Source organism: Clostridium cuniculi (assembly GCF_004353185.1).
Taxonomy (GTDB): domain Bacteria; phylum Bacillota; class Clostridia; order Clostridiales; family Clostridiaceae; genus Clostridium; species Clostridium cuniculi.
The window spans coordinates 1-57,671 of the sequence record NZ_SMUS01000023.1 but is presented as its reverse complement, the minus strand read 5'-3'; the positions used below and the strand labels follow the sequence as shown (position 1 = coordinate 57,671).

Sequence of the window (57,671 nt, the reverse complement as noted above, 5' to 3'; positions counted from 1 at the left end):
AAAGTCTGTAGATAAGTTCATGTACATTTCGGCTTGTATAAACTCACCTTTTTTCTGATGTATCATCCCTTTAAAATAATAACCTTTTTCTATAAGCTTTATTTCATCAATGTTAATAGCTAAATCTAAAGCTTCATCTGTATATTTGAAAGCTTCTTCATATTGTCTATTATTATATAATGTTTTAATACATTCTATTAAAAATTCCCCACAACCTTTTTTATCTTCTCTTGGATAAATTTCAATTGCATCCTTTATTTCTTTCATAGCTTTATTAACTTCTTGAACTTGAAAATACATTTCTCCGTTCTTTCCTTTAAATTTAGCTAATTCCTTTAAATCATTTTTTTTATATTCAAAAGCTTTTTTTAAATATCTTTCCGCCTCTATCTTATGTAATAAAATATTTAAAATTGCGAATTCGTGATAAAAATCTCCTTTAGCCTTATCACTGAAGATATTTACAAACTCTAATACTTTCTTTAAACATTCGTATGCTTTTTCAATTATATTAATATTCTTATAGCAAATTCCTTCATAAAAACACGCATAAATATAACTTAACCTATCTTCTATATAGTTATTCTCATAAATTTCTCTTATTCTTGCAAAATAACTTATTGCTTCATGGTACTCTGCTGTTTTCATAAAGAATGTAGCCATATCATTATAATAAATAATAATATCCTCATTACGTTGTGTTGATTGATATAAATCATAATATTTTGAAATCAAAAGTTGAATATTTTCGACTTTATCATTATCCATATATAACTCAAACAAAATATGAGTTAGCTTTAGCGCTAAATCATTAAATCCATATTTGCATGCATACTCTAAATTATAATTTATTATATTTTCTAGTTTTTCAAATGAATAAGTACTCTCTTTTATCTCTTGAACATTATATTTTATTTGATCATAAACATCTCTTACTAAATAACTATAATCTACTTGTAATTTCTTTGCAATATATCTAAGCGATTCTTCATCTGCTTTAATTTTTCCATTCTCTATGCAACTCATTTTTGAAATAGAGATCTTATCTCCGCATAATTCTTTTAATGTTATTCCTTTATAAATTCTAGATCTTTTAATTTTTTCTCCTGTTGATAATATCTCCATGGCTACCCCCAGATAATTAATTATTCAATATACCTAAGCTTCTAAAAATACTTACACCTTCATCTAAGTATCTAGCTGCTTCAGCTTCTCTCTTAACTCCAATATAATATCTACCAATAAGTATTGCTATTTCTGCTGCTTTTTTGTTTAATCCATTTGTTTTTGCTATATTAAAAGTTTCTAATAATATACATTCTGCTTCATCAAACTTTTCCTTTATTGTATATAATCTATAGCATAAAATATTTTTTTCTATTATTTGTTCTAGATTACTTTCATCTATAAGAACATCAATTTCGGAAAGAACTTTTTCACACTTGCTTATTTCCTTTATTTTAATATATCCTTCGCATATATTAATTAAAGTTTCTATTACTTCGCTATCTTTATTTCTCATTCTAATTTCCTTAGCTATTTGATAGTGCTTAAAGGCCTCTTCAAGATTATCAAATTCAAAGAATAGCTTTCCTAAATTATTTTCAATACTAGATATATTTTTCTCTTCTTCTAATTCCTTATATACCTCTAAAGTTTTCTTAGAGTACTTTATGGCATTTACTATATCACCTTTTTTATTATACTCTTTTGATAATAACATCAATGCTTTACCATATTCTTCTCTATTTTGAACTTGTTCAAATTTTTGTTTAGCTAAAAAAGTATAATCTATAGCCTTTTTTATATTATCAATTTTAAAATAACTTTCAGCCATTTGATAATATATCTCTCCAAGAATAAAATCATTTCCAACATTATTATCTAAATATACTTTCTCAGCTTGTTTCAAATAACTTGTGGCAGAATGATATGCTTTTAGGCTTAATGTTATTTTTCCTAAATTCAAAAATGTACTAATAATTTGTTCATAATTATTTCTTTTTATAAAAATTACGTTTGCTGATAAATATAATTGTTGAGCTAAAACTAATTCTTTCTTTTCCTTACAAATATTAGCTCTCAAAAATAAATTTCTAGCTTTCCTATATTCTAAATTATATTTTTCGGCATAATATAGAGCATTTTCTATATATTTTTCTGCACTTATATAATCACTATTTAATATATATGCTTCTGCCATTTGTTCATAATACATACATATTTTTTCTGCCTGTGTTTCTTCTGATTCCATTAAATATTCTACAGAAGTTTGAAGGGAATTTGCTAAATACTCCAATAAATCCATAGATGGATTTGATCTACCAGACTCAACTAAACTTATTTGCCCTGGTGTAATTCTATCTCCTGCTAAATCCTTCAGTGTCATTTCTAATTCTTTTCTACGTCTTTTAATTTTTTCACCTAAAGTAAGTATCTCCATCGCATAATCTTCCTTTATTCACATTTATATAAATTCAAAAACTTTCTTATCATATTTTCCATTATATCATATAAAGTACCAAAAAAGTATATTTTTTTTGTATTAATTTCAATTATACTTAAAATAATACAAAAAACTGCTATAGAGTTCTATAGCAGTTTTTAATACTAATTTATATAATCCAATATATTATCATAGGCATCTCCAGCCGCACATCTAAGTTTCTTGCTAGTTCTCCTAATATTTCTTTGAGTCTTTCTATCTAACTCTGGCAAAACCATCATTCCAATTGCTACTCCCAAAACAGTACCTATTGCTAAACTCTTAATTACTTTTCCCAAAAATAACACCTCTTTATATTAATTTATAAAAATAGTATGTGTATTTTAAAAGAAAATACTCCTATATTATTTCAGCTACAACTTAATTTTTTTCAACTAATTACCTATGCCAAGAGCTTCCTTTGCTAGTTTATCAGCCAAATCATTATACTTATGCCCACTATGCCCTTTTATTTTTTTAAATCTTATCTTTACTTCCTTCATTTTACTTTGCATAAATTCATTATATTCAACAGTAATTCTATTATTTCTCTTCCATGTTCCAAGTGCCCATGATTCAACACCTTGATAATCATATGCTATAGTAATTTCTTTAAAGCCATTCTCAATAGCATATTCTACTGCCATCTTTGCTCCTAAAACTTCTCCTGAAACATTTCTTAATGAAACAGCTTCTTTATCAAATCCCTTACCTTTATCTTTATATATTATTTCACCATCCTTAACAGCTACTAATCCATAAGAATAGTTTCCCTTATCAACAGCAAAACTTCCATCAACGTATATAAATAACCCTTCTTCACTTTCTATTAATTCCTCAGACTTTTCTACTGTCTTCCCTTCTGAATTTAATGCAATAAAATTAATAGCATCCTTTTCTGTAGTAAAACTTTTATATATAGCTCCTTTAAATCCTATAACTTCTTTCTTACATTCATCCCAAGAAGTAAATATTTTTGGCGCTCCTGACTTCCCTTTATAAACAGCATAGTACTTCAAATTAATCATCCTTTCCTATATGCCTAATACTAATAAAACTTTCTTCATTTGTTTATTTTTTATTTTTAAACTGATAATATTTCTTCCATAACTCTATAAATACTATCTATATTTTTAGCTCCAGTAAAGTTAGTTGCATATTCTATTGCAGTCTTAACAACTATTAATATATCACTCTTCCCTTGCCAATTTTCCATTATTATATTTAATGGTACATCTGTCATTATAACATTTAATGCAAATATTCCAATTGCTATATCATCAATTTTCCCTACAAATGGTACTTTATCTGGTATTAAATCACTTGGAACTGTAATATATGCAACAGCTGCTGATATAACAAGTTTAGTTTTCATACTCACTCTCTTATCTTTAAGTAATCTATATATTAAAGCAGCTATATCCGGCAACAGGAATATATAATCCTTATACTTTTTAGCTTTTTCTGGTAACTTGTCACTAACTTTTTCTCTTCCTTTAGTATAACAATCTTCTGTTTTATTTATTTCTTCTTTATCAAAGTCAACCTTATTTTCCTTTTCAAAGTTTATAAGCTCTATTTCCTTCTTTAATTCTCCACCTAAAGACAACTGTATATTTCTTAATTCTACATTTAAAACTCCATAAGCACAGTATATACTATAAATATCAAAATCTACATATGGAACATCCTTTAATAAATATTTATATTGTATTATAACTTTACCATCCTTATAGCTTATTCCCATATCTCCTAAAGATTTTAATGCAAATTTTAATGCAATTTTTCTTAAGAATGATGCTATTCCTATATTAAGAACTTTAAATCCTGTAACTTCTCCTTTTATTAATCCCTCTTCCATAGATGTTAGCTTAAATCTACACTCAAATTTTATAACAATTCCTTTAGTAAATGAACCTATTATTCTTACATCTTCTTTTATTTCTATACTTTCTATATTAAGCTCTTTTATTGATACGAAGTCATTATATATACTTAATAAATTTTCTCCTGTTAATCCAATATTAATATTCGAAACATTCATAGCTTGTCCCTTTCCCCTCTTCACTATTTTTATATCTGTAATATTTTTCTATATCATTTATACATAATATACAGTATACTTCATATGCTAAAAATTTTAAAGGTAGTATTTCCCATTAATAGAATGTAAAAATTAAGGTCATTGCCTTATACATGCAATGACCTTAATTTACTATCTTCAATCTTTAAAAATATTTATACTAAAAAGCTGGAATTACGCTTCCATCATATTTTTCTTCAATAAACTTTCTAACCTCATCAGAAGTTAATGTTTCAGATAACGCTTTAATTTTATCACTATCTTTATTTTCTTTTTTAACAGCTACAATATTAGCGTATGGAGAATCACTTGATTCAATAGCTAAAGAATCTTTTACTGGATTTAAATCTGCTTGTAATGCCCAATTTGTATTAATTACAGCTGCTTCAACATCTTCTAGAACTCTTGGTAATTGTTCTGCTTGTAATTCTGTAATCTTTAAGTTTTTAGGATTTTCAGTTATATCCTTAACTGTAGGTAATTCAGCATCATTTAATTTTATTAATCCATTATCAGCTAATAATTGTAATGCTCTTGCTTCATTCGATGGATCATTTGGTACCGCAATTTCAACACCATCAGCTATCTCTGAAATATCTGAAACCTTTTTTGAGTATAATGCCATTGGTTCTATATGAACTTTAACTGTATAATCTAAATCATATCCTTTTGCTTCAATTGACTCTTCTAAATAAGGTATATGTTGAAAAAAGTTAGCATCTAAAGATCCCTCATCAACTGCAGGATTTAATAAAGAATAATCATCAAATGTTTTAACTTCTAGTTCATAGCCTTTCTCTTCTAATAATGGTTTGATATATTCTAAAATCTCTGCGTGTGGTACTGCTGTTGCCCCAACTACAATTTTCTTATCATTCTTTGAAGAAGTATCCCCTTTACTTCCACATCCAACTATTGATAATGCTAAAACTCCACTTAATACTGTTGCTAATATTTTTTTAAATTTCATATTTCTTTCCCCCTATTTACTTTGATACATAAAACTTCTGCTTTGTTTAACTTTTAAAATCTTTCTAACTCTCTGTATATTAATCCCCTTTAATTATTGCTTATTGCTTTTATTATTTTAATTTTCTATATGCTAAATTACCTGCCCCTTGTAGTAATTGAACAATTATTATAAGTGTTATTACTGTATATGCCATTACCGCATTATCAAATCTTTGATATCCATAAGTTAAAGCTACTGCTCCAACTCCCCCTGCTCCGACTGCCCCTGCCATTGCAGAATATCCAATTATTGATATTATTGATAATGTTATACCTGATATAATAGAAGGCATTGCTTCTTTAACCATAACTTTAAATATTATTTGAAAATTCGATGCCCCAAAAGATTTCGCAGCTTCAATTAACCCCTTATCTACTTCCTTTAATGCTCCTTCTATTACTCTTGCAATAAATGGAGCTGCCCCTATTGTTAAAGGAACTAATGCTGCTGTTTCTCCTATACTCTTTCCAACTATAGCTCTAGTTAAAGGAATAATAGCTACAACTAAAATTATAAAAGGAAAACTTCTTAAAGTATTAACTATAAATCCCAAAATTGAATTAATAATTTTATTAGGCTTTAATCCACCATCATCTGTTACAACTAATACAATTGCTAAAATAAACCCAATTAATGTAGCTAATATTGTTGATATACCAACCATGTATATGGTTTGTCCTAATGCCTCTATTAATATATCCGTAAAAAAGCTTAAAAACTTCTCCATTTTATATCACCTCCCATGGCATATTTTTAGATGCTAAGTATTTTATAACTTCATCTTTTTGATTTTCTTTTATATTAATAACTAATGAACCTAAAACATCATCCCTAAATTTCTCTAATTTGCCCCACACTATAGAAAAATCTATATTTAATTCTCTTGCCATTGCTGTAATTATGCTGTCATTTGAATTATCTTTCGGGAAGAACAATCTAATATTAATTCCTTCACTTGGTAATATTTCTTCTTCTCCAATTAGAGCTTTTAATGCCTTAGAATTCTTTAAAAATAAATCTTCTGTTTTTCCAACTGATATTACTTGTCCACCTTCCATGATAGCCACTCGTTGACAAATCTCTTTTACAACTTCCATTTGATGTGTAACAATAATTATTGTAATACCTAACTTTTCATTGATATCTCTTAATAAAGCTAAAATTGATTTTGTCGTATTTGGATCCAATGCCGATGTGGCTTCATCACATAAAAGAATATCAGGATTTAAAGCAAGTGCTCTTGCTATTGCAACTCTTTGTTTTTGCCCACCACTTAATTCTCTTGGCTTGCTTTTTTTCTTATCAGATAAACCAACTAATTCTAAAAGCTCTGAAACTCTTTTATCCATATCAGCTTTGGAATATCCCCAACACTCTAATGGTAAAGCAACATTATCATATACATTTCTTCTTTCAAGTAATGAAAAATGTTGAAATATCATTCCTAAGTTTTTTCTAAAACTTCTTACTGACTTATTCCCCAGCTCTTTTACTTCTTGATATTCATTTACTAATATACTTCCTTTGTCATATGTTTCTAAACCATTTATACATCTCAATAATGTAGATTTTCCAGCACCACTATGTCCAACTAATCCAAAGACCTCTCCTTTTTTTATTTCCAAGGTTATATCTTTTAAAACTTCTACCCCATTAAAGCTCTTATATACATTATTTATTTTAATCATGGCCTCTCCTCCTTATTTTAGTAATAAAAAAACGCACTAGAGAATAAACTCAAGTGCGTATAAAAATCACATATTAATTTACTCTCTCATCACTCAGTTAAAAACTGCAGGAATTAGCACCACGTCTACCATTTGCAAGTGACAAGTGACAAATGGCAAATTATTAATTTAAATTTGTCACTTGTCACTTATCACTTGTCACTATCGACAGGTTGCCGGGTTTCATAGGGCCAGTCCCTCCACCACTCTTGATAAGATATAATATTTATTTGTTTTGTTTTATTGATATAAATATATATCAATTCAACTTATTTGTCAATAATTTCTTTAGAAGTTTTTTCTTGTAAAGAAATTATCTTTTATTCTATAACTTACTTTTTTTAAAATTATAGAATAAAACTTATCTTTAGTAATCAATAATTTCTTCTTCTATTTTAACTAACTCTGCATCAGTATTATCTTCTACAAAATCTAATATTTTTTCCTTTAAGGAATATAATACTTCTTTTGTGGTAGCTACTGATGTAATACCTATTACAATTTGCTCATGAATATCTTGATGATCAACTTCTGAGACTGATACATTAAATTTATTTGAAAGACGTTTAGTTAAGCTTAATACTATCATTCTTTTTTCCTTTAATGACTTTACCCACTCTGCTCTAAATTCTAATGTCATTATTAATATTTTCATATTGCACACCTCAACTTTAGTTTTCCATGCTAATTTAATACTATACTAATATTCTATCCATCTTATTTTCAAATATTTCTACTATAATCACTTTAATTTTATCTATTTTTACTAAAAATCATTTCATATTCAAGTTCATTTGTATCTTCATTATTTTTTTCATTTACTATTTTAAAATTATTTTTAAGGTAAAATTTTATTGCATTTTTATTTTTACTATAAACATCTAATTTAAGTTGGTTATACTTAGGCTTTATATACTCTATTAATTTTTCCCCTATTCCTTCCCTTTGATATTCCTCTTTTACAAAAAGGCCTGCAATATATCCCTCTTCAATAACACCTATAAATCCTTTTATAATATTATCTTCCTGAAATATATAAACCTTAGCATCAGGCAATAATTTTTTAACTAAATCAAAATTATTAATCCAATAGTCTCTTTCTATAAAATCATGAGCATTTATATTAGTTTGAAGCCAGATTTCCATTACTTCCTCTAAATTCTCTATTTTAAATTCCTTTATCATATTCTTTTCTCCAATCTTTATTAAGATATTCCTATTTTACAATTAACTCTATAGGATTGACTAGAAAAATTTCCATGGAAATATTATTAAATAAAATTTCATTTTATTTCTCTATAATAAAATTGCCTTTGAAATAAATCTATTACATTGATTTATTTCAAAGGCAAAAACATTTTACAAGTTACTTATACCTTCAATTAAATATATAAATTCACCTTCATCTTTTTTATCAAGGAAGATATCAATTAGAGTTTTAGTAGGTATTTTATTATATCCCTTTTTCCCATTTATAAAAATATCTGATAACTTCTCTCTAAACCCCTCTTCATCATTTTTTAATTGTTTAATAAGCTCTTCTATTTCATACTGAACTAAAGCATATATTATATTATTTCTTAATGCTTCATTAAAGCTTTCTGCAAATATTCTTTCTTCTTCACTTAAGTTTTCCATATCATTATTTAATAATCTAAAAATATTCATAACGCTTTCACTCCACTGTTTTAAGTAATCCTATTTTAATAAATATAAAATCAGCTTAATATTTATCTTATAGTTGATTGAATTTTAATTTTTTTTATTATCCTCATTCATATACTTACCCCTCATACTTTTTCTTAAAATATATCTTCTACAATATAAATTTTATTTAGATTAATATCTAAAATCATATATATTTTAGAGTTATCTTCTTTCATATAATAATAGTATTTAAAATTACTATTATAATTAGGATAATACTCTTCAGGTACCTCTAATTTTCTTAATATACTTACCATATTAATTCTATACTATTATTTTTATCTTGCCAATCTATTAAATCATTAACTTCTTCTAAATCTTCATACTTAAATATAGAATATCTTTCACCATCACCATTGAAACTTGGACCACTATCTTTGTAATAAATTTCTTCATAATTTCTAGGTAAATTCAAGTTCCAATTCGTATTAATAGCATGATAATAAAGATTTTGTTCTTTCGTTATTATTACAGATGATATTAACATAATAACTGTAATTATTCCTATTATACCTATTACTCTCCAATAACAATTTTTCTTTTTTAATAGCATTCTTATAAAGGATATAATAATAAATACTATAAAAACAATTGTAATTAAAATTGTAAATAATATAGTACTAATCCACACTGAAAGTAGTTGTAAATCATCTTTTGATAATTTATAATCCACAAATAGATACACTGCAAATAAACTTAAAATGCCTATTATAAAAATATTTAAATATACTTTACTTTTAAAACTCATAATTATTACTCTTCATTTATTTTAGATAATATAACCCAAACTAAACTATCATCAAAAATCGAATATATAAACTCAGCTTTTATATTATTTCTATTATCAAAATAAACATGCTCCTTTAATTTTAGCTCCCTATCTTTCCACTTTTCTTTATAGTTCTCTCCAAGTATATCTGATACTTCATTTATATTTCTTAAATTTCTTCTACTATTTACAGAAATGACAGTTCTATTGTCATCAAATCTTCCAAACAAATAATTAATTTTATTATCTTTTGAATCAATTATAAGTTCTTCAAACTTACAGGTGTAATCACCTAAATAATTATTACTTTCCGTGTATTTATTTAAATTAATCTTTTTTATAGAACTTCCTATATTTAAATTATCAACATAAATATTATTTAATTCTGTGCTTTTAATATTACTCATATTGTTACATCCTACAAAAAATATCCCTGATACAATATAACTTAAAACAATAACGATGATAACTCTTACTCTATTTACTTTTAACTTTCTCATTATCTATCCCCATAACCATAAAATAATATTATTTGAAATTTATTTCTTCAGTTTTCCATACATCTCCTGAGGCAAAACTATAATTAATAATTACTGTGTCATCATTCTTCCATTGCAATGTATATGCTCCACTTGAAAATGGCCTAAATCCATCATCATTTGAAATTTCTCCCTCTATCTGCTTAATAAATATTCCATACTTCTTTTCATAAACATCACTCCAACCAGACAAAAGAAATGTCTTTTCTTCAACTACTAAAGTATTTGATTTATTAGGCGATTTAAAAGTAAAATACCTATATTCACTGTATAGCATTATGTAAGCAAAAATAATTATAGGAATTAATATAACAACAACTAAATTATATATAACTTTTATCAATGTTTTATTAACATAATCAAAAAACATCATAGGTAGTATTAAAATAAGCATTAATAATCCTAAAACAATAATACTAGGACCAATATTAAATAAACATATCTTTAATCTAAAGAAATGAAATATTAAGTATAGAATTACTTCTAAACTTAAAGCTATTATCCATATATACTTTAAATACTTTTTCCTCCCATTTCTCATTTTCCATTACTCCTCATCACTTCTATACTCTAAAATATCACCTGGCTGACAATCTAAAGCCTTACAAATAGCATCTAGAGTTGAAAATCTAATTGCCTTTGCCTTATTATTCTTGAGTATTGATAGATTTGCCATAGTTATTCCAACCTTCTCTGAAAGTTCTGTTGCACTCATCTTCCTTTTTGCCATCATAACATCTAAATTTACAATAATCATTTAGTTTGCTCTCCTTAAATAGTTAAGTCAATTTCTTCTTTTAGCTCTATTCCTTTTGATATAAGTTCTCTAATTACCGATGTAATCATAAATACCATTAAAGTTGCAATAGTAACTACAATAAATACCAAATCATGATACATAAATATAATTGCTATTAAATAAATAAATAAAAAACTCCATTAATGAATAATATATTATTTTTCAAATTTAATCACCCCAATAACATTTTATATTACAACTTTATATTAAGTCAATAAAAATTTATTGATAATCGATAAATAATTACATAAAAAAGATATAGGATTTATTAGTTCTTACACTAACTATCCTATATCTATCTTCCTCTATTTGCTTTTAGTAATCCCGTTATTAAACATTCATTTTACTTTTTATTATTTTTTCTTCAATTTCATCCTTAGGGCTTTTACACTGTCTTGATATATTTAACAGAACTCCCATAGCAGCCAAGTTAAACACCAATGAAGTTCCTCCATAACTTATAAATGGTAAAGGAACACCTGTAACTGGCATACTTCCAGTAACAACGGCAATATTAATTATAGCTTGTACTGCAATAACAGAAATAATTCCTGTCGCTAAAAGCTTACCATACCTATCCTTTGCCCTAGATGCTACTTTTATTCCTGCAACTATTAATACTACAAATATAGCAATAACTGCAATACACCCAATAAGTCCTAACTCTTCACCTATTATAGCAAATATAAAGTCATTATGTGGCTCTGGCATATATAGAGCTTTTTGCTTTGAATTTCCTAAGCCTACACCAAATAATCCTCCTGAACCTAAAGCATAAAGAGAATGTATTAATTGGTAACCTTCATCGTTGGCATATTTCCAAGGATTTAAAAAACTTACAAACCTCTCCGTTCTATAATCCGAACTAAAAATACCTATAGTTCCTGCAACTCCACCAATACCTATTAAAGCAAATGTTTGCCTAAAACTCATCCCTGATACAAAAACCATTATAAATGCAACAAACATTATAATAGCTGCAATACTTAAATTATTTTCTAGAAATACTAAACCAGCAAATAAAGCTGCTGAAAATAGATATATCAATGGAATTTTCCAATTCTTACTTACTCCTCCATACTTATCTATCATCATTGCCAAGAAAAAAACTATAACATATTTGGCAAGTTCCGATGGTTGAAAGGAAACTCCAGCGATATTCAACCAACGTGTAGCTCCATTGATATTACTTCCAACAAATAAAACTGCTACTAAGGCTACTACTGTAACTAAGTATGCAGCCCCAGTAAATCTCTTCCACGAATGGTAATCTATTAACATCATAACTACTAGTGCCACTAATCCCACAGGAGCCCATGTAAGCTCTTTTTTCAAGAAATAAAATACATCTTTATGTTTATAAAGTGCATCATAATAACTTGCTGAAAATACCATAATTATTCCTATTGCAACAAGTGCTAATACTGAATAGAGTATATATAGATTAACAGAACCTATATTAGACTTTCTTTTTACTTTCTTCTTGCTCTTTCCTTTTTTTAATCTTTTAGCATTACTATTCATATTATTTTCTCCAGTATACAATATTTAATATTCATATTCCTTTTTTAATGTTATTGTAACTTTTGTTCCTTTTACGACCTTATTTCCATTAGCTATACTTTGAGAATCAACAGTTCCTTCTCCTTGAAATTCATATACCAATCCAAGATTATCTAAAACAGAAGTTGCAAATTCTTCAGTACTACCTTTTAGATCTGGCATTATAATTTCTTTTTCTACTTGTCCATTGTCTTTCGCTGTAATAGAAATAGTAGTTCCCTCTTTTACTGTTGAACCTGGATAAGTCTCCATTGAAACAACAGTTTTTCCATTTCCTTTAACTTCAGCTTCTAAACCATTTTCTTTTAATATTTGTTTTGCTTCTTCAATGGATTTTCCTCTTACATCTGGAATTATTACATTTTTATAAATAGAAAATCTTTCTTTAGCAAGTGGTGAATCCATATACTTAAATACTTCTTCAAATAATTCCTTCATTAATGGAGCTGCAACTTCTCCACCATAATACGCTCCATTACTTGGCTCATCTACAGCTATAAATACTGTTATTTGTGGATTTTCTACTGGAGCTAAAGCAATCATTGAAGATATATATTTATCTGTTGAATATGTGCCTGTTGTAGGATCAACCTTTTGAGCTGTTCCTGTCTTCCCTCCTACATTATAACCTTGTACAAAGGATCCATCTGGTCCATCTTTAGTAACTGTTCTCTCTAAATAACTTCTAAGTAAAGCTGTGCTCTCATCAGATAATACATCTTTTTTTACTGTTGGCTTTATAGTTTCATCAATAACTCTATTTCCACTTTCATCTTCATGAGAAATTTCTTTCACTATATGTGGCTGAATAAGATCTCCACCATTTGCAATCGCATTAAATGCTGTCATAAGTTGCATTGCTGTAACTGTATTAGTTTGTCCAAATGATATAGTAGCTAAATCAATTGCAGATACTGTATCACTTGATTTAACTATTCCTGATGCTTCTCCTGGCAAATCAATACCTGTTGTTTTTCCAAACCCTAATTTATATATATATTCATTTAAATTTTCAATTCCAAGCCTTTCACCAATTTCCATCATCCCAACATTACAGGAATTCTTTAAAACTTCTGCTAAAGTTTGCGTCCCATGTCCTTCATGCTTCCAACAATGAACAGTAGTGTTTCCAAATTTAACTGATCCATTACAAACAAATGTATCACTATCACTAACCAATCCTTTTTCTAATGCTGCAATCATTGTTACAGTTTTAAATGTTGAACCTGGCTCAAAAGTATCACTTACCAACCAATTTCTCCACATATTTTGTATTTTATCATTATCAGTTTCACCATCAAAACTTTCATATCCTGAAAATGGATTATTTGGATCATAATCTGGCTTATTTACCATTGCTAATACTTCTCCATTATTAGGATCCATAATAAGAACATGAACACCTTTGGCGTTATTTTCCTCTAATCCTTTTTGTGCAATTTTTTCAGCTATATACTGTAAATTTTCATCTACTGTTGTTATAATATCGCTACCATCTATAGCTGGCGTAAACTTATATGTATCAAATGGTAATCTATTCCCCCAACTATCATAAGATCCTATTTTCATACCTGCAATACCAGCTAAATAATCATCATATTGTAACTCTATACCTGTTAATCCTGTTCCTTCTGAGTTAATTCCACCTAATGCACTTGCTAGAAAGTTTCCATTAGGGTAATATCTTTTTACATCTCTAGAAACAATAAGTCCATATATCCCCAAATCATCAGCGCTATCAGCAACAGCCTTAGTTACTCCCCTAACTAATGGTGCATAACTCGCATCACTTCCATCTGAATTTTTTTTATTTAATGCTTTAAGAACTTCATCAACTTCTACACCTGTTACATCTGCAATTTCAACTGCAATATCATCCATAGTTAAATCATTCTCTTTTATATGATTTCTAACCGAGTCTAAGTCAAAATCTATTCTATATACATTAGCCGAAGATACTAATACCGATCCATTTCTATCTAAAATATCTCCTCTTTTAGCTGTTACACTAATCTCTTTTTGCCATTCCGAATTTGCCTTTGCCTCTAATGCTCGTCCACTTACTAATGTTAACCATGCTAATCTTAATACAAGAAATCCTAATAGACAGAATACAATAATTGAAACAATATACAATCTACTTTTATAGCCAATTATTTTTTTATTCTTTTTATATTTCTTCTTTTTATATGCCATCTTTTTATCTCCTATCATAATATTTAATTTAAATATCTCTTAAAAAATAGAGTTATAATTTTAATCGAATAGTTTAACTTTAAAAGAGTAAATTTTAATTGGATAGATGAACTTATACCTTGTATTTAAATAAAAAGTTTTTTATAAAAATATACTAAGTTATTATATAAGTTATATTTTACTATATTTTTGTTTATATCAAAAGACACTAATACTAAATATTATATAATTTATGATAAATTTTTATATAAATTTCACATATAAGAATGTATTTCCTACTATTTATATGTAATGACTTTATTATCTTCTTACTTAAATAAAATGAAAAAGTAGCTAATTATACTAAATTAATTTATTTAGCATTAGATTAACTACTTTTATTTCATATACTAATTTTTATTTAACTTTTCTTTATCTATTTTGTTAAAACTTTTTCCTACAGCTACTGCTGTAACCATTGTCCCATTTACATTTAACATTGTACGTCCCATATCTAGTATAGGGTCAATTGCTATTATTCCTCCTGCTAATGGGAAGTATGCTCCCATTCCCATTCCTGATATAGCTACAGAAACTGCCATCGTTGCACTACCTGGTAAACCTGCAATTCCTAATGAACCAATAACTATTATTACTATAAGCATTCCATAGAAGCTTATATCCATTGTTGTTCCTGTCATATTTGCTAATGTTACAGCCATTAATGCTGGATAAATAGCTGCACATCCATTCATACCTATATTAGATCCTAAACTTCCTACAAATGATGCTATTCCATTGTCCACTCCAACATCGTCAGTTAATGTTTCTATTGTAACTGGTAATGTTCCTAAACTTGAACGAGATGTAAAAGCTAAAATTAATGGTTCCATAACTTTTTTCAAGTATTTAAATGGATTAATACCTAAAAATGCAATAATTATTAAATGTATAATGAATACAATAACTATACTTACATATAAAGCTATTATAAATTCAACAACTTCTTTTATTGCTGATACACCTCTTCCAGCTATTGTATTAGCAAGTAATGCTACTACTGCATAAGGCATAAGCTTTATAACTGTCATAGCTATACTAGTAATTATTTTATAAGACCCATTAACTAAATCAGTTACAGGCTTAATAACATCACTGTATTTTTTATTTAATATCTTCATAGAGTTACCAATAAATGCTGCAAATATTACTACTGCAACTACATTCCCCTCTGCCATTGCAGATACTGGATTTGATGGAAGTAATCCTCTTAATGTATCAACTACTGGTGTTATTTCCCTTATTTCATTTGTACTTTCAACTACATTAGCCGAAACTCCTAATTTAAATAAATTACCTACTACAATACCAACAACAGCTGCGATAGTCGTTGTTCCTAATAATATAAGTAATGATCTTACTGTTAACTTTCCAAGGTTCTCCCCTGCTTGCATATTAATAATAACTCTAATTATTGATACAAATATTAAAGGTACTACAAGCATTTTTAGTAGGTCCATAAAACCATACCCAATAAGTCCATACCACTTATTTACTTCATTAATCCATTGAACATCACCTGGATTATCTGGGAATCCTGCTACTAATTGAATTATTAGCCCTAAAATTAAACCTGCAATAGTCGAAACTATCATTCTTGTAGAAAACTTTACTTTCTTTTTAGACATAATATTTACTCCAAATAATACGGCTATAAGAAGAATAATAAAGGCTATTGTTTTAAAATTTGTTATCATTATAAAATCTGATAAAAAAGTGTTATTCATTTTTTCCTCCTATATATTTATATATATCAATATATATATATTTATAAATATCAATATATATATTACATTAAATTTATAACTTATACTAGCTTAAATTATATATAATATATAATTTCTTCTTTTTCCTTTCTATATTCTTCAACAATATATTCTAATGTTATGGATTCAAAATAATCATTTATTTTTTTATTAATTTCACTCCAAATAACCTTGTTTACAAATCTCTCCATATCATTGGAATTATCATCATTTATATCTATAAGAAGGGACTCACCTTCTAAGGCTCTTAAAATCTCACCTATTGTAATTTCGTTAGGGTTTTTTGACAAAGTATACCCACCTTGTGCTCCCTTTCTTCCTATTATTAATCCTGCCTTTCTAAGCAATGAAAATATTTGCTCTAGATATCTTTCTGATATTTCTTGACGTTCTGATATAGCCTTTAAAGTTACACTTCCACATTCAGAATTAATTACTAAATCAATTAAAGCTCTAATCCCATACCTTCCTTTAGTAGAAATTTTCATAAACCCACCTACTTTCAACACTATACATATCCCTACTTTTCCTATCGGTATTATGCTAATAATATATCTTTTTTTATATTTTGTCAATATTTTTCTATCATTTACATTAAAATCAAAATAGATATATAAGCTAATCTCATATATCTATTTTGTAAAAAGCTTATTTACTTTTATACTGTCAATAATTCTATTAATTCAATTGGATTTCTAATTATATAATCTGCACCTGCTTCTCTTAACTCTTCTTCACCTCTAAATCCCCATGAAACTCCAACTGACTTAACCCCTGCATTTTTTGCAGTATTTACATCAACATCAGAATCACCAACATATATACATTCATTTTTTTCAACATTCAATAATTCTATTACTTCATAAACAGTTTTAGGGTCTGGCTTAGTTGGATGATTTGGCCTTTGTCCATATGTTATTTCAAAAGCATCTCCAAAATATCTTTTAACTACCTCTCCAGCAAATTCATGTGGCTTATTTGACACTACTGCAATTTTTATATTTTTCTCTTTTAACTCTTCTATCATTTTCATAATACCATCATAAGGTTTTGTCATATCAACCATATGCTCTTCATAATACTCATCAAATAATCCTAAAACTTTATCTATTACTTCTTTATCCTCTTTATACTTATCTGGTACTATTCGTTCAATTAATTTATATCGTCCATTTCCTACAAATCTAGTATAATCTTTTACATCATGAACATTAAATCCACAGCTTTTCAATGCATAATTACATGCATTTGCTAAATCTTCTAACGTATCTAATAATGTTCCATCTAAATCAAAAATCACTGCTTTAACCATTCTAAATTCTCCTATACTATTTTTCTTATTAAAGTAACTTTCTTATAAATCAAAGTACAAATTTATTTTATGTAACAAACTTATTATAACATAAGCCAATGATAATTTAATACCATTGGCTTATATAATAAATGTAGAAATGTATTTATATTTTATAACTATATCTGTTCTATTTCTTTTCTCTCACCCTTAAAGTTATTGATTTTGTTTCTTCTATTAATTAATTCATTTTTAACTTCTTCAATATTAACATCTTGATCTGCCATTAATACTAATATATGATAGGCTAAATCACAAATTTCATTAACTAGTTCTTGTTTCTCATTCCCTTTTGCTGCAATAATTACCTCAGTGCACTCTTCTCCAACCTTTTTTAATATTTTATCTGTACCTTTATCAAATAAATATTTAGTATAAGAACCTTCTTCACCTGATTTTTTTCTATCTTGTATTATTTTATATAAATCATCTACTACCACTTAAATAATCCTCCTAAAAAAACAACTTACTTTCCCTGTATGACAAGCCACACCATTTTGCTTTACTCTTATTAGTAAAGTATCATTATCACAATCACTCAAAATTTCTTTTACTTCTTGAAAGTTTCCCGAAGTTGCTCCTTTATTCCATAGCTCATTTCTACTTCTACTGTAAAACCAAGTTTGTTTTGTTTTTTTTGTTAATTCAAAACTTTCTTTACTCATATATGCAAGCATTAAAACTTCATTACTATAGTAATCTTGAATTATAGTAGGTATAAGCCCATCTCCTTTGTCAAAATCCAATAGAATTTTGCTACTATCAAATTCGCTATTCATAAATCCTCCAAATACCTATATTGTTCTTACTGCTATTTTATTTTCTTTTAAATATTCCTTTACCTCATTTATTGTAAGTTCACCATAATGGAATAATGAAGCTGCTAATGCTGCATCTGCTTTTCCATCCTTAAAAATATCCTCAAAATCCTTTAAGCTACCGCATCCCCCTGATGCTATTATAGGTACACTAGTGATTTCATTTACCATCTTAGTTAGCTCTATATCAAATCCTTTTTTTGTCCCATCTGCATCCATAGAAGTAAGTAATATTTCTCCTGCACCAAGTTCAACAGCCTCTTTAATCCAACTTAAAGCATCTATTCCAGTATCTACCCTTCCACCATTTACAAATACATTCCATCCAGAATTATCATCTCTTCTTTTAGCATCAACTGCTAATACTATACACTGGCTTCCAAAGTATGTAGCACCTTCACTTATAAGATTTTTATTTTTTACTGCCGCAGAATTCAAACTAACCTTATCTGCACCTGCCCTAAGAATTCTTCTTATATCTTCAATGCTTTTTATTCCACCACCTACTGTAAATGGTATAAATATTTTTTCTGCTACTCTCTCTACTACCTTTTCCATTATCCCCCTATCTTCATAAGTTGCTGTTATATCTAAAAAAACAAGTTCATCTGCCCCCTGCTTATAATAATATTCTCCTAATTGCACTGGATCTCCTATTTCCTTAATCCCTACGAAATTTACTCCTTTAACAACATTTCCATCCCTAACATCTAAACAAGGTATAATTCTTTTCGTATGCATTTGACACCCCCTTATTCATAACAATTTAAAAATTACTATCTACATAAATTAATAGCTTCCTTTAAATCAATATTTCCTGAATATAATGCCTTTCCTATAATTACTCCATATATATCTAAATCATTAAGTTTTTTAATATCATAATAATCTTTAACACCACCAGAAGCTATAATATTAACAGATACATACTCTTTAAGTTGCTTTACCATAGATATATTAGTACCTTCTAATGTTCCATCTTTACTTATATCAGTTAAAATTATATTTTTAGCTCCAATGTTCTCCATTCTTTTGCAAAATTCTATATAATGTACATTGCTCTCTTCAAGCCATCCTCTTGTACATATATACCCCTTCTTACAATCAACTCCAACTGCAATTTTATCTCCAAAATCTCTTACTACGCTAGAAACAAATTCTTCATCCTCTAAAGCTGCTGTACCTAAAATAACTCTACTAACTCCATGATTAATTAATTCTTCCACTTCTTTATAATTTCTAATTCCTCCACCTACTTCTATTGGAATAGTAAGTTCCTTAGCTAGATTAAGTATTATTTTTTTATTTACTAATTTTCCTTTTTTGGCTCCATCTAAATCTACTAAGTGTATATATTTTGCTCCGCTCTTTTCAAAACCTTTTGCTATATCAAATATGTCATTTCCCACAACTTCTTTTTTTCTATAATCACCTTGATATAATCTAACTGCTTTTCCTCCAATTATATCTATAGCTGGAATTATAATCATTTTATTACCTCCCTAAAATTCTGAAGTATTCTAAGCCCTACTTCTCCACTTTTTTCCGGATGAAATTGAGTTCCGTAAACATTATTATTGCAAACAATTGAAGGAACTTTAATACCACCATAATTTGAAAATCCTACTAAATTTTCATTCTTTACATTTGTCGCAGCATAGCTATGTACATAATATACAAAACTATTCTCATCTAACCCTTTAATTAAATCATTTGAGCTATTATACTCTAATTTATTCCAACCTATATGTGGTATTTTCACCTTTTCTTTAGGTTCTAAAATCTTAACCTCTCCATCTATAAAGGCTAAACCTTCACATTCCCCATTCTCATATCCTTTTTGAAATATCATTTGCATTCCTAAACATATCCCCAATAAAGGTGTTCCATTATTGACTTTCTCTTTTATAATCTCAGTTAATCCCATATTATTAAGGTTATACATAGCTTTATTAAATGCTCCAACCCCAGGTAAAATTAATTTATCTGCACATTTTATTTCTGCTATTTCATTAGATACCTTTGAAGCTATATTTAAGTGTTTTAGTGCATTATAAACATTCTTTAAATTTCCCATACCATAATCAATAATAACAATCATCCTACTTTTCAACTCCTAACAGGCTTATTCTAAATACCTATATACATCCTTTTGATGATGGTATTACATTGCTTTCTATTTTTATAGCTTCTTTTAATGCCCTACCAAAAGCTTTAAAAATCCCTTCAATTTTGTGATGATCATTCTCTCCATATAATACTTTTATATGAAGAGTTATTTCTGCATTAAATGCAAGAGCTCTAAAAAATTCCTTAACCATTTCTACAGAAAAATTTCCTATACTTTCCCTTTTAAAATCTCCTTCAAAATACAAAAATGATCTTCCACTAATATCTAAAGATACCATAACTAAAGATTCATCCATAGGAATACAAACTGTACTATATCTCTTTATTCCTTTTTTATCTCCTAATGCTTCTTTTATACACTTACCTAGACAAATCCCAATATCCTCAATTAAATGATGATCACATACCTCTAAATCACCATCAGCTTCTAAATTAATATCAATATCACTATGGAATGCCATTAATGTCAACATATGATTAAAAAAACCTATTTCTGTTTTTATATTATTAACTCCATCTCCATCTAAGTTAATACTTAAGTTTATATTAGTTTCTTTTGTATCTCTTTTAATTTTTGATGTTCTTATCATTATCTTCCCCCACATCTAATACAACCTTTTCTATTATATTAACTACTAAATCATTTTCTAAGGCTGATCCAACAGTTATTCTAAAACTATCATCATTAAAATATCTAATTAATACCCCTTTATTATCTAGCATTTTTCTTATATCTTCTTTAATAATAGATCTTCCAAATATAAAATTAGCTTTAGATTTATAGAATATTATTTTATTATCACTTAACTCTTCTATATGCTTTAAATTTTTATATAACCTTTCTCTTTCATAAACTACTTCCTCTACACTCTTAAGTATCTTTTCCGGGTGTTTTAAAACATTACATGCCACCATTTGGGAAAATGTATTTAAATTATAAGGTACCTTACTTTTATTCAACTCTTCTATTAACTCTTTATTTGCAATTAAAAATCCTACTCTTAAAGCTGCTAATCCCCATGCTTTAGATAATGTTCTAGTTACTACTAAATTTTTATATTTTTCTATATATTGAATCATACTTTGTCCATAAAACTCATAGTATGCTTCATCAACAATAACTAAAGTATCCTTAAAAGATTCTAATATATAACATATATCCTCATTACTAATTACGTTTCCTGTTGGATTATTAGGATTAGAAAATATTATTAGCTTTGGAGATAACTTTTTACCAAAATTAATAAATTTATTAACAGAAAAAGAACCATCATCTTCAGTTTTATATTTTTTTATTACTCCATCACTGAGAGATGTATAAAAGTCATACATTGAAAAATCTGGATCTATAGTTAATACAACTTTTCTTCTAGTAATCTGTGAGCTTATAATTAAAGAAATCATTTCATCTGAGCCATTTCCGGCTATTAAATTTTCCTTATTTACTCCAATTACTTTTCCATATAATTCTCTCAACTCATTACATTCGCTATCTGGATATCTATTAAATTTTAACTTTACAACATCTTCTATTATATCTTTTAACTCATCATCACTTATATTTTTATAGCTCTCATTTGCATTTACTCTTATTCCTATATCCATATTTGCTACATTATTATAACTATTTATCTTCTTCATTATCTAACCTTACCTTTACTGAATTTGCATGAGCAGTTAAACCCTCTTCATTTGCAAATCTAATTATCTTTTCGCCATCTCTTACTACCGCTTTTTGTGAATAATATAGGAATGATGATTTCTTAACAAATGTATCTACTGATAGTGGTGATGAAAACCTTGCAGTACCACCTGTTGGTAATACATGGTTAGTTCCTCCAAAATAATCACCTATAGGTTCTGGTGTATACTCCCCTAAAAATACTGAACCTGCATTTTTAACTTGTTCTAAGTACTCTATAGGACTATCTATTAAAAGTTCTAAATGCTCTGGTGCTATTAAATTAGCTAACTCAATGCACTCTTCTATGGATTTGCAAATTACTATTTTCCCAAAATTGATAAGTGAACTTTCAATTATATTTCTTCTACTTAAATTTTTAACTTGTACTTCTATCTCTTTGTTTACCTTATCTGCTAACTTTTTAGAGGTTGTAACTAATATTGAAGAGGCTAATTCATCATGCTCTGCTTGAGACATTAAATCTGCTGCAATATATTTAGGATTTGCTTTTTCATCTGCAACAATTAAAATTTCACTAGGGCCAGCCACCATATCAATTCCCACATCTCCATATACTTGTCTCTTAGCTTCCGCTACAAAAGCATTACCTGGTCCAACTATCATAGAAACATTTTCTATACTTTCAGTTCCATAAGCTAGTGCAGCGATTGCCTGCGCTCCTCCTAACTTATAAACTTTATTTATTCCACATAACTTTGCTGCAACTAATATTTGTTTGTTAACTTCACCATTTTTATCTGGTGGTGTAACTAATACTATTTCATTTACTCCTGCAACTTTTGCTGGAATTGCATTCATTAAAACAGATGACGGATACGCAGCTTTACCTCCTGGAACATATATAGCTACACTATCCATAGGAATTAATCTTTGCCCCATAAAAACACCTAATTCCTTTTGATATATATAGCTTGTCTTTTTTTGATTTTGATGATATTTTTCTATATTTTTAATACTTTCCTTTAATATTTCTATAAATTCTAAATCACCTTCATTATATGCCTTTTCAATCTCTTCCTTTTCTATCTTAAAACTTTCCAGATATACTTTATCAAAATCTAAAGTATACCCCCTTAAAGCCTTATCCCCAGATGACTTTACATTTTCAATTATTTCTTCTACAGATTTTCTTACATTTAAAGTATTGCTTCTCTTTTTTATTATTGATACAACATCACTTATACCTTTACTGCTTAATTCTATTATGTCCATCATATTAACTCGCCCCCTTTAGTTTTATATAATAAACACTAATTATTACATGCCATTCTTATTCTATCTATAACTTCATTTATCTCATTTCTCTTTAGCTTAAAACTAGACTTATTGACAATAATTCTTGAACTTATATCACAAATTTCATCAACAACAATTAATCCATTTTCCTTTAATGTTGTTCCAGTTTCCATTATATCTACTATACCTTCGCTAATTCCTAATATAGGTGCAAGCTCTACTGAACCTTCAATTTTTATTACTTCAACATCCATTCCCTTTCCTTCAAAATACCTTTTAGAAACATTAGGATATTTACTGCCTATTTTTATATGCCCTATTCGATTAAAAATATTTACATTTGGTAAGGTTGCTACAATAAACTTACACTTTCCTATACCTAAATCTAAAACTTCATAATAGTTTTCACCCTTTTCTAATAGTGTATCCTTACCCACTATAGCCATATCAGCAACTCCATGTTCCACATATGTTACTGCATCATTAGCTTTTACTAAAAAATATTTTATTTCTTCCTTACTATCATTAAAGACTAATTTTCTTCCTTTAGACTTTAATTCATCAATTCCGAAACCTGCCTTTTCGAATATTTTCACGGCATCTTTTTCTATCCTACCTTTGGTAAGTGCTATACTAATCAAATTAAATCACCTACTTTTATTCTCTATATACAATCTCTAAATATTCATCATCTCTTGTTTTTTTTATTATCTCTTTTAATTTTATTAAATAATTATCTTTTTCTACCAAAATAGGCTTTCTATCAATTTTTTCATCATAGTTACAAGAATTAATTAGTAAATTTACATCTACTGAAAAACCTATTGCCGAACTTTTTCTCCCAAAATTCTCTAATAAATCATTGTATCTTCCCCCTTTTAATACAGTTGATCCTATTCCTGTAACATATCCCTTAAAAATAATTCCTGAGTAATAATTAACTCGTGGAACCATACTCATATCTACAGATATATATTTTTCATAACCTAATTCTCTTAAATTTAAAAATATCTTTTCTAAATATAAAATATTTTCCTTAACTCTATTATTAAAAGCCAACCCCTTAGCTTTTTCTATCATATCGTATCCCCCAAAAAGCCAAGGTAAAGTATTTAAAAATTCCTTATATTCACCTTTGATTTTTAAATTTTCTAGATAATCTTTCAAATTTATAAGACTTTTTTTATTAATAAGGTCAATTATATTTTCTTTATCTTCTTCTCTTAAGTTCATTTCATTAATTGCAGATCTTAAAATATTTACATCCCCAATCTCTAACTTAAAATCTTCTCTTGTATTCAATGATTTTAATACTTCTAATGCTGTCACCAAAATTTCTAGATCTATTATTTCTCCATCTCCACCAATTAGTTCAATTCCACAATCCAAATATTCATTTCTTTTTCCCTCTAGACTTTCATGAACTCTAAACACATTTGCAGTATAAAAAAGCTTTAATGGTAAATCCATATCTTTTAATTTAGTATTTATCATTCTTGCCACAGGCACTGTCATATCTGGTCTTAAAACTAATATTCTTCCGTTGCTATCAAAAAATTTATACATTTCTTCTTCCTTTAAACTTTGAGTTTTATGATTAAAGGTTTCATAATACTCAACTGTAGGCGTCGATATCTCTTCATATCCCCATTTTTTAAATACCTCAGTTGTAGTTTTAATAATTTCATTTCTTCTTTTACATTCATCAATAGTAAAATCTCTAGTTCCTTCTGGTAGTATATTTTTAATTTAAATCTCCCCCTTTAGCACATTAAAGTATTAAAGTTAATAATAATATACTATTTTTGGTTTTATTTGTCAATTATTATTTTATCATATTTCACTTTATTCTTTTACTAAAATTTAATTTTAATTCTTATTTTATTACATATTTTGTTTTTTATTTTTATATTAATTGATACTTTACTATAATTTCACATAATAAAATAAGCTAGTTACAAATTAGTATCTAGCTTATTTTTATTCATTAAATTTATTTTATTGCATTGTCTATTTCTTCAACCATCATCATTGTTGATGTAAATCCACCTGTTGCAGTATACCAAATACTTGGATTTAGATACACTATATTACCATTTTTATACGCGTCTGTTTTTGCCATTAATTCATTTTCAAATAATTCCTTAGCTGAAGTTGTTCCCCCTGCAATAGCAGCTCTATCAATTACAAATAAGTACTGTGGATTTTTCTCTACTATATATTCAAATGAAGCTTTTTGTCCATGAGTTGAAGCTTCAATAGTTTCATCAACTGGGATTACTCCAAAACTATTATGAATTATTCCAAATCTTGATTCTGCACCATATACACTAAATGACCCATCATTAGCTAAAGCTATAAGTCCATTAACACCTTTTTCTGTAACTTTTGCATTTAGTTTCTCAACTGCTTCATTTATAGTTGTAAGCTCTTTCTCAACAGCTTTTTCTTTTCCAAATATTTCACCTAATATATTCATATTTTCTGTAAATGACTCTAAATAATTTTCATTTTTTACACCTAAATGTATTGTTGGTGCAATTTTACTTAATTCTTCGTAGTAATCAGCTTGTCTTCCTGAAATTATTATTAAATCTGGTGTTAATTCAAATATCTTTTCCATATCCGGCTCTTTTAAAGATCCAATATTTGAATAATCTTCACTTGCAAACTTACTTAAATGTTCTGGAAGTCCACTTTGAACTACACCTACTATTCCTTCAACCCCTAATTTATCTAATGAATCTAGAATTCCATAATCAAATACCACTATTCTTTTAGGATTTTTATTAACTGTTGTTTCTCCAAGCTCATGAGTAACAACAATAGTTTCTCCTTCATTATTTCCCTCAGCTCCTGCAAACTTAGTAATACCAAATATACCTAACACTACTACTAATAAAACTACTATTGATATAATTGTTTTTTTCTTCATTATTATCCACCTCTTTATATTATTTTTAATATTGATATTCATTATCAATAAACTTTTTATATAATAGGCAAATTTTAAAATTTGCCTTTATTAACTGTTTTGCTTATTAGAAATATACACATATATTTCTATTGTTAATATTTTCAATATGGAAATCTATCTCATAAATATTCTCTAATTCTTCTTTTTGTATGGTCTCCTCAGTTGGTCCATTCTTTATAAGCTTTCCATCCTTTAAAGCCACTATATAATCTGAATAACAAGATGCAAAGTTAATATCATGTATTACTATTACAACTGTTTTATTCAATTCATCGCAAAGTTTTCTTAATGTCTTCATAATTTCAACTGAATGCTTCATATCTAGATTATTTAAAGGTTCATCTAAGAATATATAATCACTATTTTGAGCTATTACCATAGCAATATAGGCTCTTTGTCTTTGTCCTCCACTTAGCTCATCCAGATATCTATCCTCAAATTCTTTAAGTTGCATATAATTAATTGCTTCATCTATATATCTATAATCTTCTTCTTTTAAATTTCCTTGAGAATGAGGAAATCTACCAAAGCTAACCAATTCTTTAATAGTTAATCTAATATTAATATTATTTGACTGTCTTAAAATAGCTATTTTTTTAGCTAACTCTTTATTATCCCATTTCAATATATCTTTACCATCTACTAAAACTTCTCCAGAATCTCTCTTTAAAAGTCTACTCATTATTGAAAGAAGAGTACTTTTACCTGCTCCATTAGGACCTATGAAAGAAGTTATTTTTCCTTCTTGAATATTTAAAGATACATTATCTACTACTTTTTTATTTCCATATGTTTTAGTTATATTTTTTACTTCTATCATCTATTTCTCTCCTTCATTACTAAGTAAATGAAATAAATTCCTCCAATAAAATTAATTATTACACTTACTGAAACTCCAAAATCCATTAACTGTTCAACTAGTAATTGTCCACCTATTAATGCAATTACACTAATTAATATAGTTGAAATTCCTAAAACACTATGTTTATAAGTTACTATAAGTTGTCTTGCAATATTTACTACAAGCAATCCTAGAAATGTTATTGGTCCAACTAAGGCTGTAGCTACCGATGTTAATAAAACTACAACTATTAATATCTTCTTCACCATTTTGTCATAATCTACACCTAAGTTTATAGCTTCATCTCTTCCTAATGCCATAACATCTAATATTTTTAAATAGTCATAAACATATCCTATACAAATAATTATTACTATACTGGATATGAATAATAAATCTGTATTTATATTATTAAAACTTGCTTGCATTTTATCTTGTACCACTTGAAATTCTACTGGATCAATTAAAACCTGCATAAATGTAGTTAAACTTTCAAATAAAGTTCCACACACTACTCCAACTAATAATAATGTAAATATATTTTTACTACCTTTTTTAAATATAAATTTATACATTAAACTTGAAAATAAAAGCATTGATGCTATTGTAATTATAAAATTTATATTTCCATTACTCATTATTACCGAAGATGATCCTAACAAAAATACTACAGTTGTTTGTAGTAAGACATATAATGAATCTATTCCTAAAATACTAGGCGTTAATATTCTATTATTTGTTACCGTTTGGAATATTAATGATGAGAATCCTATTGCTCCACCTGTTAATATCATTGCATATATTTTAGGAATTCTTCTATATAAAGCATATTTAAAGTTAATGCTATTTACTCCAATAAATAAAAATGAAATTACTAATACTAAAACCAATACTGATAAAATAATTATGCTTCTTTTATCTTTAGTCTTCATTTTTTGTCCCCCTTATTATCATATAAAGGAAAATTATACTTCCAATTACCCCTACAGTTAAACTTATTGACATTTCAAATGGGAATATTATAATTCTTCCTAGAATATCACAAGCAAGTAAGAATATAGGGCCTAATAATGCTGTATGGTATAATGTTTTCTTTAAATTATCTCCACTATATAAGCTAACTATATTAGGAATAATAAGTCCCAAGAAAGGTATATTACCCACAGTTATAATTGTTACTGCACATATTAATGAGACAATTGCTAGTCCCACATTTACTACAAAATTATAGTTAAGACCTAAATTAACTGCAAAATCTTCTCCCATTCCTACTATAGTAAATTTATTAGCATATAAAAATGCTATTATTACCATTGGAACACTTAAATAAAGTAATTCATAACTTCCCTTCATTATTAATGACATATCCCCTTCCATCCAAGAGGAAATATTTTGGACTAAATCATATTTATAAGCAAAGAAAGTAGTAATTGACCCAACTATCTTACCTAACATCATACCTATTAAAGGTACAAAAACTATATTTTTTATTTTTATGGCTTTTATCATTTTCATAAATAAAACTGTTCCTAATCCAGCAAACACAAATGATACAATCATTTTTTCCATAGTGGTAGCATTAGGAATTATCATTATACAAAATAATATTCCTAGTTTTGCAAAGTCTGCTGTGGCTGCTGTAGTTGGTGAAACAAATTTATTTTTACTAATTTGTTGCATTATAAGACCACTTATACTCAAACCAATTCCTGCAACTAATATTGCTATTAACCTTGGAACTCTACTTATAAGTAATACATGTATCTTATCTATATTAAAGCTTAATATATCATTTATACTAATACTGGATACACCAATAAATATTGATGTAATTGATAATAGTATTAATATAATAAATAAATATCTCTTTTTCATTGGTTATCCCCCATAACTCACTATTATCTTTAAAAGAAAATCAAATTCATTTGAAAACTTTTAGTAATTGATATTGGTTATCAATTTTACCCTCATATTATCACTAATATATTTACTTGTCTACATTTTCTATATTTTTTTCTAATTTAATATTTTTATGGAAAAATTTATATTATATATCCATATTGAAAAGATTTACTGTTAACATTTTATTAATATTTCATTAATTATATAATAATAAATTCATTATTTCCATTTTATATCTAATTTGTTATCTAGTAATAATAAAGGAATTTATTTTATATAAATATCTTTTTTGGCTTGTTTCCCTACTTTTTTATAGGTTATTAAAGACTTTTTTGCACAATATAATAGTGTAAAGTAAATAACTACTTTACAAAATAATTTTTCAAAATTTAGGAGGGACTTTAAATGGCACAAAAATTAGTACCTGAAGCAAAAAATGGTTTATCAAAATTTAAAACTGAAGTAGCAAATGAAATGGGAGTTCCTTTTACAGATTACAATGGAAATCTTACTTCTAAACAATGCGGTAGCGTTGGTGGCGAAATGGTTAAGAGAATGGTAGAACAATACGAACAAGGTATTAAATAAAATTGAATAACAAATAAAAAGAAACTTTTTGTAAAGTTTCTTTTTATTTGTTATTTTTTATAAAATTTATAAATTTATTTTATATAATTGTTAACTTTTTAACTATATAAATACATTTTTATTACTTTTTCATATTTTTTAATAATATTACCCTTTTTTCTACAATATCATCCCTTATTTTCTATCCAATCCCTTTGATTATAAACTAATACTATGTTATTATATTTAAGAAATTAAATCATTATAAATTTAAATCAAAAATTTTTTTGACTTCTAGCTTTATTTTTTTTTATTTAAAGCTTGAAAATTTAAGATTTTAATGATATAGTTTTAATATGCCATTATTAAATGATAATAATTATTATTTAAATATTGTTATCATTTACATTAAATGACATTACTTATGTAATAATTTTAAGAAAAGAGGCGCTATAAATGAGAGAAGAATGGAATGATTTCAAAACAGGTTCATGGACAAAAAACGTTGACGTAAGAAACTTTATCCAAACTAACTACACTCCATATGAAGGTGATGATAGTTTCTTAGCTGGAGCTACTGAAGCTACAACTAAACTTTGGGCAGAAGTTAGTGAATTATTCAAGAAAGAAAGAGAAAATGGTGGAGTTTTAGATGTAGATACAGAAACTATATCTGGAATTAACGAATATAACCCAGGTTATATTGACCAAGCTTTTGAAAAAATCGTTGGTGTACAAACTGATGCTCCATTAAAAAGAGCTGTAATGCCATACGGTGGTATCAGAATGGCTGAAAGTGCTGCTAAAGCTTATGGATATGAAGTAAGCCCAAAAATTTCAGAAATATTCAGCAAATATAGAAAAACTCACAACCAAGGTGTTTTCGACGCTTATACTACTGAAATGAGATTAGCTAGAAAATCTGGTGTTATCACTGGTCTTCCAGATGCTTATGGTAGAGGAAGAATCATAGGTGACTACAGAAGAGTTGCTCTATACGGTGTTGATAGATTAATTCAAGATAAAGAACAACAAAAGTTAAGCTTAGAAGTTAAAACTATAGATGAAGATGTAATCAGATTAAGAGAAGAAATCTCTGATCAAATCCTTGCATTAAAAGAATTAAAAGGATTAGCTGCTAGCTATGGATTTGATATATCTCAACCAGCTACTAATGCTAGAGAAGCTATTCAATGGTTATACTTTGGATTCTTAGGAGCTATCAAAGACCAAAATGGTGCTGCGATGTCTTTAGGAAGAACTTCTACTTTCTTAGATATATATATTGAAAGAGATTTAAGAAACGGTGTTATTACTGAAGCTGAAGCTCAAGAATTAATGGATCACTTCGTAATGAAGTTAAGATTAGTTAAATTCTTAAGAACTCCAGAATACAACGATTTATTCTCAGGAGATCCAACTTGGGTTACTGAATCAATCGGTGGTATGGGATTAGATGGTAGAACTTTAGTTACTAAGAACTCTTTCAGAGTACTTAATACATTATATACTTTAGGACCATCACCAGAACCAAACCTAACTGTTTTATGGTCAACTAGATTACCTCAAGGATTTAAAGATTTCTGTTCTAAGGTTTCTATTGATACATCATCAGTTCAATACGAAAATGATGATTTAATGGCTCCATACTGGGGAGATGACTATGCTATCGCTTGTTGTGTATCTGCAATGAGAGTTGGTAAGCAAATGCAATTCTTCGGTGCTAGAGTTAACTTAGCTAAAACTTTACTTTACGCTATAAACGGTGGTAAAGATGAAAAATCTGGTGTTCAAGTTGGACCTAAGACTGCTCCATTAACTGGTGAATACTTAGATTACAATGAAGTAATGGAAAGATTTGATGTTATGACAGACTGGTTAGCTAACCTTTATGTTAATACTTTAAATGTTATCCACTACATGCATGATAAATATTCTTATGAAAAATTACAAATGGCTTTACATGACAGAGATGTATTCAGAACTATGGCTTGTGGTATAGCTGGTTTATCAGTTTGTGCTGACTCTATTTCTGCAATCAAATTTGCTAAGGTTAAGCCAATAAGAAATGAAGAAGGTATTGCTATCGACTTCGAAGTTGAAGGTGACTTCCCTAAATACGGAAACGACGATGACAGAGTTGACGAAATTGCTGCTTGGTTAGTTGAAAACATGATGAATAAGATCAGACAAAACAAGACTTACAGAAATGCTTATCATACTCAATCAGTATTAACAATCACTTCAAACGTTGTTTACGGTAAGAAAACTGGTACAACTCCATGCGGAAGAAAAGCTGGAGAACCATTTGCACCAGGAGCTAACCCAATGCACGGAAGAGACTGTAGTGGATCATTAGCATCATTAAACTCAGTTGCTAAGATTCCTTACGAACATTCACAAGATGGTGTTTCTAATACATTCTCAATTGTTCCAGATGCATTAGGAAAAACACCTGAAAACAGAATCCACAACTTAGGTACTATGATGGATGGATACTTCTCTCAAGGAGCTCAACACTTAAACGTAAATGTATTTAATAGAGAAACTTTATTAGATGCTATGGAACACCCAGAAGAATATCCACAATTAACTATCAGAGTTTCTGGATATGCTGTTAACTTCATTAAATTAACAAGAGAACAACAATTAGACGTTATAAACAGAACATTCCACAAATCAATGTAATTAGTTTATAATAATAAATAGAGCTTATTGCTACTGCAATAAGCTCTTATTTATTTTAAAAATATTTTACTTTACTCTCTTATTACTTGTAATATCTAAAACAACTACATCTGGTCTATTAAATAATCTTAAAGGAAACCCACTATTCCCTAATCCTCTACTTACAACTAATTTGCTTTTCTCGCCATATATACCTTTATAATACTTTGGAAATAATCCTTGTCCCGGTGCAAATATTCCCCCTATACCTGGCAATATGAATTGTCCTCCATGGGCATGACCTGAAAACATTATGTCAAAATTATATTTGCTATAAGAATACTGGCCTACATATTCATAATTCTCTGGATAATGAGATAAAACAATTTTAATGCCTATTGCCTTTTCTAACTTTCTAAATAAACTATCTACATTATCAACTTCATATCTACTATTTATCTTACTATAAAACATTTCTCCTTTATCTACTCTCTTTTCTGCCAATCCTAAAATATTAATTATATTATCTTTAATTTTTATTGTTTCTATTTCATTTTCTAAAACATTAATATTTTTTTCTTTTAGCTTTTCTATTATTTCATTTAATCTAGAACATCGTATTTCATTATTTCCTAATATATAATACACAGGAGCTTTCTTATTTAACCTATTACAAAATTCAATTATCTCATCAATTCTTTTCATATTTGAATCTATTAAATCTCCTGTTGCTACAATAATATCTGGCTTCTGTTTTATAATAATTTTATATAAAGTACTATTATTTTTTCCAAACTCTTTACTATGTAAATCTGATATTTGTACTATTCGTATTCTATTATTAACTTCACCCTTTACTTTTAGATTAGTTATACTAATTTTATTATTTTGATAATAACAAAAAGCTCCAGTAATTATAGCTATAGCAAATATTATTTCCATTATTATATCTCCTAATTATTATAATATAGTTACCTATACACTGATTTAAATTTTTATTTAAATTTTTATTTATATTATTATATCACTTTCTAAATTAATTTAAAGCTTATATTTATATATATAAAAAAACACCTTAGAATTTTCTTCTAAGGTGTTTAAAAATATCTTATTCTTGTTCTGCTAATTTCTTTAATTCAGCATATTTTTGTCTAGCGTGTTCCTCTGTCATTTGGAATAATTCTTCCGCTTGTTCTGGGAATTGCTTAGCAATTGCTGAATATCTTACTTGATCCATTATGAAGTCTCTGAAGCTTCCTTGTGGTTCTTTAGAATCTAAGCTAAATGGATTCTTTCCTTGTTCTTTTAATTCTGGATTATATCTATAAAGATGCCAGTATCCAGCCTTAACTGCTTCTTCCATGTTTCTTATAGAGAATCCCATTCCCTTCTTTAATCCATGGCTGATACAAGTTGAGTAAGCAATAATGATTGATGGTCCGTTATGTGCTTCTGCTTCAAGCATTGCTTTAACTACTTGGTTCTTATCAGCACCAATAGCTACTTGTGCAACATAAACATTTCCGTAAGACATCATCATTCTTCCTAAATCCTTCTTCTTAGTCTTCTTACCTGATGCTGCTAATTTAGCCATAGCTGCTGCAGGAGTTGATTTAGAAGATTGTCCACCTGTATTAGAGTAAATTTCTGTATCAAATACTAATACATTTACGTCTTGTCCAGATGCTAATACGTGGTCTAATCCACCATATCCGATGTCATAAGCCCAACCGTCTCCTCCAAGGATCCATTGAGATCTCTTAATTAAGTAATCAGCTCTTTCTTTAATTTCTTCTATTAAAGTTTTTGCTTCTTCATTTTCAATGTTGTTTTCTGCAAGTATTGCTTCAACTTCTCTTGAGTAAACTTTTGAAAGCTCTCCGTTATCTTTATTTTCTAACCAATTTTTGAATACTTCTTTATATTCTTCAGCTATATCCATAGAAATTAAGCTTTCCATATTTGAAGCTATTTTCTTTCTCATTTGATCTGCTGCTAAGAACATACCATATCCAAATTCAGCATTATCTTCAAATAACGAATTAGCCCAAGCTGGTCCTTTACCTTCATGGTTCTTAGTATATGGTGTTGAAGGTGCTGAACCTCCCCATATTGATGAACATCCAGTTGCATTAGCAATCATCATTCTATCACCGAATAATTGAGTAACTAACTTAATATATGGAGTTTCTCCACAACCAGCACATGCTCCTGAGAACTCGATAAGTGGTTGCTTGAATTGGCTATCCTTAACTGTTTTACCTGTAGTTAAGTGTTCTTTGTTTGATACTTCTTTTGATACTGAGAATTCCCAGTTTGCTACTTCTGTTTCTACTTGAGTTCCAAGTGGTTTCATTTCTAAAGCCTTACCTGGTGCTGGACATATATCAACACAGTTATTACATCCAGTACAGTCTAATGTACTAACTTGAATTCTGTAGTTTAATCCAGCTAATGTTTTACCTGTAGCTTTCTTAGTTTCAAATCCAGCTGGTGCTTTTGCTAATTCTTCATCAGTTACTAGAACTGGTCTAATACATGCATGTGGACAAACGAAAGCACATTGGTTACATTGAATACATTTTGACATATTCCACTCTGGAACTTCTGTTGCAACTCCTCTTTTTTCATATGCTGCTGTTCCTGCTGGGAATGTACCATCTTCTATTCCATTGAATGCACTTACTGGTAACTTATCTCCTTCTAAAGCATTCATTGGATTCATTATATTCTTAACGAAATCTGTTACTTCCTTAGTTTCAACTTTAGCCTCGTCAGTAGCAGTCTTCCAGCTTTCTGGAACATTGATTTTAACTAATGAATTCATACCAGCTTCAACAGCTTCATAGTTCATGTTAACAACTTTGTCACCCTTCTTACCGTAAGCTTTCTTAATTGAAGCTTTTAAGTATTCAGTTGCTTCCTCTTGTGGTATAATTTCAGCTAATTTAAAGAAGGCAGATTGCATTATCATGTTAATTCTTCTACCTAATCCTATTTCAGATGCTATCTTAGTTGCATTAACTGTATAGAAATTTATTTCATTTTCAGCTATATATCTCTTCATCTTAGCTGGTAATTTTCTTTCTATTTCTTCTTCGTTCCAAATTGTATTTAATACGAAGTTTCCACCTTTTTTAAGCCCTTTTAATAAATCATATTGATTTACATATGCTTGTACGTGACATGCTATGTAATCAGCTTCATCAATAAGGTAAGTTGATCTTATTGGTGTATCTCCAAATCTTAAGTGAGACATAGTAACCCCACCAGATTTCTTTGAATCGTATGCAAAGTAAGCTTGTACATACTTATCTGTATTTTCACCGATAATCTTAATAGCTTGCTTATTAGCTCCAACTGTACCATCTGATCCTAATCCCCAGAACTTACATCTAACTGTTCCTGGTGTAGCTATTCTTAACTCTTCTTCTACTGGAATTGAAGTGAAAGTAACATCATCTTCTATACCAACTGTAAAGAAATTCTTAGAATCTTCTTTCTTTAAGTTATCAAATATAGCTTTAATATCTGAAGGAGTAACATCTTTAGAAGCTAATCCGTAACGTCCACCAACTATCTTAGGTGCATTTTCTTTGCCATAGAATGCAGAACATACATCTAAGTATAATGGTTCACCATTTGATCCTGGTTCTTTAGTTCTATCAATTACACAAATCTTTTCTACTGATTGTGGTATAACTTTTAATAAATGCTCAACTGAGAATGGTCTGAATAAGTGAACTTTAACTAATCCGTATTTTTCTCCTCTAGCATTTAATTCATCTATAGTTTCTTCTATAGCTTCAGTAACTGAACCCATAGCAACAATTATTTCTTTAGCATCTTCTGCTCCATAGTAGTTAAATAATCCATAGCTTCTTCCTGTCTTTTCTTCCATTTTAGCCATGTATTCTTCAACTATTGGAATTATATTATTATAGAATTTATTTGAAGCTTCTCTAGTTTGGAAATAAATATCTGAGTTTTGAGCTGTTCCTCTTGTAACTGGATTGTTTGGAGTTAATGCTCTACTTCTAAACTCTTTTAAAGCTTCTTTATCAAGCATTTCTGCATAGTCTTCATAATCTAAAACTTCAACTTTTTGTATTTCATGTGATGTTCTAAATCCATCGAAGAAGTTTACAAAAGGTAATCTTCCTTTTATAGCTGCAAGGTGAGATACTGGAGCTAAGTCAGCTACTTCTTGTACTGAACCTGCAGCAAGCATTACACAACCTGTCATTCTTGCGGCCATAACGTCTTGATGATCTCCAAATATTGATAATGCTTGTGAAGCTATTGCTCTAGCACTTACATGGAATACACCTGGTAATAATTCCCCTGCTACCTTATACATGTTTGGTAACATAAGTAATAAACCTTGTGATGCAGTAAAAGTAGTTGTTAATGCTCCTGCTTGAAGTGATCCATGGAATGTACCAGCAGCTCCAGCTTCTGATTGCATTTCTACAACACTAACTGTTTGTCCAAAAATATTTTTCTTCCCTTGTGCAGACCATTCATCAACAACTTCTGCCATTGTAGTAGATGGTGTTATAGGGAATATTGCAGCTACATCTGTAAACGCATATGCTACGTGTGCAGCAGCCGTATTACCATCAATAGTCATCATTTTCTTTGCCATGATAATATACCTTCTTTCATCGTCCTAAGTGTTTTAAATAATAATTATTCTTTAATAATAATTATACTTATTTTAAAAATTTTTTCTAGTACTTTTCTTAGAAATATTTTTTAGTATAATTTTGTAACCTTTTGTCACTTTTTAGTATAATCACAGATTTAAATTTCTTCAATAGAAAAATACCATGTTTATACATTTATTTTTTTTATGATTATTAAAAATTTTTTAAATGATTATATTTATTTTTGTTATTTAAATATATTTTTTACTCTAACTTTCTAAATAAATTTTTAATCATATTTGACTTTCATAATAATACTATTCATATGCTTTTTATACAATAAGGCACTTTTTTTATATATAGTATCAAAAAAGATACTAAGTATATAGTTTTAAATCATTAAATATGTTATTATTTATAAATGTACCTAAAAGGAGGTTCCATAATGAGTAAAACACTTTCTTTTCATAATGATTGTCATATTAAAAATCGTTGTGCTAAATATGATACATGCCCTATGATTCTTGTACATAGAATATTATCAGGTAAATGGAAAATTTTAATATTATGGTATTTAAGTAATGGGACATTAAGATTTAGTGAACTTAAAAGAAAATTACCTAATACTACCCAAAAAATGCTAACTAATCAATTAAGAAGTCTTGAAGAAGACAACCTCATTTTTAGAAAAGTATATCCTGTAATTCCTCCTAAAGTAGAATATGGGCTTACTGACATAGGGAAAAAAATAGTTCCTCTTCTTGAATCTATGTATACATATGGAATTGAATATTCAAAAACTAAATAACCTATTTAAATAGCTAAGTTATTTTTCTTAGCTATTTTCTATAAATAGTTTTAAATAAATATTCTACTTATTAGAATATTTATTTACTATTTTACAAACATTAAGTTTAAGTTTATTAAAGTTTATAATTATCTCTTTGTTTATTTATTGACAATAATTATTGTTGGACTATAATTATTATTATAGAAGTTAGAATTAGAACTTATAGATTTAATATTAAATTGTAAAAGGAGATTATTCACATGGCTAACACATTCAAAATAACTGAAGACTTATTTTGGGTAGGTGCTCTTGACCCAAATTTAAGAATTTTTGACATAATAATGGAAACTAAATTCGGTACATCTTATAACTCTTATATTTTAAAAGGTTCTGAAGGTATTGCTTTATTTGAAACTGTAAAAGAAAAATTCTTCGATGAACATTTAGAAAAAGTTCGCTCAATAGTAAATTTAGAAGATATAAATTATGTTGTTGTAAATCATACAGAACCAGACCATGCTGGTTCAGTAGAAAAAATATTAGAATATGCACCAAATGCAACTGTTGTTGGATCTTCCCTAGCTATTAAATACTTAAGTGAAATTATTAATAAACCATTTAAAAGTAAAATTGTAAAAGATGGTGATACTTTATCACTAGGAAATAAAACACTTAAATTTTATAGTGTTCCTCAGTTACACTGGCCTGATACAATGTATACTTACGTTATTGAAAATGAAACATTAATTACTTGTGACTCTTTTGGAGCTCATTACTGTGATGAGCGTATATTAAAAAGCTCTATAGAAGAAGATAAAGAAGATGATTATGTTGAAGCTTATAATTATTACTTTAGAATGATTATGGGTCCATTTAAGCCATTTATGCTAAAAGCTATGGATAAAATTAAAGATTTAAAATTAAGCTATATTTGTCCTGGTCACGGTTTAGTTCTAGATAGTTCAAATATTGAAAAATTTATGGACTTATATAGAGAATGGTGTCAACCTGTAAAAAGAGAAAAACAAAGCATAGTTATTCCTTATGTAACTGCTTATGGATACACTGAAACTATTGCTGAAGCAATAAAAAAAGGAATTGAAGATGCTAACTTTGATGCAGATATATTAATGTATAATTTAGTAACTGCTGATATGAATGAAGTGCTAAAAGAAATTAATGAATGTAGTGGATTATTACTTGGTTCATCTACTTTACTAGCTGACACTTTACCTCAAATATGGACTATTTTATCTTCATTAAATCCTGTAATTCATAGAGGATTACCTGTAAGTTGTTTCGGTTCTTATGGTTGGAGTGGAGAAGCCCTTAAAAATATAAATGAAAGATATAAACAATTAAAATTAAATATTGTTTCTGAACCACTTGGAATATTATTTAAGCCTAGTGAAGAAAACTTAGAAGCTGCTTATAATTTTGGTTTAGATTTTGCAAAAAAAGTTTTAAAATAAATAAAAATAAGGAAGATGTTTAATAATTCATCTTCCTTATTTTTATTTAAATTTAAAATTATTATTTTATCTTATTTAGCAATTTGGATAAATCCATTATTAATGCTGCTATTATAGAAAATCCTAAACATATTCCAAATTGTAACCATCCAAAAGTTTCTGGAATATTAAATATTCCCCTCACTCCTGGTATCAATACAATAGAATATAAACATAAACATACTACTATTGCTCCAATTGCATACTTATTTTTAAATAATCCTAACTTTAATACTGGTATATAATTAGATCTAGCTGGTAATGTTTGAAATATTCTTGCTAAAGTTACTGTAGAGAATGCCATTGCAGCTCCAAGCTCTGGTGAAGATAAATCTCCTATATATTGGGCCACTATTACTACAATACCAATAATACAACCTCTTATAATGACATCTTTTAATGTTCCTCCTGCAAGTATTCCTTCGTTTATATCTCTTGGTTTTTCTTTCATTATATTTGGCTCTGATGCCTCTAATCCTAAAGCTATTGCTGGTAATGAATCATTTATTAAGTTTATAAATAATAATTGCAATGCAGTAAATGGATTTGGCCAATTTACAAATACAGCAAATAATATTGCAATTATAGCTCCTAAGTTTCCTGCAAACAGATATGTAATTGCCTTTTTAATATTACTATAAACTGTTCTTCCTACCTCTATAGCAGATACTATTGTTGAAAAATTATCATCAGTCAAAATCATTGCTGATGCATCCTTTGCAACATCAGTACCACTTCCCATACCAATCCCTATATCAGCTTGCTTTAATGCAGGTGCATCATTAACACCATCACCAGTCATTGCTGTAATATAACCTTTTTCCTGCCAAGCCTTAACTATACGTATTTTATTTTCTGGTGAAACTCTTGCATATACAGTAATATGCTCTAACTTATTTTTAAGCTCTGTTTCTGATAATGCATCTAACTCTTGACCTGTTAAAGATATATCATCTTCTGCCATTATTCCAATTTCCCTTGCAATTGCTGAAGCTGTTGTTTTATGGTCTCCTGTTATCATTACTGTTTTTATACCTGCACCAATAGCTTCTTTTACAGCATCATAAACTTGTTCTCTTGGTGGATCTATCATAGCCATTAATCCAACTAAAGTCATTTCTACTTCATCTTCCAAACAAGGAACAAAGTTATCATCTGGAACGTCTTTTATAGCAAAAGCCAATACTCTTAATGCTCTATTAGAAAATTCTTCATTAACTTTTTTATACTGCTCTATAATCTTATCATCTATTTCTACTACTTCACCATCATTTAATGCATATTTTGACCTTGAAAAAACAACATCTGGAGCTCCCTTAGTAAACATAATTGCATCTCCATTAATAGAGTTTACCGTAGACATCAACTTTCTATCTGAATCAAAAGGTATTTCACTTAATCTATCGTATTTCTCCCTTAATTCTTTATAGTCTATCCCTCTTTTAGTTGCAAAGTGAAGAAGTGCAATTTCTGTTGGATCTCCAATTTCCTTTCCTGCTTCTGTTATTTCTGAATCATTACACAATGTAGATGATAAATTTATTGCTTCAACTTGATCAGAATCATTTCCCTTTTCATTAACTGCATCTTTACTAACTCCATACATAAAGAAATCAACAACTGTCATTTTATTCTGAGTTAGTGTCCCTGTCTTATCTGTACAAATAACGCTAGTAGAGCCTAAAGTTTCTACTGCAGGTAATTTTCTTATTATAGCCTGTTTCTTTGCCATATCTTTTGTTCCTACTGCAAGTACAATAGTCACTATTGAAGATAAAGCTTCTGGTATAGCCGCAACAGCAACTGCTATAGCAAACATAAATGAATCAAATATTAGAATACTCATACTTTGGCCTGAAATATATCCTCTAATTACTTGAATTATAAAAATTAAAGCTGCTAAAATCATTATTATTATTCCTAGCTTCTTACCAAATTCATCAAGCTTAGCTTGTAGAGGTGTTTGCTTATTTCCTGCAGTTTCTAATAATGTGGCTACTTTTCCTACTTCTGTATTCATACCAGTTGCTGTAACTACTAAAGTTCCTCTTCCATAAACAACTGTAGCACCACTGAAAACCATATTTCTTTGGTCTCCAATTCCAACCTCTTCTCCTATCTTTTCACTATGCTTTAGAACAGCTTCTGCTTCACCAGTAAGCATCCCTTCAACTACTTTAAGAGTTTGTGCCTCTATTATTCTTCCATCTGCTGGTATATAATCTCCAGCTTCTAAAAACACTATGTCTCCTACTACTATATCTCTAACTGGAATAGTTTTTTTATTTCCATCTCTAAGTACTTTTGCATTAGGCGATGATAATTTTTTTAAACTATCTAAGGAGCTTTCTGCCTTTCTTGTTTGTGTTACACCTAGTACAGAATTTAAAATTACTACAACAAATATAATAATAGATTCAACAAATTCTCCTAAAAATATTTGTACAATTGCTGCAATAAGTAGTATTATTACTAAAGGATCTTTAAAGCTCTCTAAGAACATTTTCCAAATAGGAACTTTATCAGACTCCTTTAATTCATTAGGCCCATTTTTTGCTAATCTATTCTGAGCTTCCTCTTCTGATATACCATTTATTGTGCTTTCTACTTCTTTTAATACATCTGAATACTCTTTTTTATAATGCATCTTAACTCCCCTTTCTTATATCACTTCTAAATATAGTATTTACTCTAATTAGAAATTATATTAGTAATATTAAGATCACTATTTGTACATAATATTTATTTTAAACTTCCAGATCTAATTATTGATATCAACAACCATAACCCTAAAATTGCAGAAACAAAATATCCCCCCATTCCAATAATTGATATTCCATATACTTTAGGTTCTGGATTTTTGTTAATTATTAAAGATGAAGCAACTACCATTCCTGCTATAACTAAAGAAAAGGCTAATCTATTAACCATTTTATTTAATACCTCTATATATTTATCCTTATCCTCTAGTACAATATTTACCTTACCTCTTCCTTTAATCAGTGTATCTGATAAAGCTACAATCTTTGATGGTATATTTAAAGTATCTCTTGTTAATTTATAACCCTTTAATAAATAATCATTAGCATCAAATTGCGATAAAAAATATTCCTTATAATAATCTTTAACATATGGAATAACTAAACTTATAATATTAAGATCTGGAGAAAGTTCAGTTACTAATCCTTCAACAATTACCATGGTTCTTATAAGCATAGTAAAGTCGCTTGCTAACCTTAAGTTATTCCTTTTTGCAATAGATGATATTTCTTGAAATAAAACTGATATTTTTATATTCTTTAAAGATGTAGTATAATAATTTCTAAAAATATACTCTATATCTTTATATAATAGTTCTCTATCAACTTTTCCACTCTTTATTCCTATACTCATGACAAAGTCAGTTAATTTATCTATATCTTCGTTTGCAATAGCTGCAATAGCACTATTTAATTCACGTTGTTTTTCATTAGATAGATTCCCAACAATTCCAAAATCAATAAAACATATTTGTCCATCTCTTATTAATATATTTCCCGGATGAGGATCTCCATGAAAAAAGCCATCTCTTAATACTTGTTTAAAATATGAAATCACTAACTTTTTTGCTATATCCTCTTTATCATAACCTAGTATTTCAATAGATTCTCTATCATTAATTTTAAATCCTTGTATACTCTCTAATGTTAAAACTTTACTTCCTGTATACTCATTTATCACATAAGGTGCATATATACATGGTATATCTTTATTTAAATCTTTAAACTTCTCTATATTTTCAGCTTCAAATTTAAAATTTAACTCCTTTTCAGTAGATGATTTAATTTCTAATAAAACCTCTTTAGGGTTGACTACAAAATCTTTAAATATTTTACTTATTTTTTCGCTTAAAGTTAATAAAATTTCAAAATCCATATTCATTTTTTCTTTAATATTAGGTCTTTGAATTTTTATTACTACCTCATTTCCGCTCTTTAATATTCCTCTATATACTTGTGCTACAGACGCTGAAGCTATGGGATTTTTATCTATAAATAAAAACTCATCTTCTATTTTTTTAGAAAATTCATTATAGAATACTTTAGCCATTTCTTCAAAATCCTCTGCTGGGACATTATCTTGTAACTTTGATAGTTCTACTATATACTCTTCATTAACTAACTCTGGTCTTGTACTTAATATTTGACCAATTTTAATAAATGTTGGTCCTAGTTCTTCAAATGCTTTTCTAAGATTTGAAGGGGAATTTTTTATTTTATCCTCTTTTTTTCCAAAAAGATATCCTAATCCATAATTAGTAAATACTTTTAATATTTCTTTAAATCTATTAACAGAATTCCCCTCCATTACTTACCTCCGATATAAGTTTCTATTTTTCCTCTTCTTTATTCACTAACTTTTCTAACTTATATACTCTAGCTTTCAACATTTCATACTCATCTCTTAAAACATAATTACTAGCCTCTATATTACCTATATTATCGTTAGCTGTATTTAAAATCTCTTCCTTTTCCTTTGTCTTTTCTTTAAATGTTCTTTTTAATTCTTCTCCTAATTCCTTTCCTTCATCTATTGTTATCTTTCCTTTTTTTACAAGATCATCTACTACTTCCGTTGCCTTTTCATATGTGCTGGCTACAGCCCCTACACCAAATAGTAAAACTTTTTTTATTTCATCCATCATTTTTAACCTCCATATTAAAAATAATTTTGCTAATTTAAATTATTTACAATAATCTATTTTTTATATCTAATATATACTTATGTAATTAAACTTAAAATATATTCTTATATATAATAAAAGTTAACTATTACTAACTTTCATAATAATTTATTCAATTTCTATATTTCCTGATACACTAGCTGTATTTTCTAATTTAAAAGAATCTTTATTCTTTTTATCTTTAAAATAAATATTTCCTTCAACCTTCGTATCATCTAATATTAATCCATTACTCTCAACATATATATCTCCCTTTATCTTACCTCCTCTTATGGTTGTATCATTACTTTTTATAACTAACTTAGGAACGCTTAAAGTATAGCTATTAATAAAATTATTACTAGTATCTATATAAAATAAATTTAACTCTCTACCTATATGACTAACTTTATTTTCTTCGGTCGTATCTGTTTTTGAAAAATCTCCTTCCATTATAAGTTCATTATTAGCCTCAATATCATTTTTTATAGTTATACTATAATCCTCTTTTAGTGCTATTGCTAATTCTTCTTCATTTAAAACCATTAATGTACCCTGAAAATTATCCTTTTCTTCACTTCTTTCAATTTCGTTAGAGTTTTCACTTATTTTATTATTAACCTCATTACATCCTATAAAAAGACTTATCACTAATAAATATACTACTATGCCAAACTTAACTTTCATCAAATTTATCCTCCTAAATTATACTTGAGATAAAATTATGCTTTTTAGTCATTATTTTTATTTTCCCTATATAATTATCATTTATTCTAGTTATATAATTGATATTTTATTTTACAAAAAAAAACAGTAATTACAAAGCTGAACTGCCACCTGTCAAGTAGATAGGTGGCAGTTCATCAATTACTGTTTTCTATAATTATTATATTAAATTCTATAACCTGCAGCTCTTAATCCTCGCTTATAACCAGCCCTATATGCAGCTCTTATTGCATCTCTCGCACCTGCTTCATATCCTGCGTTATATCCTTCTTTTTTCCCTTTTAAATAATATTCTTTGTTTTCTCTATATCTTTTATCTTCATCAAATGTACTACTATAATTATCATTACAACTAGAAGATTTATCTGAGCTAGAGCAATGTTCTGACTCAGAGTAATTACACTCATATTCTTCTTCTGAATCACAATATTCATAATCGCAATTACACCTATTATCTGAACTTGTATTATCACTTGAAGTTGTATTATCATCTGAATCACAATATTGATAATTACGTTTGAAATTGCTTTCTGAAGTTTCATCGTACTCTGAATCTGAATATTCATCATCACATCGACAATTAACTGTCATTATTGTATTTTCTTCTAAACTACTATATTTCTCTTCTCTTTCACTTTCTTCTAATTCATTATAATCTTCATCGCCTTGAGTATCATCCTCTAAGTTATCCTCTTCATATGATTCAGGATATTCATCACTTGCATTCAAATATACTTCTGATGAAAAATCATCCTCTTCATCACTCCACATATAATTTTCCTTTAGCTCTTCATCTTCCTCGTCTATTTTTTGAAAATTCTCTGGACTTTCATTTTGGGATAAGTCTTCTACATTATCATTTTCAAAAAATCTTCTGTCCATAATTATATCTCCTTTGAATATTTTTATAATTCATTATATGAAGCATAAAAATAATTGCTATTATTTAATTAAGGATTTAAATTATGGATTTCATTCTCACTAATAAGAAAAATTAATGCATTATCTTATTTATTAAAAACTCTTATATTTTAGTAGTAATTTTTATATACTACTTACTTTACGTAAAGCATAATCCATAGCTCCCTGAAGGTTACTAGAGTTTTTACCTCCACCTTGGGCCATAAACTTGCTTCCTCCGCCTCTACCATCAATTAGGCTTATTGCATCTTTTAATAAATCGCTCATTGATATATTACTAATATTTTTAGAAGCTGCAAATATTAAATTTGCTTTATCTTCAGATCTTATTGCAAACAATACAATCATATTATCATTTAATGTAATTTTCTCTGCAATTTTAGATATATACTTTATATCTCCACCATCATATATTTTAGTTACTACATATATATTTCCCACTGCTTTTGCTTCTTTTATCATATCTTTAATTTGATATTCAGAAATTTCCATTTTAATTTGTCTATTTTCATCTAATACATTTTTTAAATCATTTGAAAGCTTATTTATTGAATTTATTGCATCATCTTCACCACAATTTAAAAATCTACAAATTCTATTTCTAAATTCATCTTTCTTAAAATAATCATTTATTGCTCTTTTTCCTGCTAAATATTCAATTCTTGTAGCACCTTTATGTTTTTCCCATCTTTTAATTTTTATCGTTTGAACATCTAATGTTCTACTAGGATGCACTCCACAACACGCATTAATATCTAAATCTCCTATTTTTACTATTCTTATTTGTTCATCAGTATTAGGTAAATCTCTTCTTAAATTAATTTTTTTCAATTCTTTTTTAGATGGTGTTAAAAATTCCACTTTTATATTTTCTTGTATTATTTCATTTGCCATTTTTTCTGCTTTTCTTATAGTTTCCTCATCTAGATAGCCTTGAATATCTACAGTACTAATTTCCTTACCTACATGAACACTTACTGTATTAGCATTAAATAACCTAAAAAAACAACCTGATAAAATATGTTGCCCTAAATGTTGTTGCATACCATCTAATCTTCTATCCCAATCAATTTTACAGTTTACCCTATGTATTTTTATTGGCTTTGTTTCTGTTATATGATATATTTCTCCCTTTTCTTCAATAACATTAATAACCTTATGATTATCTATATATCCTAAATCACAATGTTGACCTCCCCCTCCTGGGAAGAAAGCTGTTTTATCTAATTTTACATAATATAAATTATCTTTATTTACTATCTCTGTTATTTCAGCTACAAATTCTCTCAGATATTGATCTTCATAATACATTTTTTCCATTATTTTACCTCCAAAGTAAAAATTCATTATTATTTTTAAAATTTTATATTAGTTTTTTTTATATTTCAATCTATTTTCTATTTTTTTCCAAATATTTGTGTTATAATATATTTGTATTTACAATATATACATTTAAATTCTTATAATATCTCATAAATTACATTGATATGCAATAAATTTGACATATAAAAGTATCTATAGTATATATAATTAAACATTATACTTTTTAATTCTATCATGGAGGTGAATGTTTCTGTTTAAAAAAATCACATCTTGTGTTTTAGCAATGACAATATTGTTATCTTCTTTAGGTACTATTAAAACATATGCTACTACACCACAAGATACAATTAACGAAAATTTATCAAAATATAAACAACTTGATAGTGAAATTTTAGATTTAGACGCTAAGATAGAAGAGTTAAACACTGAGATAGCTACTATTAATTCTAAACTTACTGAAAATAAAGAATCCATTAGTTCTATTGAAAGTCAAATTCAATCTACAGAGTCTAAATTAGAACAAACAAAAGAGGAAATTGAACAAGCTCAAATAACTCTAGATAACAGAGTGAGAAATATGTACAAGACTAACATATCTTCAAATATGATAGTTAGTATTATAACATCAACTAGTATTTCAGACTTATTTTCTAGAATCCAAGCTATATCTAAAATAATTTCTACTGATAAAAAAATTCTTATTAATATAAATGAAAAAAAAGATTCATTAAATAAAGATATAGAAAGTTTAAATACTAAAAAAAGCGAATTAAAAACTTTACAAGCAACTATAGAAAATGATTTAAAAGTAGTTGAACAGAAGAAACAAGAGCAAGAAGAATATTCAGATAAACTAAATGCTGAAAAAGAAGCTGTTTTTGCAGTTATAGAGGAAAATGAAAAAACCTTAATTTCAAAGCCTTTATCTATTGCAAACTCATCAACTGCTTCTGTATCTGAACTACAAAATGCTATTGATACCTTAAACTCTTATATTCCATTGTTAAATAGTTCAACAACTATTAACCTGGCTAAAGAGGGTATTAGTAACGCTAAAGCAAGAATATCTGAACTTAATACACCTACAGTCCCAACAACTAGTACTGAAGTTGGTACTGCAATTAAAACATTGACTATGGAATCTACCGCTTACTACGGTCATGGAATTACAGCTTCTGGATTAAAACCAGTTAGAAACCCTGATGGCATAAGTACCATTGCTGTTGATCCTGATGTAATTCCACTTGGTACAAAAGTTTATGTATCAGGATATGGTCTTGCAATCGCCGCCGATACTGGTGGAGCTATTAAAGGAAATATTATTGACGTATTCCTTAATACTCACGAAGAGTGTATATCATGGGGAAGAAGACAAGTTACTGTACAAATATTAGAATATCCATAATAATTATTAAATTATAGACAAGCTTTAAAGCTGAAGGAAGAGAAGATGCTATTGTATCTAATCTCTTCCTTCTACTTACTTAATATCCATATTTCTCATTAAGTAATAATACAAAAATTCTATTTGGTACAGGCTTTCTTATGACTGTATATTCACGACAAATTCTTTCAGGACTACTGCAATTCATACATTTTCCTGTAACTGTACAAGGAGTTTTTTTATCTAACCTTTTTGCATTTGCTGGTGCTGCGAAATTCTCTACTCTATAAATTGCTTCATTAATATCTTTTACTATTTTATTCACTCCTGCAATAACTATTACCTTATCAGGTCCATAAAGCATTGCTGCAACTCTATTTCCATTACCATCTACGTTATATAGCTCTCCCTCTTCAGTTATTGCATTAGTACTTGTAAAATAAGCATCACAAAAAAAACTTTCTCTAAATATTTTCTTTATTTCTTTTTGAGTTAATCCTTCTTTATATCTATCTAATAATTCATATCTTCCACTTCTTAAATGTTCCATAACCTTTGCCTCAAATAATGTCATAGACCCACCAAAGCTAACTTTACTATCTGCATCAACTAACTCTTCTATTTTACTAATTAATTCCTCATGTGTATTAATTAAAAAACTTTCCATATTATTTTTTCTTAAAGATTCTAGCGTTCTATTTATTTTAACCTCATTCACCCATTTTATATTACTATCCATTTTAATCATTTCCTTCCATAATTATAATATATATTAATTCTAAACTAATATTTATTATAATCCAATAATAATATGATTCATTTTTTTGCTATCTATGTTATTATATTTATTATATTTAATTTTTAGAGAGGTTTAGAATTATGAATTGGATTGAATCTATTAAAAATTATACTCCATATAATGAACAAGAAATTAAAGATAAAGCTTTAATTATGGAGTGTATAAGCAAATTTGATAATATATTAACTAGAGAAAATACAATAGCCCATATAACTAGTTCAGGATATATTGTTAATAAAGATCGAAGTAAAGTACTAATGATTTATCATAATATATATCAAAGTTGGGCATGGACTGGTGGACATGCTGATGGTGATTGTAACTTACTTCATGTAGCTATTAAAGAAGCTAAAGAAGAAACTGGTCTAAAAAAAGTTAATCCAGTTATGAATGAAATTTTAGGATTAGATGTTTTAAATGTTAATGGTCATATAAAAAATAATAAATATGTATCTTCTCATTTACACTTATCTATTGCTTATCTTTTAGAGGCAAACGAAGATGATGAATTAATTATTAATGAAGAGGAAACTAGTGGTGTTAAATGGATACCAATTAATGAACTTAATCTCCATTGTAATGAGCCTTACATAGTAAAAACTGTTTATGATAAATTTAATAAAAAAATTAAAGAGCTTAGTTTATAAAACTAGCTCTTTAATACTAAATAAATATTTTTTATTAATCTTGTGCTAACTTCTTGTAATTTTCTAATCTTTCCTTAGCATCCTTCTCTGTCTTAGCAAATAATTCTTCTGCTAATTCTGGGAATACCTTAGCTAAAGATGCATATCTAACTTCTCCCATTAAGAAATCCTTAAAGTCTGCTTTTGGTTCTTTAGAATCTAATGTGAATGGATTCTTTTCTCCTTTAAGTGCTGGATTATATCTATAAAGATTCCAATATCCACAAGCTACTGCTTTCTTTTGTTCATCAGGAGTATTAGCCATACCATTCTTAATTCCATGACTAATACATGGTGCATAAGCAATTATTAATGATGGTCCATTATATGCCTCTGCTTCTGCAATAGCTTTTATTGTTTGATTCTTATCTGCTCCTAAAGCTACTTGAGCTACATATACATATCCATAACTCATAGCCATCATTCCTAAATCTTTTTTCTTAGTTCTCTTACCTGATGCTGCAAATTTTGCAATTGCTGCAGTTGGAGTTGATTTAGACGCTTGCCCTCCAGTATTAGAATAAATTTCTGTATCAAATACAAGAACATTTACATCTTCGTTACTAGCAAGAACATGGTCTAATCCACCATATCCGATATCATATGCCCAACCATCTCCACCAAATATCCATTGTGATCTCTTAATAAAGAATTCTTTATCTTTTAATATTTCTTTTGCAAATTCATCACTACAACCTTGTAAAGCAGATTCAAGTTTTTCTGCTCTTTCTCTTGAACCATCACCTATATCCTTATTATTTAACCACTCTTCCATTGCTTCTTTTGCACTAGGACATAAATTTTCATCTAATGCTTTCTTAATATTTGAAGCTATTCTTTCTCTTATTGTTTTAACCCCCATAAACATTCCAAAGCCATACTCTGCATTATCTTCGAATAATGAGTTAGCCCATGCTGGTCCATGACCATTTTGATTCTTTGTATATGCAGTTGCAGCACCTGAAGATGCCCAAATAGAAGAACATCCTGTTGCATTAGCAATTACCATTCTATCTCCAAATAATTGAGTAACTAATTTAGCATATGGAGTTTCTCCGCACCCTGCACATGCCCCTGAGAATTCTAGAAGTGGTTGTTCAAATTGACTACCTTTAACAGTATTCTTATTCATAGGATTCTTTTTATTTTTAATTTCTTCTACAGCAAAGTTCCAAGCCTCTATTTGATCATGTTGTGAATCAAATGGTTTCATTATTAATGCTTTTCCAGGAGCCGGACAAACTTCTGCACAATTTGAACATCCTGTACAATCTAATGGAGTTACCCCTATTGTATAGAAATATGGTTTTTCACTTTTAACTCCATTTGCATTTAACTTCTTGAAACTTTCTGGAGCATTACTCACTTCTTCTTCAGTTGATAAAAATGGTCTTATACATGCATGTGGACATACATATGAACATTGGTTACATTGAATACAATTTTCTGGTATCCACTCTGGTACATTAACTGCAATTCCTCTTTTTTCATATGCTGTAGTTCCATGCATAAATGTTCCATCTTCAATTTTATTATTTACAAATGCTGAAACTGGTAAATTATTTCCTTGAAGTTTATTTATAGGCATACATATATCTCTAACAAAGTCTGGAACAGATACACTTTCTTCAACTTTATCATCTTTTGCATCTTTCCAACTATCAGGAACATTTATCTTTACAACTGATTCAAGTCCTTTATCAATTGCAGCATAGTTCATATTTACAACTTTTTCACCTTTTTTACCATAAGATGTTACTACAGCATCTTTTAAATACTTAATAGCTTCATCAACTGGTATTATATTAGCAAGTTTGAAGAAAGCTGCTTGCATTATCATATTAATTCTTCCGCCAAGACCTATTTCTTGTGCTATCTTAACTGCATTAATTGTATAAAAATTAATATTATTTTCAGCGATATATCTCTTCATTTCACCTGGTAATCTATCATTTAATTCTTCTTCATTCCAAATAGTATTTAATACAAATACTCCATTCTTTCTTAACCCTTCAAGTACATTATATGAATATACATAAGATTGATTATGACATGCTACAAAATCAGCTTTATCTATTTCATAATGAGACTTTATAGGATTCTTTCCAAATCTTAAATGTGAAATTGTAATTCCACCTGATTTTTTAGAATCATATGCAAAATATCCTTGAGCATACATATTAGTATGATCACCTATTATCTTTATAGCATTTTTATTTGCACCTACTGTACCATCAGAACCAAGTCCCCAGAATTTACATGCTGTTGTTCCTTCTATAGCTACATCTATTTCTTTATTAGGTTTTAATGATAGATTTGTTACATCATCTTCTATTCCAATAGTAAATCTATTCTTAGGCTTTTCATTGTTTAAATTTTCATATATTGCTGCTATATCAGAAGGATATGGATCTTTAGAGCCTAAACCATATCTACCACCAATTACTTTAGGCGCATTATCCATTTCACTAACAGCTCTTAGTACATCTAAATATAATGGTTCTCCAATTGATCCTGGCTCTTTAGTTCTATCTAAAACCGCTATTTTTTTAACAGATTTCGGTATAACATTTAATAATCTTTCTATGCTAAAAGGTCTATATAATCTAACTTTAATTAATCCGACCTTTTCTCCTTTATTCCTTAAGTAGTCTATAGTTTCTTCTATAACTTCACTTACAGCTCCCATAGATACAATAACTCTATCAGCATCAGGATCACCATAATAATCAAAGCAATGATATTCTCTTCCTGTTAACTCTGTAATCTTACTCATATACTCTTCTACCATTGCAGGAATATCATCATAATATTTATTTAAAGATTCACATAATTGAAAATAAACATCTGGATTTTGAGCCGTTCCTCTTGTAACTGGATGATTTGGATTTAATGCATTTTTTCTAAAGTTATTAAGTGCATCATAATCTATAAGCTTTTCTAATTCATCATATTCTAATAATTCTATCTTTTGAATCTCATGAGATACTCTAAATCCATCAAAAAAATTAACAAAAGGCATTCTTGCTTTAATTGCTGTTAAATGTGCTACTGGTGATAAATCCATTACCTCTTGTACTGACCCCTCTGCTAACATTGCACATCCTGTTGCTCTTGCTGCCATAACATCTTGATGATCACCAAAAATACTTAATGATGAAGTTGCCAATGCCCTTGCTGCAACATGAATAACTGCTGGTAATCTTTCTCCAACCATTTTATACATATTAGGTATCATCAATAATAATCCTTGTGAAGCTGTATATGTACTTCCTAATGCACCACTTTGCAATATCCCATGAAGAGCTCCTGCAGCACCAGCCTCTGATTGCATTTCTACAACCTTTACTGTTTGGTCAAAAATATTTTTCTTTCCTTGAGCAACCCATTCATCTATATGTTCTGCCATAGGAGATGAAGGTGTTATTGGATAGATAGAACTTACTTCTGTAAATGCATATGAAACATAAGCAGCAGCAGTATTACCATCCATGGTCTTCATTTTTCTCATAGTTTTTCCTCTCTTTCGTTAATTTCTACAATTATATTATGTTTTAAGCTTTTACCAAATAAACTTTTCACTCTTTAATAGTATTTAAAAAATCAAAAATATTATGTATCCTTAACAAAAGACTTTTTCCCTTTTTCTGTATTTTAATATTGACTGTATAAATTTTAAGGTTTATACTAATAATATAGTTATAAAATACTTAATATCGCGGGGTGGAGCAGCTGGCAGCTCGTTGGGCTCATAACCCAAAGGTCATAGGTTCAAGTCCTATCCCCGCAACCAAAAAAAGAATGTCAATAAGACATTCTTTTTTTATATTACTTTTTAATTAATACTAAACTACTACTAATCTAAATATCTCTATTTATTACTTTAACTTGTAATGACTCAATTACATCTAAAGCTTTTTCATGTAAATCTTCATTAAAGCTAGCACATAAAGATGCATCTACTAAAATATCTGCATTTATATATTGAGATTGGAATGTTACCACATTACTTATTACACATATGTTAGTTACAACACCAACTATTTCAATATATTCTATGTCTTCTCCTATCCTCTCAACTAATTTAATCATATCTTGCGGAGAAATCCCAAAAGAATATTTATTTATATGAATAATATTTGAGTCTTCTTTAAACTCTTTTAACCTTCCATATAATTCATGACCTTCAGTATTTATTATACAATGTGATACAGGCAAATTTTTACCCTCTCTTGTATTTAAATATTCTTTACTATGAGTGTCCTGTGTAAAAACTACAATATCTCCTTCACTTAAATACTTTTTAACTTTCTTATATATACCCTCTTCTAATTCTTCTGCTTTTTTAAATCCTAAAGAACCATTAACAAAATCATTTTGATAATCAATTACCACTAATAATTTTTTCATAAACCTTCCTCCATTTTTAACTTATACATATATATTAATAATTTTACCCTATAATATTACTAATGTATATACACTAGTTAAATTTTATATATAGCTTACTAATAATTTACTGTTGATTTTTATTAAAATTTTATGTTATTTTACTATTTTTCCTTTAATAAATCATTAATATTTTATATAATGGAAAAGTGGTTAAATTAAATATATTTATAATGGAGGTAATTCGATGGAGTTTTTAGAGATTATTAAAGCCATAATTCTTGGTATCGTCGAAGGTATTACAGAATGGCTTCCTATCAGTAGTACTGGTCATATGATTTTAGTTGATGAATTCTTAAAACTAAATGTTTCTAAAGAATTTATGGATATGTTCTTGGTTGTTATACAACTTGGTGCTATTTTTGCAGTTATTTTATTATATTGGAAAAAAATATTCCCTTTCAAATATAATAACGGAATTAAAGTAGAAAAAGATACATTAATAATGTGGGTTAAAATACTAATTGCCTGTGTTCCAGCTGCTATTGTTGGACTTTTATTCGATGATCAACTTAATGCATTATTCTATAACCCTACAACAGTTGCTGTAATGCTAATATTATTTGGTATTTTATTTATAGTTATAGAAAACTATAATAAAGGTAAAAAACCTAAGATTAATAGTTTAGCTGAAATAACTTATACAGTTGCAATTATGATAGGCCTTTTCCAACTTATCGCTGCTGTTTTTCCTGGGACTTCTCGTTCAGGTGCAACTATCGTTGGAGCATTATTAATTGGTGTATCTAGAACTGTAGCAGCTGAATTCACTTTCTTCCTTGCAATTCCTGTTATGTTTGGAGCTAGTGCTTTAAAGCTTGTTAAATTTGGACTACAAACTGGATTTGTAATGACAGGAAGCGAGTTAACAATACTATTAGTAGGTATGATTGTAGCATTTATAGTATCAATACTTGCTATTAAATTCTTAATGTCTTATATCAAAAATAATGATTTTAAAGTTTTTGGTTGGTATAGAATTATATTAGGTATAATTGTTCTTTTATATTTCTATGTTATTAGATAATTATACATAAAAAGGGACTGCTAGATAGCAGCCCCTTTTTATAGCTTTTATTTTAATATAGTTCATATATATCTGAAAATTCTATATGTATTTTTTGTACCAATGGTTTATTCTCTACATCAATTATTTTATTATCCTTTTCTTTTTCACTTTCAATCCTAACATTAGGTAGCTTAACAACAAATTCACTACCTTCTTCAGTCCCTTTTTCTAGATATACCTGTCCATTATGTAATTCAACTAAAGATTTGACTAAGGCTAATCCTATACCACTACCTTCCTTTTTCCTATTAAGTGATTTATCCTCTTGTACAAAGCGTTTAAATATTTCTTCTTGAAGTTCTGGTGATACACCTACCCCGTCATCTTTAACTCTTATAGTAACATAATCATCATCTGCATCCATTAAGACAAAGATATTACCATTATTATTAGTAAATTTAACAGCATTTGAAAGTAAATTTAAAATAACTCTTTCTATACTCTCTGGATCGCATCTTATTTCTAACTCTTCGATATAAGTATCAAATAATACGTTAATATTTTTAGATTCAACATATGGAACAATTGATAGTATTATATCTTCAACTAAACTAACAATTTCGTAATTAACAAAAGTTAAATTCATATATCCTGAATCTATTTTAGTCATATCTACTAAATTATTTACAAGCCTTAATAATCTATAACAATTTTGCTTTATAGTATTGTCATATTTATTATATGAATCCCATAATGCCTTTTCGCCTTCTTTTTTATTTATATCTAATAATTGAACACATGAATAAATTATATTTATTGGAGTTTTTATTTCATGTGACAAATTTGCAAAAAATTGTCCTTTTGCCTTTTCAACTGCTTTTATCTCTTTATATTTTATTTTTAACTTTTGAAAATCATTTACTTGACTATTTAATCTAATACTTTCTTCAATTCTCCTAACAATTTCAATATATAGGCCAATAAGTAATATAAGATAAGCAATAAAAGTTAATACTTTATTATATTCAATAATCTTATTACTATAATCTTTAAATATATAAAAATAAAAAATTCTTCTAACTGTAAATATACTAATGGTTGTTATAAATATTGTATATATAAATTCTCTTTTTCTCATACATCTTATTGTTAATAAAGCTAATAATATTGTATAGTAAATTAATACACACACTTGAAATATGCTCCAAATTAACATATTTTCCCCATAAGAAAATATACTTAATTTCAATTTTATTTCTAAGTATGTACCAATAATATTAATTATTAATACTAAAATTATAGCAAGCCTTTTTCTCTCAATAATTTTCCTTATATATTTGCTCTCATTAAAAATTGCAATAGTTAATAAAAATATTCTAAAAACAAAAGGGAAAGTTATTAAATGCTGTGATAATCCTAAACTTCCAAGAATATAATTTACATAAATATACTCAATAAAAATGCTTACATAGGATAGCGTCAAAATAAAAAATTCATTATTACCATACATATAATAATATAATAAACAACACGGAATTGCTATTATTCCAATGATTATATTAATTGAGTTCAAATCATCAAGTATGGGCAAAGAATTCATCTTATTAATATCAATTACTCTTATTGCTACAAAAGTAAATAATAAAAACACTATAGTTGCTACAAGCATATAAATAATATATCTTTTACTTTTTTCTTCATACTCTTTAGTTTTCTTCATTTTCCCTTCCTTCACTACATTTCTACTTTTTTCGTTTATTAAACATAACAATTTTACCATAAATTATATTATTTTATCTATAATTTTAAAAATTTAATTTTTCTCTCATATTTAAGTTATATT

Annotated in this window: 54 protein-coding genes, 1 tRNA gene and 1 riboswitch (1 of these 56 running past the window's edge); of the genes, 8 read left to right on the top strand and 47 right to left on the bottom strand. The window is 27.9% G+C overall.

Features of this window, described 5'->3' with window-relative positions; all coding sequences use genetic code 11:
• The 35 genes from EJJ37_RS12420 to EJJ37_RS12250 form a co-directional block, all read right to left on the bottom strand.
• Positions 1 to 1,125: the 5' portion of a helix-turn-helix domain-containing protein gene (locus tag EJJ37_RS12420; RefSeq protein WP_133015900.1), read on the bottom strand. Its footprint begins 135 nt before the window's first position; only the first 1,125 of its 1,260 coding nucleotides appear in the window; the start codon lies at positions 1,123 to 1,125; its stop codon lies off the left edge, out of view.
• 16 nt (positions 1,126 to 1,141) lie between these two features.
• On the bottom strand, positions 1,142 to 2,443 hold the full coding sequence (locus EJJ37_RS12415) for a helix-turn-helix domain-containing protein (protein WP_133015899.1): 1,302 nt from the start codon (positions 2,441 to 2,443) through the stop codon (positions 1,142 to 1,144).
• Between the two features lie 167 nt (positions 2,444 to 2,610).
• A complete protein-coding gene (locus tag EJJ37_RS12410) occupies positions 2,611 to 2,793 on the bottom strand; it encodes a YtxH domain-containing protein (RefSeq protein WP_133015898.1) in 183 nt (60 codons plus the stop codon).
• A gap of 87 nt (positions 2,794 to 2,880) precedes the next feature.
• Positions 2,881 to 3,510, bottom strand: a complete 630-nt coding sequence (locus tag EJJ37_RS12405) for a ribonuclease H1 domain-containing protein (protein WP_133015910.1) — start codon at positions 3,508 to 3,510, stop codon at positions 2,881 to 2,883.
• A 59-nt stretch (positions 3,511 to 3,569) separates the two neighbouring features.
• Positions 3,570 to 4,529 carry a YkvA family protein gene (locus EJJ37_RS12400; RefSeq protein WP_133015897.1) on the bottom strand — a complete coding sequence of 320 codons (960 nt, stop codon included), beginning with the start codon at positions 4,527 to 4,529 and terminating at the stop codon, positions 3,570 to 3,572.
• Between the two features lie 199 nt (positions 4,530 to 4,728).
• On the bottom strand, positions 4,729 to 5,538 hold the full coding sequence (locus tag EJJ37_RS12395) for a MetQ/NlpA family ABC transporter substrate-binding protein (RefSeq protein WP_133015896.1): 810 nt from the start codon (positions 5,536 to 5,538) through the stop codon (positions 4,729 to 4,731).
• 112 nt (positions 5,539 to 5,650) lie between these two features.
• On the bottom strand, positions 5,651 to 6,307 hold the full coding sequence (locus EJJ37_RS12390; protein WP_133015895.1) for a methionine ABC transporter permease: 657 nt from the start codon (positions 6,305 to 6,307) through the stop codon (positions 5,651 to 5,653).
• A gap of 1 nt (position 6,308) precedes the next feature.
• A complete protein-coding gene (locus tag EJJ37_RS12385) occupies positions 6,309 to 7,268 on the bottom strand; it encodes a methionine ABC transporter ATP-binding protein (RefSeq protein WP_133015894.1) in 960 nt (319 codons plus the stop codon).
• Positions 7,269 to 7,351: 83 nt separating this feature from the next.
• Positions 7,352 to 7,526: riboswitch (SAM riboswitch) on the bottom strand.
• A gap of 148 nt (positions 7,527 to 7,674) precedes the next feature.
• Positions 7,675 to 7,962, bottom strand: coding sequence for a DUF503 domain-containing protein (locus EJJ37_RS12380; RefSeq protein WP_133015893.1), 288 nt, complete (start codon positions 7,960 to 7,962; stop codon positions 7,675 to 7,677).
• Positions 7,963 to 8,060: 98 nt separating this feature from the next.
• Entirely contained in the window at positions 8,061 to 8,492 is a 432-nt protein-coding gene (locus EJJ37_RS12375; RefSeq protein WP_133015892.1) for an N-acetyltransferase, read from the bottom strand.
• Between the two features lie 174 nt (positions 8,493 to 8,666).
• The gene (locus EJJ37_RS12370; protein WP_133015891.1) at positions 8,667 to 8,975 is read right to left on the bottom strand and encodes a hypothetical protein; all 309 of its coding nucleotides are present in this window, start codon (positions 8,973 to 8,975) and stop codon (positions 8,667 to 8,669) included.
• A 289-nt stretch (positions 8,976 to 9,264) separates the two neighbouring features.
• Positions 9,265 to 9,762 carry a hypothetical protein gene (locus EJJ37_RS12365; RefSeq protein WP_133015890.1) on the bottom strand — a complete coding sequence of 166 codons (498 nt, stop codon included), beginning with the start codon at positions 9,760 to 9,762 and terminating at the stop codon, positions 9,265 to 9,267.
• A gap of 5 nt (positions 9,763 to 9,767) precedes the next feature.
• Positions 9,768 to 10,283: a hypothetical protein gene (locus EJJ37_RS12360; protein WP_133015889.1), complete on the bottom strand. Its 516-nt coding sequence runs from the start codon at positions 10,281 to 10,283 to the stop codon at positions 9,768 to 9,770.
• Between the two features lie 28 nt (positions 10,284 to 10,311).
• The gene (locus tag EJJ37_RS12355; RefSeq protein ID WP_133015888.1) at positions 10,312 to 10,863 is read right to left on the bottom strand and encodes a hypothetical protein; all 552 of its coding nucleotides are present in this window, start codon (positions 10,861 to 10,863) and stop codon (positions 10,312 to 10,314) included.
• A gap of 6 nt (positions 10,864 to 10,869) precedes the next feature.
• Positions 10,870 to 11,079, bottom strand: coding sequence for a helix-turn-helix domain-containing protein (locus EJJ37_RS12350; RefSeq protein ID WP_133015887.1), 210 nt, complete (start codon positions 11,077 to 11,079; stop codon positions 10,870 to 10,872).
• A 14-nt stretch (positions 11,080 to 11,093) separates the two neighbouring features.
• Entirely contained in the window at positions 11,094 to 11,222 is a 129-nt protein-coding gene (locus EJJ37_RS12345; protein WP_133015886.1) for a DUF2975 domain-containing protein, read from the bottom strand.
• 229 nt (positions 11,223 to 11,451) lie between these two features.
• On the bottom strand, positions 11,452 to 12,645 hold the full coding sequence (gene ftsW / locus EJJ37_RS12340) for a putative lipid II flippase FtsW (RefSeq protein WP_133015885.1): 1,194 nt from the start codon (positions 12,643 to 12,645) through the stop codon (positions 11,452 to 11,454).
• 24 nt (positions 12,646 to 12,669) lie between these two features.
• Positions 12,670 to 14,880 carry a stage V sporulation protein D gene (locus EJJ37_RS12335; RefSeq protein ID WP_133015884.1) on the bottom strand — a complete coding sequence of 737 codons (2,211 nt, stop codon included), beginning with the start codon at positions 14,878 to 14,880 and terminating at the stop codon, positions 12,670 to 12,672.
• Between the two features lie 389 nt (positions 14,881 to 15,269).
• On the bottom strand, positions 15,270 to 16,646 hold the full coding sequence (locus EJJ37_RS12330) for a cation:dicarboxylate symporter family transporter (RefSeq protein WP_133015883.1): 1,377 nt from the start codon (positions 16,644 to 16,646) through the stop codon (positions 15,270 to 15,272).
• Between the two features lie 95 nt (positions 16,647 to 16,741).
• Entirely contained in the window at positions 16,742 to 17,173 is a 432-nt protein-coding gene (locus EJJ37_RS12325; RefSeq protein WP_133015882.1) for an RrF2 family transcriptional regulator, read from the bottom strand.
• Positions 17,174 to 17,343: 170 nt separating this feature from the next.
• Positions 17,344 to 17,997 carry an HAD family hydrolase gene (locus tag EJJ37_RS12320; RefSeq protein ID WP_133015881.1) on the bottom strand — a complete coding sequence of 218 codons (654 nt, stop codon included), beginning with the start codon at positions 17,995 to 17,997 and terminating at the stop codon, positions 17,344 to 17,346.
• Between the two features lie 158 nt (positions 17,998 to 18,155).
• Positions 18,156 to 18,476, bottom strand: a complete 321-nt coding sequence (hisE, locus tag EJJ37_RS12315) for a phosphoribosyl-ATP diphosphatase (RefSeq protein ID WP_133015880.1) — start codon at positions 18,474 to 18,476, stop codon at positions 18,156 to 18,158.
• The gene (gene hisI, locus EJJ37_RS12310; RefSeq protein ID WP_133015879.1) at positions 18,477 to 18,815 is read right to left on the bottom strand and encodes a phosphoribosyl-AMP cyclohydrolase; all 339 of its coding nucleotides are present in this window, start codon (positions 18,813 to 18,815) and stop codon (positions 18,477 to 18,479) included.
• Between the two features lie 15 nt (positions 18,816 to 18,830).
• Positions 18,831 to 19,595 (bottom strand): imidazole glycerol phosphate synthase subunit HisF, encoded by a 765-nt coding sequence (hisF, locus tag EJJ37_RS12305; protein ID WP_133015878.1) that lies wholly within the window; start codon positions 19,593 to 19,595, stop codon positions 18,831 to 18,833.
• 35 nt (positions 19,596 to 19,630) lie between these two features.
• Entirely contained in the window at positions 19,631 to 20,344 is a 714-nt protein-coding gene (hisA, locus tag EJJ37_RS12300) for a 1-(5-phosphoribosyl)-5-[(5-phosphoribosylamino)methylideneamino]imidazole-4-carboxamide isomerase (protein ID WP_133015877.1), read from the bottom strand.
• Positions 20,341 to 20,955, bottom strand: a complete 615-nt coding sequence (gene hisH / locus EJJ37_RS12295) for an imidazole glycerol phosphate synthase subunit HisH (protein WP_133015876.1) — start codon at positions 20,953 to 20,955, stop codon at positions 20,341 to 20,343. Before hisH ends, hisA begins: the two co-directional genes overlap by 4 nt.
• A gap of 37 nt (positions 20,956 to 20,992) precedes the next feature.
• Positions 20,993 to 21,574, bottom strand: a complete 582-nt coding sequence (hisB, locus tag EJJ37_RS12290) for an imidazoleglycerol-phosphate dehydratase HisB (protein WP_204596861.1) — start codon at positions 21,572 to 21,574, stop codon at positions 20,993 to 20,995.
• Positions 21,552 to 22,625, bottom strand: coding sequence for a histidinol-phosphate transaminase (hisC, locus tag EJJ37_RS12285; protein WP_226891467.1), 1,074 nt, complete (start codon positions 22,623 to 22,625; stop codon positions 21,552 to 21,554). Before hisC ends, hisB begins: the two co-directional genes overlap by 23 nt.
• Complete coding sequence (gene hisD / locus EJJ37_RS12280) at positions 22,609 to 23,904, bottom strand: histidinol dehydrogenase (protein ID WP_133015875.1); 1,296 nt, start codon at positions 23,902 to 23,904, stop codon at positions 22,609 to 22,611. The genes hisC and hisD overlap by 17 nt, the downstream gene beginning before the upstream one ends.
• 35 nt (positions 23,905 to 23,939) lie before the next feature.
• Positions 23,940 to 24,566: an ATP phosphoribosyltransferase gene (gene hisG / locus EJJ37_RS12275; RefSeq protein ID WP_133015874.1), complete on the bottom strand. Its 627-nt coding sequence runs from the start codon at positions 24,564 to 24,566 to the stop codon at positions 23,940 to 23,942.
• A gap of 16 nt (positions 24,567 to 24,582) precedes the next feature.
• On the bottom strand, positions 24,583 to 25,665 hold the full coding sequence (hisZ, locus tag EJJ37_RS12270) for an ATP phosphoribosyltransferase regulatory subunit (RefSeq protein WP_275547955.1): 1,083 nt from the start codon (positions 25,663 to 25,665) through the stop codon (positions 24,583 to 24,585).
• Between the two features lie 253 nt (positions 25,666 to 25,918).
• Positions 25,919 to 26,860, bottom strand: a complete 942-nt coding sequence (locus tag EJJ37_RS12265) for a siderophore ABC transporter substrate-binding protein (RefSeq protein WP_133015872.1) — start codon at positions 26,858 to 26,860, stop codon at positions 25,919 to 25,921.
• Positions 26,861 to 26,966: 106 nt separating this feature from the next.
• Positions 26,967 to 27,722, bottom strand: a complete 756-nt coding sequence (locus EJJ37_RS12260; protein ID WP_133015871.1) for an iron ABC transporter ATP-binding protein — start codon at positions 27,720 to 27,722, stop codon at positions 26,967 to 26,969.
• Positions 27,719 to 28,675, bottom strand: coding sequence for an iron chelate uptake ABC transporter family permease subunit (locus tag EJJ37_RS12255; protein ID WP_133015870.1), 957 nt, complete (start codon positions 28,673 to 28,675; stop codon positions 27,719 to 27,721). The genes EJJ37_RS12260 and EJJ37_RS12255 overlap by 4 nt, the downstream gene beginning before the upstream one ends.
• Positions 28,665 to 29,618: an ABC transporter permease gene (locus EJJ37_RS12250; protein ID WP_133015869.1), complete on the bottom strand. Its 954-nt coding sequence runs from the start codon at positions 29,616 to 29,618 to the stop codon at positions 28,665 to 28,667. The genes EJJ37_RS12255 and EJJ37_RS12250 overlap by 11 nt, the downstream gene beginning before the upstream one ends.
• A 432-nt stretch (positions 29,619 to 30,050) precedes the next feature.
• Here EJJ37_RS12250 and EJJ37_RS12245 point away from each other — a divergent pair, with 432 nt between their 5' ends.
• Together EJJ37_RS12245 and pflB are read left to right on the top strand one after the other, a co-directional pair.
• Entirely contained in the window at positions 30,051 to 30,233 is a 183-nt protein-coding gene (locus tag EJJ37_RS12245; RefSeq protein WP_133015868.1) for an alpha/beta-type small acid-soluble spore protein, read from the top strand.
• 435 nt (positions 30,234 to 30,668) lie between these two features.
• The gene (gene pflB, locus EJJ37_RS12240) at positions 30,669 to 32,900 is read left to right on the top strand and encodes a formate C-acetyltransferase (RefSeq protein ID WP_133015867.1); all 2,232 of its coding nucleotides are present in this window, start codon (positions 30,669 to 30,671) and stop codon (positions 32,898 to 32,900) included.
• A gap of 66 nt (positions 32,901 to 32,966) precedes the next feature.
• Here the strand turns inward: pflB and EJJ37_RS12235 are convergent, their stop codons facing one another.
• Both EJJ37_RS12235 and nifJ (EJJ37_RS12230) read right to left on the bottom strand, forming a co-directional pair.
• A complete protein-coding gene (locus EJJ37_RS12235) occupies positions 32,967 to 33,821 on the bottom strand; it encodes a metallophosphoesterase (protein WP_133015866.1) in 855 nt (284 codons plus the stop codon).
• Between the two features lie 166 nt (positions 33,822 to 33,987).
• A complete protein-coding gene (nifJ, locus tag EJJ37_RS12230) occupies positions 33,988 to 37,527 on the bottom strand; it encodes a pyruvate:ferredoxin (flavodoxin) oxidoreductase (protein ID WP_133015865.1) in 3,540 nt (1,179 codons plus the stop codon).
• 446 nt (positions 37,528 to 37,973) lie between these two features.
• On the opposite strand from nifJ (EJJ37_RS12230), the gene EJJ37_RS12225 reads away from it, so the two are divergent.
• Positions 37,974 to 38,336, top strand: a complete 363-nt coding sequence (locus EJJ37_RS12225) for a winged helix-turn-helix transcriptional regulator (protein WP_133015864.1) — start codon at positions 37,974 to 37,976, stop codon at positions 38,334 to 38,336.
• Positions 38,337 to 38,578: 242 nt separating this feature from the next.
• On the top strand, positions 38,579 to 39,790 hold the full coding sequence (locus tag EJJ37_RS12220) for an FprA family A-type flavoprotein (RefSeq protein WP_133015863.1): 1,212 nt from the start codon (positions 38,579 to 38,581) through the stop codon (positions 39,788 to 39,790).
• 61 nt (positions 39,791 to 39,851) lie between these two features.
• On the opposite strand, the gene EJJ37_RS12215 is transcribed toward EJJ37_RS12220, so the two are convergent.
• From EJJ37_RS12215 to EJJ37_RS12190, 6 genes are all read right to left on the bottom strand, one after another.
• A complete protein-coding gene (locus EJJ37_RS12215) occupies positions 39,852 to 42,476 on the bottom strand; it encodes a calcium-translocating P-type ATPase, PMCA-type (RefSeq protein WP_133015862.1) in 2,625 nt (874 codons plus the stop codon).
• 95 nt (positions 42,477 to 42,571) lie between these two features.
• Positions 42,572 to 44,176, bottom strand: coding sequence for an ABC1 kinase family protein (locus EJJ37_RS12210; RefSeq protein WP_133015861.1), 1,605 nt, complete (start codon positions 44,174 to 44,176; stop codon positions 42,572 to 42,574).
• Between the two features lie 22 nt (positions 44,177 to 44,198).
• A complete protein-coding gene (locus EJJ37_RS12205; protein WP_133015860.1) occupies positions 44,199 to 44,513 on the bottom strand; it encodes a phasin family protein in 315 nt (104 codons plus the stop codon).
• A 147-nt stretch (positions 44,514 to 44,660) separates the two neighbouring features.
• On the bottom strand, positions 44,661 to 45,218 hold the full coding sequence (locus EJJ37_RS12200; protein WP_133015859.1) for a hypothetical protein: 558 nt from the start codon (positions 45,216 to 45,218) through the stop codon (positions 44,661 to 44,663).
• A 204-nt stretch (positions 45,219 to 45,422) separates the two neighbouring features.
• Positions 45,423 to 46,139 (bottom strand): hypothetical protein, encoded by a 717-nt coding sequence (locus EJJ37_RS12195; RefSeq protein ID WP_133015858.1) that lies wholly within the window; start codon positions 46,137 to 46,139, stop codon positions 45,423 to 45,425.
• Between the two features lie 162 nt (positions 46,140 to 46,301).
• Complete coding sequence (locus EJJ37_RS12190; RefSeq protein WP_133015857.1) at positions 46,302 to 47,498, bottom strand: alanyl-tRNA editing protein; 1,197 nt, start codon at positions 47,496 to 47,498, stop codon at positions 46,302 to 46,304.
• Between the two features lie 247 nt (positions 47,499 to 47,745).
• On the opposite strand from EJJ37_RS12190, the gene EJJ37_RS12185 reads away from it, so the two are divergent.
• A complete protein-coding gene (locus EJJ37_RS12185; RefSeq protein ID WP_243124888.1) occupies positions 47,746 to 48,906 on the top strand; it encodes a 3D domain-containing protein in 1,161 nt (386 codons plus the stop codon).
• A gap of 79 nt (positions 48,907 to 48,985) precedes the next feature.
• Here EJJ37_RS12185 and EJJ37_RS12180 read toward each other — a convergent pair whose 3' ends face one another.
• Positions 48,986 to 49,624 (bottom strand): lactate utilization protein, encoded by a 639-nt coding sequence (locus EJJ37_RS12180; RefSeq protein WP_133015856.1) that lies wholly within the window; start codon positions 49,622 to 49,624, stop codon positions 48,986 to 48,988.
• Between the two features lie 140 nt (positions 49,625 to 49,764).
• Between EJJ37_RS12180 and EJJ37_RS12175 the strand changes: the two genes are divergently transcribed.
• Entirely contained in the window at positions 49,765 to 50,331 is a 567-nt protein-coding gene (locus tag EJJ37_RS12175) for an NUDIX hydrolase (protein ID WP_133015855.1), read from the top strand.
• Positions 50,332 to 50,365: 34 nt separating this feature from the next.
• Here EJJ37_RS12175 and nifJ (EJJ37_RS12170) read toward each other — a convergent pair whose 3' ends face one another.
• Positions 50,366 to 53,881 carry a pyruvate:ferredoxin (flavodoxin) oxidoreductase gene (nifJ, locus tag EJJ37_RS12170; protein ID WP_133015854.1) on the bottom strand — a complete coding sequence of 1,172 codons (3,516 nt, stop codon included), beginning with the start codon at positions 53,879 to 53,881 and terminating at the stop codon, positions 50,366 to 50,368.
• A 206-nt stretch (positions 53,882 to 54,087) separates the two neighbouring features.
• Here nifJ (EJJ37_RS12170) and EJJ37_RS12165 point away from each other — a divergent pair.
• Positions 54,088 to 54,163: transfer RNA gene (locus EJJ37_RS12165), tRNA-Met, on the top strand.
• Between the two features lie 68 nt (positions 54,164 to 54,231).
• On the opposite strand, the gene EJJ37_RS12160 is transcribed toward EJJ37_RS12165, so the two are convergent.
• Positions 54,232 to 54,780, bottom strand: coding sequence for a cysteine hydrolase family protein (locus EJJ37_RS12160; protein WP_133015853.1), 549 nt, complete (start codon positions 54,778 to 54,780; stop codon positions 54,232 to 54,234).
• A gap of 226 nt (positions 54,781 to 55,006) precedes the next feature.
• Between EJJ37_RS12160 and EJJ37_RS12155 the strand changes: the two genes are divergently transcribed.
• Positions 55,007 to 55,846: an undecaprenyl-diphosphate phosphatase gene (locus EJJ37_RS12155; protein WP_133015852.1), complete on the top strand. Its 840-nt coding sequence runs from the start codon at positions 55,007 to 55,009 to the stop codon at positions 55,844 to 55,846.
• Between the two features lie 52 nt (positions 55,847 to 55,898).
• On the opposite strand, the gene EJJ37_RS12150 is transcribed toward EJJ37_RS12155, so the two are convergent.
• Positions 55,899 to 57,548 (bottom strand): sensor histidine kinase, encoded by a 1,650-nt coding sequence (locus EJJ37_RS12150; protein WP_166484762.1) that lies wholly within the window; start codon positions 57,546 to 57,548, stop codon positions 55,899 to 55,901.
• Positions 57,549 to 57,671 lie beyond the last annotated feature (123 nt).

Excerpts from the sequence above, each read along its gene's own strand:
- EJJ37_RS12415 (WP_133015899.1), bottom strand. The coding sequence starts at position 2,443 with ATGGAGATACTTACTTTAGGTGAAAAAATTAAAAGACGTAGAAAAGAA.
- EJJ37_RS12400 (WP_133015897.1), bottom strand. The coding sequence starts at position 4,529 with ATGAATGTTTCGAATATTAATATTGGATTAACAGGAGAAAATTTATTA.
- EJJ37_RS12395 (WP_133015896.1), bottom strand. The coding sequence starts at position 5,538 with ATGAAATTTAAAAAAATATTAGCAACAGTATTAAGTGGAGTTTTAGCA.
- EJJ37_RS12390 (WP_133015895.1), bottom strand. The coding sequence starts at position 6,307 with ATGGAGAAGTTTTTAAGCTTTTTTACGGATATATTAATAGAGGCATTA.
- EJJ37_RS12385 (WP_133015894.1), bottom strand. The coding sequence starts at position 7,268 with ATGATTAAAATAAATAATGTATATAAGAGCTTTAATGGGGTAGAAGTT.
- EJJ37_RS12380 (WP_133015893.1), bottom strand. The coding sequence starts at position 7,962 with ATGAAAATATTAATAATGACATTAGAATTTAGAGCAGAGTGGGTAAAG.
- EJJ37_RS12375 (WP_133015892.1), bottom strand. The coding sequence starts at position 8,492 with ATGATAAAGGAATTTAAAATAGAGAATTTAGAGGAAGTAATGGAAATC.
- EJJ37_RS12370 (WP_133015891.1), bottom strand. The coding sequence starts at position 8,975 with ATGAATATTTTTAGATTATTAAATAATGATATGGAAAACTTAAGTGAA.
- EJJ37_RS12365 (WP_133015890.1), bottom strand. The coding sequence starts at position 9,762 with ATGAGTTTTAAAAGTAAAGTATATTTAAATATTTTTATAATAGGCATT.
- EJJ37_RS12360 (WP_133015889.1), bottom strand. The coding sequence starts at position 10,283 with ATGAGAAAGTTAAAAGTAAATAGAGTAAGAGTTATCATCGTTATTGTT.
- EJJ37_RS12355 (WP_133015888.1), bottom strand. The coding sequence starts at position 10,863 with ATGAGAAATGGGAGGAAAAAGTATTTAAAGTATATATGGATAATAGCT.
- EJJ37_RS12350 (WP_133015887.1), bottom strand. The coding sequence starts at position 11,079 with ATGATTATTGTAAATTTAGATGTTATGATGGCAAAAAGGAAGATGAGT.
- EJJ37_RS12345 (WP_133015886.1), bottom strand. The coding sequence starts at position 11,222 with ATGTATCATGATTTGGTATTTATTGTAGTTACTATTGCAACTTTAATG.
- ftsW (WP_133015885.1), bottom strand. The coding sequence starts at position 12,645 with ATGAATAGTAATGCTAAAAGATTAAAAAAAGGAAAGAGCAAGAAGAAA.
- EJJ37_RS12335 (WP_133015884.1), bottom strand. The coding sequence starts at position 14,880 with ATGGCATATAAAAAGAAGAAATATAAAAAGAATAAAAAAATAATTGGC.
- EJJ37_RS12330 (WP_133015883.1), bottom strand. The coding sequence starts at position 16,646 with ATGAATAACACTTTTTTATCAGATTTTATAATGATAACAAATTTTAAA.
- EJJ37_RS12325 (WP_133015882.1), bottom strand. The coding sequence starts at position 17,173 with ATGAAAATTTCTACTAAAGGAAGGTATGGGATTAGAGCTTTAATTGAT.
- EJJ37_RS12320 (WP_133015881.1), bottom strand. The coding sequence starts at position 17,997 with ATGGTTAAAGCAGTGATTTTTGATTTAGATGGAACATTATTAGATACG.
- hisI (WP_133015879.1), bottom strand. The coding sequence starts at position 18,815 with ATGAATAGCGAATTTGATAGTAGCAAAATTCTATTGGATTTTGACAAA.
- hisF (WP_133015878.1), bottom strand. The coding sequence starts at position 19,595 with ATGCATACGAAAAGAATTATACCTTGTTTAGATGTTAGGGATGGAAAT.
- hisA (WP_133015877.1), bottom strand. The coding sequence starts at position 20,344 with ATGATTATAATTCCAGCTATAGATATAATTGGAGGAAAAGCAGTTAGA.
- hisH (WP_133015876.1), bottom strand. The coding sequence starts at position 20,955 with ATGATTGTTATTATTGATTATGGTATGGGAAATTTAAAGAATGTTTAT.
- hisB (WP_204596861.1), bottom strand. The coding sequence starts at position 21,574 with ATGATAAGAACATCAAAAATTAAAAGAGATACAAAAGAAACTAATATA.
- hisC (WP_226891467.1), bottom strand. The coding sequence starts at position 22,625 with ATGAAGAAGATAAATAGTTATAATAATGTAGCAAATATGGATATAGGA.
- hisD (WP_133015875.1), bottom strand. The coding sequence starts at position 23,904 with ATGATGGACATAATAGAATTAAGCAGTAAAGGTATAAGTGATGTTGTA.
- EJJ37_RS12265 (WP_133015872.1), bottom strand. The coding sequence starts at position 26,860 with ATGAAGAAAAAAACAATTATATCAATAGTAGTTTTATTAGTAGTAGTG.
- EJJ37_RS12260 (WP_133015871.1), bottom strand. The coding sequence starts at position 27,722 with ATGATAGAAGTAAAAAATATAACTAAAACATATGGAAATAAAAAAGTA.
- EJJ37_RS12255 (WP_133015870.1), bottom strand. The coding sequence starts at position 28,675 with ATGAAGACTAAAGATAAAAGAAGCATAATTATTTTATCAGTATTGGTT.
- EJJ37_RS12250 (WP_133015869.1), bottom strand. The coding sequence starts at position 29,618 with ATGAAAAAGAGATATTTATTTATTATATTAATACTATTATCAATTACA.
- EJJ37_RS12245 (WP_133015868.1), top strand. The coding sequence starts at position 30,051 with ATGGCACAAAAATTAGTACCTGAAGCAAAAAATGGTTTATCAAAATTT.
- pflB (WP_133015867.1), top strand. The coding sequence starts at position 30,669 with ATGAGAGAAGAATGGAATGATTTCAAAACAGGTTCATGGACAAAAAAC.
- EJJ37_RS12235 (WP_133015866.1), bottom strand. The coding sequence starts at position 33,821 with ATGGAAATAATATTTGCTATAGCTATAATTACTGGAGCTTTTTGTTAT.
- nifJ (WP_133015865.1), bottom strand. The coding sequence starts at position 37,527 with ATGGCAAAGAAAATGATGACTATTGATGGTAATACGGCTGCTGCACAC.
- EJJ37_RS12225 (WP_133015864.1), top strand. The coding sequence starts at position 37,974 with ATGAGTAAAACACTTTCTTTTCATAATGATTGTCATATTAAAAATCGT.
- EJJ37_RS12220 (WP_133015863.1), top strand. The coding sequence starts at position 38,579 with ATGGCTAACACATTCAAAATAACTGAAGACTTATTTTGGGTAGGTGCT.
- EJJ37_RS12215 (WP_133015862.1), bottom strand. The coding sequence starts at position 42,476 with ATGCATTATAAAAAAGAGTATTCAGATGTATTAAAAGAAGTAGAAAGC.
- EJJ37_RS12210 (WP_133015861.1), bottom strand. The coding sequence starts at position 44,176 with ATGGAGGGGAATTCTGTTAATAGATTTAAAGAAATATTAAAAGTATTT.
- EJJ37_RS12205 (WP_133015860.1), bottom strand. The coding sequence starts at position 44,513 with ATGATGGATGAAATAAAAAAAGTTTTACTATTTGGTGTAGGGGCTGTA.
- EJJ37_RS12200 (WP_133015859.1), bottom strand. The coding sequence starts at position 45,218 with ATGAAAGTTAAGTTTGGCATAGTAGTATATTTATTAGTGATAAGTCTT.
- EJJ37_RS12195 (WP_133015858.1), bottom strand. The coding sequence starts at position 46,139 with ATGGACAGAAGATTTTTTGAAAATGATAATGTAGAAGACTTATCCCAA.
- EJJ37_RS12190 (WP_133015857.1), bottom strand. The coding sequence starts at position 47,498 with ATGGAAAAAATGTATTATGAAGATCAATATCTGAGAGAATTTGTAGCT.
- EJJ37_RS12185 (WP_243124888.1), top strand. The coding sequence starts at position 47,746 with ATGTTTCTGTTTAAAAAAATCACATCTTGTGTTTTAGCAATGACAATA.
- EJJ37_RS12180 (WP_133015856.1), bottom strand. The coding sequence starts at position 49,624 with ATGGATAGTAATATAAAATGGGTGAATGAGGTTAAAATAAATAGAACG.
- EJJ37_RS12175 (WP_133015855.1), top strand. The coding sequence starts at position 49,765 with ATGAATTGGATTGAATCTATTAAAAATTATACTCCATATAATGAACAA.
- nifJ (WP_133015854.1), bottom strand. The coding sequence starts at position 53,881 with ATGAGAAAAATGAAGACCATGGATGGTAATACTGCTGCTGCTTATGTT.
- EJJ37_RS12160 (WP_133015853.1), bottom strand. The coding sequence starts at position 54,780 with ATGAAAAAATTATTAGTGGTAATTGATTATCAAAATGATTTTGTTAAT.
- EJJ37_RS12155 (WP_133015852.1), top strand. The coding sequence starts at position 55,007 with ATGGAGTTTTTAGAGATTATTAAAGCCATAATTCTTGGTATCGTCGAA.
- EJJ37_RS12150 (WP_166484762.1), bottom strand. The coding sequence starts at position 57,548 with ATGAAGAAAACTAAAGAGTATGAAGAAAAAAGTAAAAGATATATTATT.